We start from the raw sequence: 57,671 nt of genomic DNA on the forward strand, positions 1-57,671 counted from the left end.
GCGCTCGAGGGCATCGTCCGCCCCGCGGTGCGCGAGCCGCTGAGCCGGGCGCGCGAGTCGCTGATCGAACTGACCTCGAAGTGGCTGGCGGACCTCGGGTCGCCCGCACCGCGGGAGCACTGCAGGATCCTCTTCGACTACGTCGATGGCCTGATCTTCCATCAGATCGTTATGCCAGAGGACGAGTTTGACCCCGAACCCGGCATCCGCACGGTGCTCAGCGCGTTCCTGCCCCCGGCCGCACCGGATCGACGGAGCTGACGAAGCACCACCTGGACTGTTGTCGACGAGTCAACCAGCGCACCGGCAAGGCGCCGCTGAAGGTGCCGATCTGGTAGGCCACACCACCAACCGGCGCGCATCCACCTCCCCACCAGGCAGCGCACCGGCGATCAGCCTCCGGACAGCGACAGCCACTCGCCCCACAACCGCCCGGCCTCGGCGGCAACTGTCCTCCATAGGCCGCCACAACGGCAGCCAACCGTCGGAATCACGCTCATCCTTGGCCCATACACTCAACGTCGGCCCGCCCAGCCGGTCCGGTCCCAGCCGGTGCTGCCGGGCATGCCCGAGCGCAGCACCCACGACTACCTGCGACACGGCATCACCAGTCTGTTTGCCGCGTTCAACATCGCCCGACGGCACTGTCATCGGCGAACTCCACCCGTCACCGGGCAATCGAGTTCAAGAAGTTCCTGGTCACCATATATAAAGCGGTGCCCGCCGGACTCGACGTGCACACTCTGGGAAGCCGCCCAGGCGGTGGCTTATCCAAAACTGCTCGATGGTGTCGCCACCGGCGTCTTCTGGGCCGCCGCCCGCGGTCGGGTGTACGCCATCTGGACGCAGTTGGGCACGACGATCGGGCCGTTGCCCCTGCGGTAGCCCGACGGCGTCTGTCCCACAATCTTCCGGAACGTCCGGCTGAAGGTGCCGACGCTGGTGAAGCCGACGTCGAAGCAGACATCGGTGACGCTGCGGTCGGTCTCCCGCAGCAGGAACATCGAACGCTCGACCCGCCGCCGCTGCAGGTAGCGGTGTGGCGTCTCTCCGAAAACGGTGCGGAAGCAGCGGCTGAAGTGCGCCGGTGAGATATGGGCCACCGACGCGATGGCGCGAACGTCGAGCGGCTCGGCGTAGGCGCGGTCCATCGCGTCGCGGGCGCGGAGCAGGCGCCGGTTCAGATCCTCGACCTCTCGACTCACGCCGCCATGTTATGGACATCGCGGGCCAATCAGCGTGGCGAGACGCGTGCGGGCAGGAGTGTCTGAGCCTGTGCGACGGCCTCTGCGGGACCTGATAGGGGCGAGGGGGGTCGCTGGGTCGGGAGGCTGGGCGGGAGGAGGCCAGTACCGGTGAGGCAGCCGTCGAGCAGGTCCGGGCGGTACTGGATCTTCTTGAGGCGGCGCTTCACTGCTTTCGTGATCTGGCCGAGGTCGGCTGCGGCCAGGTTGCCGATGTCGCGCTTGACCATCGCCCAGACGCCTTCGGTCGGGTTGAGGTCGGGTGCGTAGGCCGGCAGTTGGAACACGGTGAGCCAGTCGGCGTTCGCGTCAATGAACTCCTTCATGCCTGCGGTCAGGTGAAGGCGGACGTTGTCCCGGACCAACACGATCGGGCCGCCGAGTTGGATGCGGGCGCGGACGACCAGGTCGCGGAAGTCCCGTGAGGAGCCTGCTTCTTCACGGTCAAAGTTGTGTGGCCACTGCATGAACCTTGGTGGCCTGTCGCGCGTACTCCTCTACGGTCCGTCGCGAGCACACCAGCCGTGCCGCCTCGACCTGCGTCGCACCCACTTGAGACGAATCCCTGAAGGAGTGTTTGTGAATTCGTTGACGATCCGCACGGCCATGGTGGCTGTCGGCGCCTCCGCGCTGCTGGCCACCGCCGTCGCGGCCCCGCCGGTTGCCGCGGAGCCCGCCGAGGGGCGTTCCTCGGTGGCGCTCGACTGGTACGACACCACGGCCGCGACCGTCGCGGCGGCCGGCGCCCCGACGCAGATCACCAACAGCCGTACTTGGGCGATCAGCTGGCTCGCCGCGGCCCGTGCCACCAAGGCCGTACCCAGGGGCGTCGAGCGCCGCGACTACCAGGACGCGGCGCTGGCCTCCGCGGTGCACGACGCCCTGGCAGCCCTGGCCCCGGCCCGTACCGAGCAGCTGGACGCAGCACTTCGCGACACCCTGAACCGCATCCCGGACGGCCCCGCCGAAGACAAGGGCGTGGCCGAGGGCAGCCGCCAGGCCCGTCTCGCCCTGGCCTCCCGGGAGGGCGACGGCCTCGACCCGGCCTCGTCGAACGCGCCGTTCCCGGTGCCACCGGCCGCGCCCGGCGTGTGGCAGCCGACACCGCCCTCGTACAGCCTGGCCATTCAGTATGGCAACCGGCTCGCCAAGCCCTTTGTGCTGCGCAGCGCCGACCAGTTCCGGCTCGGCCCGCCGCCCGCGCTGAACTCCCGCCGCTACAAGGCGGATCTGGCCGAGGTGCGAGCGTCCGGCGCCGTGGACAGCACCAGGCGAACCGCCCGCCAGACGGAGACCGCCACCTTCTGGCTCGGTTCCACCCTGACCGTGTGGACCGGGCCGCTGCGGGTCGCGGTGGACCGTGCGCCGCAGTCGGCGGCGAAACGGGCCGAACTGGTGTCGCTGTTCCATGTCGCGCTCGTGGACACGCAGATCGCCACCTCCGACAGCAAGTACCACTATCTGCGGTGGCGTCCCGTCACGGCCATCCGTACCGGCGACATCGACCGGGACCCGACGTGGACGCCGCTGCACGAGACGCCCGCGCACCCGGACTACCCGAGCGGCCACAACAGCTACGCGGGGGCGGGGGAGAGCGTGCTGAACGCCCTCGCCGGGCGGCACACCGCGCCGTACCGGGTGACGTCCCCCACCGCTCCCGGCGTGACCCGTACGTACACGGACTGGCACGGGCTGACCGCCGACAACGTCGAGGCGCGGATCCTCTCCGGCATCCACACGCGCTCTGCGGACGAGGCCGGCGTGAAGCTGGGCGCCGACGTGGCCGGGTACGTCCTGAACCACGCGGACGGGCTGCTGCGCCCGCTCTGAGCGTGCCTCCCCCTTGTGGGCTGTTTGGCAGGGCCATGGCCATGACCCGCATGTCACAGCAGCCCCGCAAGGGAACCCACCGCAGAACCGTCCTCTCCACGGCCGCCGGAGCCGCGGCCTTAGGTGTCGCGTCGGCATCGGCCGGCGCGACGCCCGCGGCACCTTGGACGAGGACCGCATCACCCAGCTGGAGAAGCTGGGCATGGTCCGGAGCCACTTCGACGTCGCCTGCGAGGAAGCTCGGAGTACCGGATCGACTCACCTTCGCGGTGGCCGGACAGCACGATGACCGGGGTCGTTGTCGGTGATGACGCCGGCGTTGCCGAAGCCGATCCACTGGGAGAAGCCGACGCGGCCAGCCGGGGGGCGAGTCCTCCCACAGCTCCTGGCATCCGTACACGGTGAGGTCCATGAGCACGTAGCTGTAGTCCATCGCCTCCACGCCACGCAGCGCAGGGCTTCCAGGTAGTCACGCGGCTCGGGCACCCGGACGGGCTACGAAACCCGGCAGCACACTGCGTCTGCACATGTCGAGGGCTGCGAAAACTGTAACTGGCAGGGCCGTCGGCTCCCGAGCGCCTGCGCTGCCCGGAAAAAGACACAGCATATCTACTGCGGGCGGCGTCGAGACCGTGTGTGTCCAGAAGGACAGTGGCCGCCACAACCGGGTTTGAGCTGGGTACACCGACAGCGCCATGATGGGGCCGTTCGAGTGGCCCCGGTGCGGTGGAGCAACAGATGCGGCGAAGCGGGAAGATGGCCCCGTCCGATCTCCGGTTGAAGATTGTGCTGCACGGCACGAGACCGCCCCTGTGGCGGCGCCTCGTGCTGCCGTCCGACACCTCGCTCGGGACGCTGCACGACGCCATCCAGGTCGCCTTCGGATGGCACGGTGACCATCTGCATCTCTTCACCGACGAGTTCGGCCAGGGGTACGGCGATGCGGCCCGACTCACCGACATCGATCTCGGCTTCGGCCGCGGGGTCGTCGACGAGGACGCCACCGCGCTCGGCGACGTGCTGGCCGAGGAGGGAGCACGGCTGCGCTACGTCTACGACGCCGGCGATGACTGGGAACACAGGATCACGCTGGAGAAGACACTGCCGCGCCCGGTCGGCGCGGAGCGGACAGTGCGCTGCGTCGGCGGGCGTCGCGCCGGTGTACCGGCCGAGGACATCGGCGGCGCGTGGGGGCTGGCCGAGGTGCTGGAGTGTCTCGACGCCCCGGACGGGGCCGGGGATGGCCCGTACGGTGAGCTTGTCGCCAAGTTGCGGGCGGCCGGTTACGATCCGGCGGCCTTCGACCGGGACGGGATCACCGCGCGGCTGGCCCAGTTGACGCCGGACGCGGTGTCCGCAAGAGCGAAGCCGCCGGCCGGTGATCGGACCAGGCGCGACGGTGTCCGCCAGCTGACCGCCGAGGACGTAGCGTTGTTGTGTACCTGCGGGCAGTGCCGGGTGGGCGATCCGGTCGATGCCGGAGTCGACGAACCGGCCGAAGATATGCCTGTGCTGCGCCCGGTGACCCTGGCGCCGCAGGAGGACCTTGTCGCTGCCGTGCGGAGTGTTCCGTTCTTCGACGCGACGCTGCGGCTCGCCGCCTGGTGCCGCGAGGGACGGCAGGTCACCGCCGGCCGGGTGCTGCGGCCCGCGCTCGCCCGTGAGGCCGTCGAGGAACTCCAGCTGTGGAAGCTGGCCGGCGACGACTCGCCGTATGCCGATGCTGTCGCGCGGGCTCGTGCGTTGGAATCGCTGCGCAGCGCCAAGCACGTGGCCGTACTCGATGATCCGTGGTGGCTCGCCGTGGATGGCGGGATGATCACGATCAGCGGGGGCCGCGCGTGGGGTGGCACGGCGACCGACTTCGCCGGCGGGGACCTTCTGGAGTTCTGGGCCGCCACGATGGGCGATCTGCTGGAGGAGATCGGTGAGACGGGGGTGCTGGACGGGCTGCACGGTGAGCTGGGCGAACTGACGGCCGAGATCGCCGACGGACTGGTCGGCCTGCTGTACGACGCCCCGGACGACGTCTGGGTGGATGTCGAGGACCTGCGTGCGAAGGGCCGTGAGGTGGGCGAGAACGGGCCGGAGTTCGATCTCTTCCAGGCGCTGTTCGCAGCGTCCTTCCGAGAGCTCGGAGAAGGGCTCGCCCTGCTGGGCGCGGTGGAGTACGAGCCCGGTGACGACGAATTGGCCGAGGAGGCTCTGTGCACACTTCTGAACGCCATGGGCGGACAGGAGCTGGGCGGCGGTTCGCGAACCTCGTCGGCTGCGTCGGACCGGTCGCGGGGCGACAGGCGCGGGGACCGCATGCGGCTCACCCCGCTCGGCCGCTACGGGCTCCGCGCCTACCTGATGGAGTGCGGTCTGCCTGCGCCGCTGCTCGGTGAGTATGCCGAGGCGGACGCCGGCGCTCTGCTCCAGGGGCTCCTGGGCTACTCCCCCGATGAGATGCGCCGGGAGGTCAAAGGGTGGCTGGAACACCGCTCGGCAGCGGATGCCGCGGTAGGGCTGCTCGACGCATGCGATGGAGACGGCTCCGAGGCAGCGGCGAAGCGCGCCGTCGCCCAACTGGTGCTGGCCGACCTCGACGACCCCCGGGCACTGCGCGTGCTGCGCAAGGCAGCGGACTCCGACGTCGAGGGGTGCCGCCAGGTGGCCATCACGACCCTGGGCGCACGACCTGGGGCAGAAGCACGCGTAGACCCGGCGCGGGCGGAGGAGGCCGGATTGTGGCTGCTCATCGACGGACTGTCGATCCTCGCCGGTTCTCAGGAGAGCGAGGCGCTGACCCGGGGCTTCCTTGAGAACTGGAACACGGCGCCGGAGGCGCTGGAACAGCGGGTGGACAAGCTGTGGCGAGTGGAGCACCCAGCCACCGCCCAAGTGCTCACCGAGCTGGGTGAGGGCCTGCGCGGCGTCGACACGCGGCTGGCCAAACGCATGCGTACCGCGGCGAACAAGGCCCGCTCCCGCCGGTGACAGCAGGGTCGGAACCTTCCGGTGTCGTACTCGTCGAAGAGGCTCGGCTTCTTCTAGGCATAGAAAAAGGGCGCCTGACCAGGGCAGATGCCCGTCAGGCGCCCTTCTCGGCGCACACCTGAGCAGCGAGTCGAAATGCTGCCTTACTCCCGATATCCCCCACCGGTATCCCAGCTTCGACCAGCAGTTCCGGGGCATTTCCGGGCCAGGCTGTCCTCCAACGCACCCTCCACATCGTCCGTCGGCTCCTCCCACCGCCGCATGGACTCCTCGATCAGGTTGTTGGCGTGGTTGCGTGCTTCGGCCAGGAACTTGGCGTAGTAGCGGAAGAGGACCTGGATGCTCTGCCCGGCTCGGCGTGCGCACTCCGCGGGGTCGACGCCGGAGGCCAGCCAGAACGAGATGCCGGCGTGGCGCAGGTCGTAGGGGCGCTTCGCCAGCTCAAGGGCGTGCTCGTCAAGGGTGAGAGCAGCCTCACGCGCTCGCCCCCAAGTGATGCCCTACGCCGAGGCGTCGATGTAGTTCCCCGCTGCGTTGCGGAACAGGCGCCCATCGGGTGCCACTCCAAAGCGTCGGATGTGTTCGCGCAACATGCGGACGAGCACTGGGGGATCGGCACGGGCCGTGTGGCCTTGGCTGCTCGCCGTTTCAGCGAGTGGATCTCGTGCACAGCGCCGTCATCCGTCCACCCCTTACCGGCCGTCACGACACCGCCCTTCAGGTTCAGAAGACCCCAGCCGCTCGTCGGCAGACGACACTGGGATTTCCGCAGGTGGATGACTTCAGCTGGGCGCATGGCGGCGTAATACATACAGCCGAAGAACGCATACAGGTGAGGGCCACGACCAGGTAGGGCCTTGACTGCGGCAAGCAGTCGGGCGACCTGAGCCGGGTTCGGCACGCAGTCGGGGTCGACTTCGTCAGCGACTTCTGGCGCCGTCCAGCGAAGACCGTTCAGCGGGTTCTGTGCGAAGTATCCGCGTTCGACAGCTGCATTGAACACCTCGTTGACCGCGGTCTTCTTTCGTTTCACGGTCTTCGCGGCAGCGGCCGTCCCGTCGACCTTCCGGCACAGCGCGTCGAGCCCTCGCCGCAGTACGTCGGCGACCCGCCCCTCGGCCTCTCGCCGCGCCTGAGCCAGCCGTTCCTCGGCCGCAGCATGGGCCCACTGCCCGGTGGCGGCGATGCTCGCAGTCTGCTGGTGCCGCTTCCGGGTAGGAAGCTGCGCGTCGGCCAGCCCGAGCCGGTGGCTGGCTCTCCCGCCGGCCAGTCCTTCCTGAGCGCGGACGTCGCTGCCATCAAGTACTCAGCCGTTTTACCAGGTCACGCCTCCGACGACATGACCTAACACTGGCGCAGAGACGAAATCCTGCTCCTGGCGCACAAGCGGCACGTCACACCAAATCGAGGCGAGACAAGCTCGCCCAGGAGCAGCGGGCCGCACTCGCAGAACTGGGGGTGGAATGGGCGTGACACCGCCATCGTCCGGCCGTTGAGCCTGACCGCACGAGGCCCCGGGCTCGCCGATCCCGGGGTCTCGTGCTGGGTGTCAGAAACACCCAACACCCCGGCTCACACCCACCCACCACACCAACTACGACCCGCGCAATCACATGGGGTGTCCGTTTACGCACGGGCGCTGCGCTGCTCCTCTGAGATGGGGCTGCGGGATCAACTGGTCGCGGCGGCCAGGATCGACCCGGCATGCCGGTCGAACCGGACCATGTGGCCGTTGACCGCCACCGTGCGGGCCCAGGGCGCGCGTATACGGATCGCCTTGTCGCGGCTGGTGCTCGCCACGAGCTTGGAGCCGGTGAGCATGACGGTGCGGGCCTTGGGGTCGAGCACGACGGCCACGTCCGCCATGGGTTCGGGACAGGCGACGAGCTCGGTGTCCTTACACGTCAGCCGACGGCCTCCGTGCAGCAGCCAGGTCTGTCGGCCGCCCTCGTCCTCGGCAAGGTAGGCGAGCGTACCGTCCCAGCTGTGCCGCCCGAACCGCAGCGGCGTGCGGGGGGCGGCATGTGCGATGCAGTAGGTCGCCGAGTGCCCGCCGCCGAAGTCGATCGCCAGCGCGCCGGCGGCGTCGTCGGGTGCTCCCGCGACGGGGAGGTGGTCCACCGAGGCCCGGGGCTTGGTTCCTCCCGGCGCGGACAGCAGCAGGGTGTTGAAGGTCGCCGCTCCCGTGGCCTTCTGGGTGTAGGTCACGTACTTGGTGTCGTAGATGTTGTAGAACGCGGGCGAGTAGTAGCCGTTCCGGATCTCTGCGCCGAGCCGCTCGGGGCGGGCCTGCGCGATCAGGAGGTTGGCGCCCTGGAGGAAGGCCGTGGACGTGCTCTTGCCATCGGAGGCGAGCGACGGGTTGGCATCGGGCAGGAGGTGCCAGTTCTGCCGGTAGGTGTGTTCCGCACTGTCCGCGGGGTCGAGCTGGTCCGAGACGAGCCACATCCCGGGACGGACGAAGAGGACCGACCGGGTGTGCCGCACCCCGGAGGTGCCGTCGGTCCAGGCCCGTGCCACGTCGAAGACCGCGTTGGTGGAGAACAGGTCGAACGCAGCCGCCTTGTTCGAGTTCTGCGCCTTGCCGTCGATCTCGACGGTGGTGTGCGATTCGGTGGTCATACGCAGCCAGTTGCTGCGTGGATCGTTGCTGTAGCTGAAGGCGCCCATGGTCGGCAGCAGCGACCGGCCGTGTGCGTAGACGGTGACCGCCAGCTCGTCGGGATGGGAGTGCGCGCCCCGGTCGGCGTTGAAGCGCATGTACGAGGCGTCAGCCGACCATCCGCTGCGCAGCACGGCCACCCGGGTGTCGGGGTACAGCACCGAGTCACGGTCGGGCCTCGTCCCTTCCTTCCCGCCGGTGCCGACGTATCGCAGCTGGGCGTCGTCGAGCGTGTCTGCCAGCTTGACGAAGAGGGAATGGCGGTCCGCGGTGCCGCCGTCGCCGTAGCCGGGCCCCCAGCCGTTGGGCATGTTCTCGTCGGCGAGGAAGTGAGCGAGCCGGCTGAGGTCCTGGGCGCCGCCCAGCTCGTGGCCGTTGGCGGCGAAGTGGGCGACCAGGCCGGCGAAGGTGGCTGCGACCCCCGTGGCGTAGCCATCGCTGGCCTCGGTGTAGCCGCCGTCCCGGTACAGGGCCTGGCTCAGCTGGTTGGAGAGGAAAGTACCGGCGTTGTCCAGCCACGCGGAACTGTCGGCGAACTCGGGGAAGTGGATGGCGATGGCGGCCAGGGCCTGCTTCTGCGCCTGCATCCAGTTCGGGGTCGGGTGCGTGGCGACGGCCAGGTACTGTCCGGACTTGTCGAAGGTGCGCAGGATCGCCGTGGACGCCGCTGGGCCCAGGGAAGGGCTGGTGCGCAGGATCTCGTATGAGTAGACCCAGTTGACGATGCGGTTGGCGGTGTCCAGGCTGCGCGGGAACGAGCCGGCTCCGTAGTTCGTGCCATAGCCGTCGGCATCCTGGATGAAGTCGGTCAGCAGGTCGACGAGGCCCGCGGCGATGGCCTCGTCGCCGCTGTGCCGGTAGGCGTCGGCCATGGGGCCGGCGAAGTAGCAACGGGGAAGCTGGTAGCTGTACTCGGGGTCGGAGCCCGCGGGGCCCTTCCAGTCGAAGCCGCCGGGGTCGGCCTGCCAGGAGAAGGTGTTCTGGACGGTATTGGCCCAGGTGCGGGTGGCCTCGTCGAATGTTTCGGTGGTCTGGTAGACGATGATCTTCTTCTCGTCCCCGGTGGTCGCGTTGCGCCCGGTGAGCTTGAGCACGGCCGACTTCGGCGGCTCGGTGACGCCCTCCAGGCGGAAGGAGAGATAGGCCTTACGGGTCTCGGAGCCGAAGGCACCGGTCCCCTCGTCCCGCACCTGCAGGTCGGGCTCCGAGCCGAAGGCGCGGGACGCGTCATCGCCCGCCTTGATGTACGTGTCGGCGGTGACGGGGAAGGTGGCGGTGGTGCCGTCGGCGCGAGTGACCTCGAGCACCGGAGCGCCGGCATCGGCGGCACGTCCGCGGAAGACGGCCGTGGACGGCTCCTTGTAGCGGGCCATGAGGAAGAAGATCAGGTTGCCCGTGGCGAAGGACCGGGTGACCGCGTCGGTCACATCGGCCTCGACGGTGGACTCCTGCGGGCCCACCGTGACGACGTCCTGGTAGATCTCCCCAGTGCCCAGCGTCCAGATGTGGTCGATGAACAGCGGTACGAGCCCGGGCCGGAAGGTTCCGTTGTACAGGAACGGAAGAGTGGAACGCGCCTGCCGCTTGGCGAAGTGCTCGGCCAGCCGCTCACCGGCGGCCGCGTAGTCACCGGCCTTGACGGCCTCTTCCACCGGCCCCAGGGTCGAGGCGGCCCTGTAGTTCAGCCGACCGGCGACGCTCCAGGCGCCGGCAGCGGCGTTCCACACCCCGAAGAAGGCGCGATCCTGCTCGGCCGACGCCGAGGAGGATGCGGCAGCGAAGTAATCGGTTGCTGCGTGCGCGGAGGACACCGGCAGAAGCGCGGCGGCCGTTGTACCCCCGATTGCTCCGATAATGGCCCGACGTCGGAACGATCTGCGGTGCGATGGCTTGCTGTCCACGAGGATGCCTCCAGCAGGAGAGAAAGCGGTTGTCATCGGGCTCTGCCGATGGTTCAGCTCGGAGACCCGCCCGTCAATGGATCTGACACATCACTGGTGTGGCAGGGAAGTTGGATCCCGTCACGGCAGATTTCGAGTGCCGGGCGACGCCGGATCCGCCGTGGGTCCTGCTCTCCGCCGCCGTGGTTCGCGCCGTACCGCGCCGTCCAGCCCGAGCATCAGGACGCGGGCCGTGCCTGGGGGCATACCGGGGAAGTAGCCAACCCGGTGATCCGGGCGCGGCCCGGAAACGGAAAGATCTGAGCGGAACACCCCCGCATCGGCGGGGAGAAACCTGCGCCCCTCCATTGGGGTCGGCGTCGTGGTCGGAACACCCCCGCGCTGGCGGGGAGGACAACGGCCACATGTGCGCGAAGCAGGCCGCCCACGAAACACCCCCGCGTCGGACCTGCAGGCATCCCTAATCCCACCAGAACGACCAGTGAGTCCGCCCCGCAAGACCCGCGGCGTACTCGGGAAACGGCGTGGGCGGGTCGTCGACGATGTTGTCCGCAGTCGACAGCACGTGCTCCAGGGCGAGCAGCTGCGTGTGTGACGCTTCGACGGGCGGACGTGCGACTGAGACGTGCAGCTCACGGCCGAACACCCCCATCACTCGCGCGCCGAACCGGTCCTCCCAGCTTCGCAGGAGAGCACACACCAAGGACAGCGGTGCTTCTTCGTCCAAGCCGATCAGCGCCACGGCATCACTGCTGCGCGAGGCGGGGACGAGCACAAGGCGACACCCGTCCAGCCCGAACCGGCCCGTACCAAGGAGCCCGGTCAGCGTCCTTGCCGAAGCTTCCTCGGGCGTCGGGTCAGTGGACATCACGGGCATCGGCGGCGCCAGGCCCGGCCACTGCTCGAAGGGCGGCCCCGGGTCGTGCGGCCACGGCTCGACTCCTTCGGGTACCGGAACCGGCGTCGGGCCCGTCCAGAACGGAAGCCTCCTGCGCCGATACTCGGCGAAGTCCGCCGCCAGCACCTCCTCCAGGGGGACGGCGTCAACCCGTTGCAGCTCCAGCGGCCTTCCCAGAGCAGCGGGCCACAAAAGGGGAACCAGTCCGGTTGCCTCCTGCTCGCCCAGCAAGCGGGACCACAACCGCTCAACATCTTGAAGAAAATCGTCGGAGACCCACACGTGCACCCGGCCACAGGACAGGAAGCGGCCGGGAGGCAATCCGTCAGGCAGCGTAAGGACCATGACGGCACCGTAGAGCGTGCCTCTGACGTTGCAGCCAGCCCAGGCAGAAGCACTCGACCCTCGCGATCGGTGCTCCGAACAAAACCGGCTAGTTGGCGACCGCCGACGCCTCCCCGCCACCCCGGGCTCCGGAACACCCCCGCGTCGGCGGGGAGGACGACCGCGCGGGTAACGGCAGCGCAAGGTGCGTTTGGCCTGCGGCGGTGCGGATGCCGAGAGTTGGTCGTCGCTGCGATCTGCCCTTCGTCCATCCACACTTTAGGACAGAATCTGACCGCAATGGCTCATAGCGTGGTCCTTGACCGACGGAACAGGAACACCGGAAGGCAAAGACCATGACCGTCAACGAACTGACCACCCGCGACCTGGCCGAAGCCCCGGCCGTCACCGGTGAGCGCGCCGAATTGCTCGAGATGCTGGCCAAGCACCGGCACTTCCTGCGCTTCACCACCCGTGACCTCACCGACGAGCAGGCCGGGCTGCGGACCACCGCCAGCGAGCTTTGCCTGGGCGGCCTGATCAAGCACGTCGCCGCGGCCGAGCGGAACTGGGTGGACTTCATCCTGAACGGCCCATCTGCGATGGGGGACTTCACGGCCATGACCGAGGCCGACTGGGCCCGGCGGGCCGACGAGTTCCGCCTGCTGCCCGGTGAGACGCTGACTGGTGTATTGGCCGACTACGCCGAGGTGGCCCGCCGGACCGACGACCTGGTCGCCACTCTGCCCGACCTGGAGGCCACGCGACCGCTGCCGAAAGCCCCGTGGTTCGAGCCCGGCGCGCAGTGGTCGGCCCGCCGGGTGCTGATGCACATCATCGCCGAGACCGCTCAGCACGCCGGCCACGCCGACATCATCCGCGAGTCCCTGGACGGCGCCAAAAGCATGGGCTAACCGGCGGCGCGGTCAAGGACTGTGCGGCCGTTATCAACGGAGCCACAGCCGGATCGCGGCGGCGGTGACCGTTTCCGTGAAAGACATACGCGCTCTTGCGTACCGGGTCGCTACGGCCCGGAAGTCCTTGAGTGCGTTGATGGTCCGCTCGACTTCGTTCCTGCGGGCATAGCGTGTCCGCTCGAAACCAGCGGGGCGCCCGCCTCGGCTACCGGGCCGTCGGCGGTCGGCCCGCTGGTCCCGGCGCTCGGGAATCGTGTGCCGGATCTGCCCTCGCCGCAGGTACTGCCGGTTCCGGCGTGAGCTGTACCCCTTGTCATCGCAAAAGGCAATCCGGACGCGTCCGCGGATGCCCGCCGGCCGGGCGCGGGACACGGATGCGGTCCAGGACCGGGACCAACTGCGGGACATCACCCCACTGACCAGGCGTGACCATGACCGGCCAGCGGGCGGCAGCTGCCACCACTCGCCGAATGGATCTTGGTAATGAGCCCGCCGCGTAAGCGGCCGATCGCCTCGTCGGGACGATGCCGGGCAGGGTAAGCGCATCGTGCCGGTACCCGGGCTGGCCAGTGACGGACCCCGGCGGCGTGCTGGTGGGCGCGGCGAAAACCCCCGCCGCGGCGGGGAGGACACGCGGCATGAGGACGCCACGGCAAGCGACGGAAGACGGCTCCTATCGGCGGCGCGTCGACAACCGGTACTCACCGGCCGGCGCCTGCTCCTCGGCGGGCGCGGGCGGCAGCAAGCCAGGTGCAGCTCGTTGCGGTGCCGGCGGAGGATCTGCCGCAGCGCACGGCCGCGGACAGGATACGGACGGTGAGCCATGGCGCACAGCATGGCGGGCGATCGCCCCTCGCCCAGCCACGTCGTCAACACGCCGCCCTGCTGTTCGTCAGTGAGGGTGATGCGGGCGCCGGGCATACTGCCGTACTCCCCCACCCACGAGGAGAACTTGCGGCGGGCAGTACCCTCGCTCCCCCACCAGCCATGCACCACCGAACGGTTGGCCGACGTCACGGTCAGATGGAAACGGTGAGAGTCATACACGGCAGCCGTCGGCCAGAGCCGCCTGCAGGGTCTGTTCCACCTTGCGCCGCGCGGCCTGGCCAATGGGATGTCCGGCCTCGACCGCCAGGGAGCAGGCCTGCTGTGACAGGGTGCCCATAAGGATGGTGCTGCTGTCGGCTCAGGCGCCTGAGCTGGGTGCGGGCACGTTTCTGCTCGATGCCATCGGGATATCTGGAGCGCAGGATCACGTCCGGGCCGCGCTGGTGGACCTTGATCTCGTCCAGCACCCCTTCCACTTCCCACCTCTCGTGATACAAGGCCGCCAGCTCGGCCGCCGGTGCCTGTTCGGGGTCGAGGATCGTGGTGATCAGCCGGATCGGGCCCGTCCTCCTCGTGGCCGGTGACGGTGTACTCCACCACCCGCACCAGCTGCCCGTGCGCGCGGCGCCTGTCCCGGGCCCGTGGATCTCCGACAGGTATGAGCCGTCCGCGTACTGCTCGCGCACCACCAGCACGACGTGGGACTTGACCCGCCACAGCAGGTCGGCGCCTGTCGCGGCGGCGGCCTGCCGGTCGTAGCCGGGGAAGTTGCGGTCTGCCAGCAGCAGCATTTCTGGTTCAAGGCTCGGCAGCAGGGTCGGCGGTTCGGGCATTCGTCCCAATGGTGAGTCGTCCATGCCTGCCGGATCAGGCTACGCACGGTGATGATCGTGTCGGCGAGGTCGAAGAAGGTGTCGATGACGGTGGTGCGCCGCTCGTAGCAGCGGGCGAGCCGGTAGAAGGCGTTCTGCCTCGCGGTGCCGGACCGCCCGGCTGCTAATCGGCCGTGCCGGACCGGCCGTTGTCATCGGAGCAGACGGGGTCGTCGATCGCCGTGACGGTGTACGGGGGCGTGCCCGGACGGTCGTCGAGCTGGCTGTTGACCACATACAGCCGGCAGTCATGCCGGGCAAGGGTGGTGGGCAGGTCGAACTGCTCGCCGGTGAGCCGGTGCGTCACCACTCCGCTGCGCAGATCCTCACTCAGCTCGGCGATGTACACCCCGTTGGGCGCACCGTAGTTGAGCACCGTGTACAGGGTGCGGCCGTGCAGCACCATGCCGTCCGCCCCGAAGGACGCGTCACCGAGCTGCACTTGCTCGACCGCGCGGGTAGCCGTGTCCACCCGCCAGACCGCCTCGGTGCCGTTGGACGCCACCAGCAGTGTCGTGCCCGCCCTGTCGGCCACGATGCCGTTGAGCAGCCAGTACCGCGCCGGGAACTGGGGGAAGGCGGAACGGATGTCGAGCCAGGGCACGAGCGGTCCCACTCGGTCGCCCCGCAGGTCCGCGCGGAGGACCACGGGGTTGGCCCAGTCGGTGACGTACACGGCGTCCTTGGTGATGACGAGGTCGTTCAGGTCCGGGGCGCCGAGCGGGCCGTCCGGTGCCGCCCGGGTTGCCAGGAGTCGGCCGCGAGAGTTGTGCACGGTGAGGCTCGTGCCGCCCACGGAGAAGACGTTCCCCCGGCTGTCCGTGTGCACGCCCCGTGTGCTCTGGCGGGCCTCGACGCCCTGAGCCGCGAACGGTTGAAGGTCCGAGTTGCCGACACGCCCGCGGAAGAGTCGACCGGTGCCGTCGGAAGAGACGTACATGGTGCCGTTGCGCTGCACGGTGATCCCCTCCGGCAGGATGCCGGGATCCCGGGACACGACGTAGGTTGTGGGTAGTCCATGGGCATCGGCGTGAGCGGTCTGCCCGGCCACAGCGAGCAAGATGGATGCTCCCAGGCAGAGCAGGCGTGTGGTGGCAGGCATGGCGCAACCTCCGCAGGTCTTTTGAAGAACCGTCATGAAGCCAAGCCTGGCCCGGCCGGGCACCGGTCCGCGCTGCCTTTCAAGCCTGGCCGAAAGGCGGGGACGTGTCGATAATCGGTCGACGTGATGCGTATCCACTTCTCTGCCGCCGACCTGTGCAAGATCACTCTCGCACCGGTGCCCAACGCCGTCTTCGAGACGGCGCTCAGCGTGCGCCGCCTGCGCGACAGCCCGACCGCGGGGAACGGGTCACGACCCGGCCTGGCGCGCTGGCATCGGGAGATGAGCGGAAGCCTGGCAGCCCGTGCCGGGCTGCTCATGGGCCTGGTCCTCGGGGAGGGGTTCTTGCCGGACTTCCTGCTCCACCCCTCGGGTTCGTCCTTCGCCGACGGGTTGGAACTGACCCGGCAGACACCGGCCTCGCAACTCGCCGCCGAACTGGCTGAACTGCACAGGGTCGAGCAGGCTTTCGGCCGGACTGGCGGCCCTCGGGGCGGCTCCCCCGAAAACGCCCGACTGCTTCGCGAACTCGCCGAGGGCACTCCCGGCGCCCGGGAAAGGCTCGTCGGTGATCTGCACCGCTACTACGGCTCGTCCGTGGCGCCCCTATGGCCCGAGATCCGGGCCAATGCCACCGCCGACCGCGCCCTGCGCGCCGAGATGCTGCTGCGCGGCGGAGTAGACGCTCTGCTGACCACGCTCAGCCCCTGCTGGCGGTGGCAGCCACCCACCCTGCACCTGCCCTCACGTTCGAGCTTCGACGTCGAGTTGTGCGGTCGGGGCCTGATGCTCATCCCCTCCTACTTCGCCACCGCACCGGTCCTGATGTACCGGCCGCACGACTCGACCGTGCTGACCTACCCGATGCATACCGCCGACGGCCGCCCGGACGCCACCGGTGACGTCCTCGCCCCGCTGCTTGGCCGCACCCGCACCGCCGTCCTTGCCTCCCTGCGCACCCCGGCCACCACCACGGCGCTCGCCGAACGCACCGGAATCTCCCTCGCCGGCGCCAGTCAGCACGCGACCGTACTGCGCAACGCCGGGCTCATCTCCACCGACAGAACCGGCAGCGCGGTCCTGCATTCCCTGCTCCCTCTCGGCAAGGCGCTGCTCGACGGCGCCTTTTGACCCGTCCGGCGGCCCCGGGTCCCGGCCATGGCGCCCGGCCCGAGCCGGCAGGCACTGACCGCGACCGCCGGGAGGCATCGAACCCGGCCGACCTCAGGCTCGGGTGTCCCCACTTCCCCGAACCCCGGCGCCGGCCCCGAGCGTCGCCCGTAGGCGATCACTTCCTCGTCGTCGGCTGGAGGGTCGAAGCGGGCGAGGAAGTCGTCGAGGGCTTCGGGGGGTGACGGTGAGCGCGTTGACGTCCTCGCGCTCGTTACGTTCGACCAGGCGCCGCAGCAGCTCTTCCCGGTTGGTGAGCAGGCACACCACAACGAGCAGACCGCCCGCTTCACGGGCAGTCTGCCGCCAGGCGTCGCGCTCGCCGCGGCGCCGCAGCCCGTGGTCCAGGACCACGTCGTTTCCGGTCTCGATCTCCTTGGTGAACCGTTCCCACAATCGACTCGACCACGGGCCGCTCGCGCTCGAAGTAGGTTGCTGGATCCATTACCGAGTCGAGACACCCTATTCGTCAACATGCCCGACCCGGTCCCCGCATAGCGGGGACCGGTAGATGTGACCCCGTGACCGCCCTGCCGTAGGGGACAGTCGGGAGCATAAACAAAGCCGTATCGAACCGAGCCAACAAGCTCGATCGTTTACAGCCGAGTAGTTGACGCGGGGAGGATCCAGCGCTGCTCGGGGCCTGCTGTGCAGGTCCGGATCAGCAGGCGCGTACCGCCATTGCCGTCCCCTTCTGCGTGCAGGCACAGTCCTGACTTGGTGTTCTGCAGGGTCCGGTCTCCTCGTGCGGTCCAGGACTGGGCGGGGGTGCCGTTGCACTGGTAGAGCTGCACGACGGTGCCGTCTGCGGTGGAACCGTTTCTGACGTCCATGCACTTGTTATAGGCGCGCAGGGTGCCGTCGCCCGGGATCGTCCAGGTCTGGGCGGCAGTTCCGTCGCACTGGTTGAGCCGCAGAGCGGTGCCGTCGGCGGAGTTGCCGCCCGTGACCTCCACGCACCCGCCGTCGGCGCCGGTGACCGGTCCCGAGGGCGGCGGGGCGGGCAGGGCGTCGCGTACCGCGGTGGCCAGTGCCACCGGGTCGCCCGACGCCTTGACGGGGTAGGTGTCGCGCTGCTGGTTCCAGGCGTTCTCGAGCGCGAACCAGTCGATGGAGACCGGTGCCCGGCCGGTGGCCAGCGCGGTGTCGAGGGAGTCGAGGTACTTGGTCCAGCGCATGGCGTAGAAGTCGGAGACCAGCCCGGACCACTCCCGGTTGGCGTAGTCGCGCAGGCCGCCCGAGTCGCTGCCGGAGCGGTGGCCCCAGGTGGTGAGGATGGAGCGGGCGTCGAACTCGGCCGCCGCCTTCTCGGCCTCCGTGGTGCCCGAGGACTTGGCGTCCTCCAGCCAGGGGCCGAGGAGGAACCGGGGGTCGGTGGCGAGCAGTTCGTCCAGCAGGGCGAGGTCGCTCTGCCATTCGGCGGCCCGCTGACGGAAGCGGGGCAGGTCCTTGGCATCGTAGGCCGCCTTGATCTGCGGGAGCAGGGTCCGGCTGCGGTTGGCCAGGGCCTGCCGCGCGACGTCGACCAGGTCGAAGCGATAGGCGTCGGTGGTCCGCAGCTCGGGCGCGACCTGCAGCAGTTCGGTCAGCGCCCGCTGCACCGTGCTCGCCTCGTAGCGCATCCCGCCGGGGCTCCAGCTGGCCGCCGTGGTCGCCGTCAGCCGGGGGCGGGCGGTGAAGAGGCTGTCCTGGGACTCGCTCCACGTACCGGACGGGGTGCTGTACGGGCCGTCGCGCAGCAGCTCCCACGCCTTGGCGGCATGCGGGTCCTCGCCGCCGTAGCGGCGCTCCGCATACTGGGCGAACCATGCCTTGTGGTCCACCGGGCCGGTACGCCAGGCCAGTTCGGTGAACAGCTCGTAGGCGACGGGGTTGCCACCGGTGCCTTCCGGTAGGTAGGCGATGCCCTTCAGCGCGCTGCCGGGCTTGGTGCGCCACTGGTGAAAGCGGTCGGTCCAGACAGCGGTGTTGGCGCCGATGGTGGTGTGGCCGCCGAAGTTGGGGATCGTGCCGAACGCGTAGGGCGCGCCATGCCAGGCGGCTTCCCGGTCGAGGCCGTTGTAGCGGTCGGACAGGCCGTCGACGATGAACAGCTTGCTCTTGTCGACGGCGTCGATGATCTGCGTGGAGGGGTTGTTCTGCCAGCCGAGCAGGGTCCAGGTGGCACCGGGGTGCGCGGTCTGCAACGCGTTCATCACGGCCTTGGCGGCGTCACCGATGGGGACGTCGCCCGGCCGGCCGCCCTCGTGGAGCAGGTCCATCTTGTACATCGTGGAGTCGCCGAAGAGTTCGCGCTGGTGGCGGTAGAACGAGGCAGCGACCTCGGGGAACATCTGGCTGCGCGGGTCGAGCCAGTCGGGCCGGTCGAAGCCGACCCAGCCGCCCTGCGGGACGACCGGTCCGGTGGGGTTCTTCTCCGTGAACCGCGGCGGAACGGTGCCGTAATAGCCGGGCAGCACCGGGGTCATGCCGAGTTGGCGCAGTCGGTCCGCGATCCTGCGGCCGAGTTCCGCGCGGTCCTTCAGCTGCTGCTCGGAGACGGGGCCGCCGAAGCCGGACATGTTCTGCATCAGCCACCACGGCTGGTGTGCCGGGCCGGGGATCCAGGACCGGAGTTCGTCCTTGGAGTAGCCGAACTCCTGGAGGGTTTCGTAGTAGACGGCGTCAGCGCCCATCTGGACGAAGACCTCGTTCGCGCCGTGCAGGGCGAGCAGATCGATCTGTTTCTCGTAGGACGCCCAGTCGCGGTAGGCGCCGGAGTAGCCGTCGTCGGTGTCGTTGAGCGCGAAGCGGTGTGGCACCGAGGCGTCCTTGCGGACGGTGCCGGCGGGGGCGGGCAGGATGCGGGGCAGTTTCGCCGTGCTGTCGCCCGGCCAGCCGAGGTCGACTTTCGCGGTGTACTTCAGGTACCAGTTGACGCCGCTGAGGATCACGGCGGGGCTGGTTCCCTGGACACGGAGATCGCCGGCGTGGCCGGAGACGGTGAAGTAGTCCCCGGACTCGGGGCGGCTCACCGGGACAAGTGTGAACTGGGAGACGTGGCGCGGCAGCAGCCGTGCGAGCGCTGCCTTGGCCGGACCTGCGGCGAAGGCGGGCTGGCCGGTGGAGGTTACCGCGGCGGCCCCGGTCCCGGTGGCCGCAGTAGTGGCGGAAGTACCTAGGACCGTGGCCAGCACGGCAAAGACCATGGCCACGGATACGGCGGCCCAGGATCTCAGTTTTCTCATTGGCTGCCCATCAGAGGGGGATTATTAATGGAGCGTTCGATAATATGGAGGCGGGTGCTCGAGCCCGTCAAGACACCGGACCGCTCGTTGTGGATCGGCTGGGTAGAGTGCCCAGCACGACAGCGAGGAGGGCGGGGGTACTGACGCACATGGCAGCCAGGAGAACAGCGGCGAACGGGCCGCATGTGCTTCGGCAGATGAACGTCGCTGCCGTCCTGGCGGCGCTGCGGGAGGCCGACTCCGCCGCCACCAGCGTCAGCGGCCTCGCCGCGGCCACGGGGCTCTCACGGCCCGCGGTGACGAGAGCCCTGGCGGACCTACGGGACCGCGGCTTGGTGGAGTTCACCTCCACGGGCAATTCGCTGCAGCCCGGACGGCCGGCCCAGTACGCCAGGTTCCGCGCCGAGGCGGGATATGTCGCCGGGATAGACATCGGACCCCACAAGGTGCTGGTGGCGATCGCGGACCTCGCGGGGCGGGTGCTGACGGTCCACCGTGCAGCGGTGGACGCGGGCACTGACGGGCTGCAGATGTTCGACACCGTTCGCGCCGCACTGACCACCGCGGTCGTGGAGGCGGAAGTTCCGCTGTCCCACCTGTGGGCGGTGACTGTCGGCACGCCCGGCATCGTCGACCGGGACCGCGGCGAGGTACTACTGGCTCCGAGCATCCCCGGCTGGGCCGGACTACCCGCGGTGACGCGACTCCGCGACTGGTTGCACTGCCCGGTGTCCATCGACAACGACGTCAACCTCGCCGTCCTCGCCGAACAACGACGGGGGGCCGCAGCCGACGCCGAGACCGAGAGCCTGGTATTCGTGCAGTGGGGTCGGCGCATCGGCTGCGGCATCATCATCAACGGCAAGCCGTATCGCGGGCATTCGGCCGCCGCCGGGGAGCTGGGCTTCATCGACCTGGCATCCGACCCTGACGCACCTCCCGGACCGCGCCCCTCCGACGGCACCGGACCGTTCGAGCGGTTGGTCGGGGCGGCAGCCATCCATCGGCTCGCCCTGGAGGTCGGCGCGCCGGCAGGCGACGAGGACGACATCGCACCGCTCTTCGAGGCGGCGGCGGCCGGTGACCAGGCCGCCACCGATGTCGTGGAGCGGGTGGCTGCCCGCTTCGCACGCGGTCTGGCCGCGATGCTGCTGGTGCTCGACCCGGACCGCGTCGTCATCGGTGGAGGAGTGTCCCGGGCGGGAGACGTCCTGCTGGAGCCGGTCCGCCGTCATCTGCACCTCCATGCCCTGGTACCGGTCACCGTGCATGCGTCGACGCTGGGGGAACAAGCCGTGGCGCTGGGTGCGGTGCGCCATTCCCTGGACGTCGTGGAGGAGCGGATGCAAGGAATGCCCCGGGGCTGAGCAAGCGCAGCGAGCACGGGAGCCCTGGGTCTGCCGGTGGGCGTATTCGCAATCCCTCGCTACGACGCGGGGGCCCGACGACGCCGAAAAGGTCGGCGTCGAGACGGTCGAGCTTCAGGCGTACGGCGCCGATGCCACGGATTCACCGCCGAGCGTGGACAGCGCGACGTGCGGCGGGTCCAGGCAGAGTTCGGACAGCTGCGCCCGCAGGGGTTCGGCCAGGGTGTCGCCGGCGCGCGAGTGGCCGCCACCCCCTCGACACCACGACCAGCGCGTGATCACGCCGGTGGGAGAGGGGGCGGCCTCTTGTCAGGCGTTCTCGTCGTGGATCCGCGCCCCCAGGTCCTCCGCCCACGCCAGCGCCCACGTCTTGAGCTCTTCGATCTGCCGGGAGGTGAGCCCGTACGCGGCGTAGTCCTGAACTCGTCGTGGGCGCGGCGGCGGCCGAGGGATTCGAGGTCGGCGGTGGAGCGGTGGCGGGATGCGGCCTGGACGTCGATGAGGTCGCGGACGGTGCCGCGGTCGGCGAGGGCGCGGACCTTGGTGCCGATCACGTCGTCGAGGGAGAGGACGGGGCCGTAGGGGGTCTGGGCAGGCGGGGCCCAGAATGCCTCCTTGAGGACGTCGACCTCGCACTCCTCGCCGGTGTCCGGGTCGGTGACGAGGAACCGGCCGTTGAGTGGGTCGGTCTGGACATGTGTGGTCCGCCAGCCGCGCGCGGTGAGGCCGGCTGTGAGGGAGGCGATGATCTCGTCCATCGGAGCGGGGTTCTCGGTGGCGACGTCGAGGTCGCGGCTGAAGCGTTCGACCAGGCCATGGGCCTGCACGGCGTATCCGCCGGTGAGGACCAGAGGATAGGGGGAGCCGAGGTCGAGGATGTCGGTGAGGAGACACTCGTGGAGCGGGGTGAGCTTCACGCAGCGGTCTCGTCGGCCGGAGCGGTGCGGGGCAACTCGGGGAAGGCGTCCTCCCAGACCTCGCGGATGTAGGGGCTGACCAAGCGACGCAGAACGGGCCACTGCTCGGCCAGCAGCCGGTGGTGCAGGAAGGCCGCCAGGTCCTCGCGCAGGCCCTCGGCGAGGACGGTCCGGTAGAGCGTCATGCGGGACTTCGGGCGGTCCAGACTGTAGCTCGTCCGCCCGGACCAGACGATGTGGAGCGGCAGGTCGACGGTGCCCTCGACGGGGCCGGCCAGCTCCTGCAGTCGCTCGGGCAGCCGACTGCGGTAACGGTCCCGCAGCACCTCGGCGCGGGGGGCGGTGGTCGTCGCATCCATGCATCCAGTATCGCTGGTGCGAGGCGGCGGCATGGCGGATACCGGGCTCTCCTGCCGTATGTGTGGATCAGGCGCCGTCCACCTTCCCCGGCATCTCACCGGCGGACCCTCACCGCATCATCACCCACCCCGCAGCGCCTCCAGGTGCCCCGGAAGCCGAGTTCCCTGCCAGCCCAGGACCAGCCGCCCGCGGGCGCGGTGATCACGACGTAGTAGGCCATGCGGAAGTCCGCCGCGGCGGGGTCGGTGACGGCGTCGGTCTCGGTTTCGCAGTGCAGAGGGGAAAGTCTCCGGCGAATAGGCCGGGCCTGGGCACTTAAGGAACCGGCGCCCCGTCGGCCCCGTGCCGGGTCCACGTCGTCCGCGTCGGGGTGCCAGGCCCAGGCCCGACACTGCGCACAAGGCTCCGGATGGTGCAGGCGCCGATGCGGTGGCACGGGCGGCGCGGTTCGCCCTGGATGCGGATCGAGTCTCCTGGCCAGGCGCAGGATCGGTGCGGTGAGCTCCTCGCAGATCGGCGGACGTCCCCTCCGTGCGGGCTTTTTGTCTCCACTTCCAGCGCAACAGCGTGCGGTGCCAGGCGATAAGGCGGTGGTCTCGGCGCAGCCGGCCGGAGGGTGCAGGGCGAGGCCTGCGAGCACCGCGTCTCCCTCGGTGAGGGCAGCGATCCGGGTCGAGCCTCGACTCTCGCATCCGAACGCTCGGCCAGATGATGCAGCAGGCCGTGCTCCCCGAGGAGCACGGCCTGCGTGGCCCCTGCGGCACCACGTCAGTGCCTGCCAGCGCCGTTCGAAGTCGACGGCCTGCTCGGCGATGTAGTCGGTGGTGAGGGGCTTGTTGTGCTGTGCGTTGATCCCGTGGGCTGCGCACTCTTGCGCAATGGCGTCGAGCGACGGGGTTTCGTTGCTCACCCGCTGTTCCGCCCACAAGTTGTAAACACGGAACGGCAAGAGGTAGCGACGCAGGGTGGACGGGCTGACCGGCTTTCCGGCCCTCCTTCTCCCGGACCTTGTCGTGCAGCCGGTCGTGGAGCTCGGCGAGCAGACCCCCGATCTGCCACCGGCGGGCAAAGGCGTGCACACGTTTGAACGACGGGAAGTCTGCGGGCAGGTTGGCCCACTTGACTCCGTTGTCGACCACGTAGCGGACCGCGTCGATCATCCAATACCACGAAAATTAAGGGCTCGTTGGCGATGTGAAGGGCGAGTGAGATGCGAAGGGGCCGCCGCGTGACGGCGTTCGGAATCAGAGCACCAGGAGTGCTCGGGCAGGTAGAGCCGACGGTTCGATCAGGGCCCGTCCACGGCTGGTGGCCAGGGCGAGGAAAGGGTGCGGGTCGTGTCGTCGTGCGAGGCACCATGGTCCCTGCACCCAGCCGGTGGGCCGTCGGCTCAGCCACGGTGCGTGCCGTCGTCGGTGTCGAGGAGCCCGTCGGTGACGAACGTGGCCTGGGCTGCGACGATCTTCCAGCCCGCCTGGTCGCGGACCCAGGTCCGGGTATAGCGCATCCGGGCGACCAGCGGCTGCCCGCCAATTGAGCCCTCCAGCGTGCCCGCACCAAGCCCCTCACGTCGGCGAAGCAAAGGATCAGCCTCACATCACGGACTTACCCGATCTTTCAGGCACGCTCTCCGCTTGCGCGGCGAGGCCTGCGATGAGGGCATCGATGCCGAAGGTGAAGCGGTCGTCCTGGGTTCCGGCCATGAGTGCGTCGGCGTGTTTGATCAGGTAGGGAAAGCGCGTGGGTGATGTGGAGGCGAAGGCTTGGCCGACTCCGGCGAGGAACTGGGCTGCGCGAAGTTCCTCGGGGTCGCGGCCGCTGTCGTCACTGAAGCGTGTGCGTTTGAGATACGCATCGTAGACGGTGCTTGCAACGTAGAGGGAGATGGCGTCGAGGGCCCACGCGGCGGAGTGGGGTGGGACGCCTGACTCGATCATGCCCTTGAGTAGTGCCTCGGCGGCGTCGAACATCCTCAGGCTGCTGGGAATGTGCGCGAACGTCAGCCGAGCCAGGTCGGTGTGGCTGGCGAGGAGGGCGCGGCTCGTATGGGCGTAGTTGCGCACCATGCTCTTCCAGTCCTCGCCGTCAGGTATCGGCATCTGATCGAGGACCTGGTCGAGAACCGCGTGCAGCAGCGCGTCCTTGTTGTCGAAGTAGGCGTAAAGGCTCGCGGGGCCGGTGTCGAACTCTGCCGCGACGCGCCGCATCGAGACTTCGTCGACGCCTTCGGCATCGATGATCTGGAGGGCGACCTGGACAATCGCATTCCGGCTGAGGGTGCGGTGGCGCCGCCGGGCTGAGACACGAGCGGGGGAGCCGGCCGAGCGCGCCGTCCGGCCGGATGGTTTTTGGGGGGCCATAACCGCAGCATAGTTGACACGAACACTGTTCGCACGTAGAACGGTGTTCGTTCATTTCGCGATCGGTGATCGTGGCAGTGTTGTCCAGATCTGAGGAAATCATGGCTACCGTCTCTGCCGAGGGGCAGACCTCGGCGTCCGCACCTGCGGATACCTACCCGCTGCGCTGGCGCGCGTTGTGGGTGATCCTGGCCGCGCAGGTGATGGACATGCTCGACTCGCTGGTCACCTCGGTCGCAGGCCCGAGCATTGTGCGTGACCTCGGTGGTGGGCAGACCCTGATCCAGTGGCTGGGTGCCGCGTACACGATCGCGATGGCCAGCGGTCTGTTGATCGGCGGACGGCTTGGTGACGTGGTCGGCCGGCGCCGGGTGTTCCTGATCGGCATGGCCGGGTTCACCGCGATGTCGTTGACATGCGCGCTGTCGCCGGATGCTGCGATGCTGCTGACGTCCCGGGTCCTGCAGGGCTTGTTCGGGGCGTTGATGATTCCGCAAGGACTGGGGATGATCAAGGAGATCTTCCCGCCGAGGGAAGCCGGGACCGCATTCGGCGCGCTCGGGCCGGTGATGGGGCTGTCGGCGGTAGCGGGGCCGATCCTGGCGGGCTGGCTCATCGACCTGGACCTGTTCGGCTGGTCGTGGCGGGCCATCTTCGCGATCAACGTGCCGGTCGGTATCCTTGCCGGTCTTGCCGGCCTTGTGCTCCTCCCGGCGTCCCGGCCCGCTCGTGGGTCCCGGGTCGATCTCGTCGGAGGCGCGATTGCCTCGGTGGCCATGGTTCTGCTGATCTATCCGCTCATCCAGGGGCGCGAGCTCGGCTGGCCGTGGTGGACCTACCTGTTGATGGTCGGTGGCCTCGGGCTGTTCGGCGCGTTCGGACTGATCGAGCGATTCCGGGAACGGCAGGGCAAGAGCACGCTGATCGCGCCGTCGCTGTTCTCCAAGCCGGCGTTCATAGCGGGTCTGGCAACCGGGCTGATGCTCTTCGGTGCGCTGATGGGCTGTTCGGTGGTGTTCGCGTTGCTGGTCCAGCTCGGTCTCGGCTATTCCCCGTTCAAAGCGGGTCTGGCGACGCTGGCGCAGGCGCTCGGAATGATCGCCGGCTTCGTCGTATCCCGGCCACTGAACGTCCGGCTCGGTCGTCGGCTGATGTTCCTCGGCGAGGCGATGACCGCGGCGGGTTTCGGTGGCTTCGCGCTCACACTGCACCTGGCCGGCGACGCGATCGGGATCTCCTCGATGGCACCTGCTCTCGGCCTGTTGGGCGTGGGCATGGGACTAACGATGGCTCCGTTCTTCAACATCGTCCTCGCCGGTGTAGACGCCCGCGAAGCCGGTTCCGCCTCCGGCGCGTTGACCTCGGTGCAGCAGCTGGGCGGAGCGTTCGGCGTCGCCGTGCTCGGCACGACCTTCTTCCACTTCCTGAGCACGTCCACGGCAGCCACGCATATCGGGGCGTTCCGCGAGGCCACCTCGACGGCCATGTACCTAAGCGCCGGTCTCATCCTGGCCGCGTTCGTACTTACCTTCCTGCTGCCACGCCACGCCCAGAACGCCCCGGATCAGTGACAGCCGCGATCCGCCAGAGGACGCGACCGGGTGACCACGCCGGAAAGACGTGGCCAGATGTGTACATCCGGAGGCCTGCGCGGCAGTGAAGACACCTCCGTGCCCGTTCTTGGGGCGCGGCGGGACGGACAACTCCCCTACCGCTCGCAAGGAGGCGGGACGACATGACTGTGAGGACATACAGAGCTCAGGTGGCCGGGCAGTTCGACCGGCCCGGCCCGCCGGTCCGCACGCGGCTGCTCGATGAGCAGCCAGAACACGACCTACGGTCTGCGGTCTTCAGTAAAGAAGGAACGTTCACGTATACGCCGACCCTGACCAGATTCACGTTCCGCTACCTCATCGGAATCGAAGCGGACTCCGCTGCTGAGGCCGACGGCCTCGCCGCCCTGGAAGCCGAGGTCAGGGCAATCGACTACCTGGCATCCCTAACGATCCCGTTCAAGAACCTGACGACCACCACGACCTGCTTGGACGACGTGAAGATCAAACGCCCACAGCTGAAGCGGCGCGACTCACGTCAAGATCGAGAAGAGTAACCATGCCCATCATTGACGTCCCTTCCGGGGCTTCCATCACATATGACAGCTTCGGTGACGCCGCCGACCCGCCCGTCCTGCTGGTCATGGGCTTCGGAGCCCAAATGATCTCCTGGCATGAAGATTTCTGCCACATGCTTGCCGCCCGAGGGCGATACGTGATCCGCTACGACAACCGCGACTGCGGCCTGTCCACGAAGTTCGATGCCTGCCCAGTCGACATGGGCCAGTTCATCGCAGCCGTGAGTACCGGCGACATCTCCACTGCTCAAGAGATGATCCCCTACACGCTGCAGGACATGGCCGACGACGGCCTGGGCCTGCTCACCGCACTGGGTATCACCCGCGCCCATATCTTCGGCTCATCGATGGGCGGAATGATTGCTCAGACCATGGCGATTACCCGCCCCGAGCGGTGCCTCACCCTGACCTCGATGATGTCCTCCACCGGCGAGCCCGAATACGGACAACCCAGCCCCGAAGCCCAGCAGGTGCTGTTCAGTCCCAAGCCCGCAGACCGTGACGGATACATCAGTGCATCCGAAAGAGAAGCCATCTGGGCGTCCAGGCGTTACACCGACATCGAGGGCATCCGAGAACTCGCCGCTCGCAGCTATGACCGCGCGTACTACCCAGCGGGTATCGGCCGGCAGCTTGGAGCGATGATCCTCGCAGGATCACGTGCCGAGGCGCTCGCCAAACTCACTGTGCCGACCCTGGTGATCCACGGCCTCGACGACACCCTGATAGATCCCAGCGGAGGGAAGCGAACAGCCGAACTCGTGCCCCACGCGCAGCTGATGCTCCTCGCCGACATGGGCCACGACCGGCCACGAGAACTCTGGCCCGCAATAGTTGACGCCGTAGCCATTCACACCGCGCGCGCGTGAGTCAGCAGTACCTCGGTCAAACAGCAGTACCTCGGTCAAACAGGGGTGGGCGACCGGCTCCCGGCACCGAAGGCCGGGGTAGCGGGGGAGGCCGATCTTGCTGGCGGTGGGGGTTTTCGTCCAGGGCCGCGCGTTTGTGAGGATCGGTCTCCTCGTTCGCAGGAAAATCGCGCCGTGACACTGGCCCGTGAGCGCTGTTGTTGGCCCGCTGTCGTGCTGCTAGGCCGTGCATCTGGAGTCGATCTCCTGGGGCAAGGTGCGCTGCGTACTTGGTCAGGGCCTGGCGGAGGTCGACGTAGTGCTTCACGTGCTGGGAGCGTGAAGTTCGCCGGGCCGCGGCGAGGTAGCCGGCAGCGCTGATCCCCAGGGTGATCGGAGACGACCAGGTCTTGCCGAACGTGCCGCCCTGCTCGACCAGGTAGATCCCGACCCCGGAGGCCGCGAGCCAACACCACGACCGCCGCGGTGAGCGGTCGGGCCCGGCCCGGTCGAAAACTCTGCCCCGCTTGACGTCCTTTCGAGCGCTCCGCCGAGGGCCTTGATCACCGCCGCACCGGACGCCGGGCCTCGGCGCGGGCGGCGCGGTAGAACGGGGCGCTCTCCGATGCGCATTCCGAACAGATCGCCTGCTGGTAGGCGCCCGGGTCACGGTCCATCTCGACCGCCGCGTGGGACCGTCCCAGGCGTGGCAGCGGATCCGCGCCTCCCACATGTCGTCGACCTCATCCCGCGGGTCGTTGGGTCGTTCGAGCACCGCTTGGTACCGCGACGTCGGCAGGCTGCCGTCCACCGGTTGCCGGCCCCGCCGCCGCTCGGTGAGGCGCTGCGGGCCCGCACTCTGTTAATGGACAAGCGCGACCGCGTCCCGCTTGAACTCGGCCGTGTACCGCTTACTCGTGTTGCTCTTCTTGCTCACCACCTGGAAAGCTGATCCGCACCGAGCGAGCGGCGTTAGCGGCCGATCTCAGCCGGCGCGCGGCCACCGGCACCAGCCCGCAAATCCAAGCCCTGGACCGGTCCCAGTCCTGCCGATGATGCCGGGCGTGCCCGAGCAGCGGACCCACGACTACGTTCGCAGCGGACTGACCACCTTGTTCGCCGCGTTCGACGTCGCCACCGGCGAGACATCACCGCCCTGCACCGTCGGCACCCGGCAGCGGAGTTCAAGAAGTTCCTGATCAAGATCGACTGCGCAGGCCCGGTCCCACGACACCGAGCCGGAGCTCTCCCTGCTTGTTCCGCGACGGCATGAGGCCTCCGAATGAGAAAGGAGAGTCGGGCGTGGCCCGGGTATCTATGCCGTACGGCCGAGCATGTGCTGGAGTACAGCGTGGCGCGGCGGCACTCCCGTGATGAGACGCTCCACCTCGCTCACCGCCAGCTCTCCCATGCGGAGCAGCTCGGTGCCCAGGGAGCCCGCGACGTGGGGCGTCAGCACGACGTGGGGGTGGTTTCGCAGGGGGCTGTCGAACGGAAGGGGCTCGGGGGTCGTGACGTCGAGGACCACGTACAGTTGCCCGCCCTGCACCGCCGCCGTCAGGGCGTCGGTGTCCACCAGGTCACCGCGCGCCGTGTTGATCAGCGTCGTGCCCGGGCGCATCATGGACAGCCGTCGTGCGTCGATCAGATGGCAGGTCTCCGGTAGCGCCGGGGCGTGCAGCGAGACGACGTCGCTGGTCGCCACCAGTTCGTCGAGATCGACAAGCTCCGCGCCGAGCTCGCCGGCTTCTGCGTCGGTGAGATAGGGGTCGGACACGACGAGGTCGAAGGCGTAGTCGCGCAGCAGTGCGAGGACCCGCCGCCCGATCGTGGACGCCCCGACGATGCCGATGCGTTTGCGGTAGTTGCCGAGGGACGGGTACCGGGCGCTCACGTTCGTGGAGGTCCCGGCGGAGCGGTACTCGGCGGCGAGCGGGAAGACGCGCTTGTTCGCGAGGATGATCATGGCGACGGTGTACTCCGCGACCGGTACGGCGTTCGCCGAGGCGGCGGAGGAGACCGACAGGCCGCGCTCCCAGCAGGCCGGGGTGATGTGGTGCTTGACCGATCCCGCGGCGTGCACGACGGCTCGCAGCAACGGCGCCAAGGCAAGTACGTCGGCCGTGAGCGGTGGGCACCCCCAGCCGGTGACGAGGATGTCGGCCCGGCCGAGACAGGCCACGGCCTGTGGAGACGAGAACTCATGGAGCGCCGGTCCCGGTTCGATGTCCGCGACCGCGCGCAGTCTGCCCAGCAGTTCGTCGTCGAGCAGGCGCTCGCGAAGACCACGATGCATCGCGAAGGCCACGCGCGCTCGGCTGCTCCTGGTCACTTCTCTCCTCGGCTGTGTGGGATGTGCGACCATCCAACGATCGCCGTGTGAGAGGCGTCAACGTGCACCCGGCCGATCGAAAGGAAGCGAAAGCAGGAGCAGTTCTCAGGCGGTTCCGCAGGAGGACCGGACGACGAGGCCGGGCAGCAGCGACATGCGGCGGGTCGCCAAGGCGTCGCCGGGCGAGCCGATACGCAGCATCAGGGCCTCCACGGCCGTGCGACCCACGTCGAACTTGGGCGGAGCTACCGCCGTCAGGGGCACCTCGGCCAGCGCGGCGGCCTCGTCGTCGTACGCGACGATCGCGAGGTCGCCAGGGACGGTGAGCCCGCGTTCGGCGGCGGTATGCACGATGGCCGCCGCGTTCCGGTCGGCGTGGACGACCAACGCCCGTACCCCGGCGGCGAGACAGCGGTCCACAAGGGAGCCGATCGCTTCGGCGTTCCCGAGCGGATCGAGGTCGGAGCGCGGCAGCTCCGTGTGTCCGACCCCGCCGTCGGTGATGCCCAGCCGGTCAAGCGCGGCGGTGTGGCCGTCGAACAGCCACCAGGCGGTCGGACTGCGCAGCCCGGCAGCCGCAGCCACCCGGGTGTGGCCGACGGAAACCAGGTGCTCCACCGCCAGTTCGGCACCGGCGGCGTGGTCGCTGCGGACGTACTCGATGCGCGCGGCGGCCGGGCCCGCCAGCGATCGCTCCACGAGGACGACGGGGACGTCGATGCCGGTCAGCCATTCGATCATCTCCGGGTCCCGGTCGGGTGGGTCGGCCGTCGCGATCAGCAGTCCGTCCACCCCCGCGCGCAGCAACCGAGTGACCTGCTGGCGCTCGAGCTCGCGGTTGTAGTGGGAGACGGCCAGGACGACGCGTACGCCGAGGGCCCCTGCCGCGGACTCGGCTCCGCGGATGACCCCGGGGTAGTAGTAGGTGGACGACGGCACCACGAGTCCGACGGTCGCCCGGTGACCGGTCCGCGGCGCGTGGCCGCCCCTCTTGGGCACCGGCGTTCTGCTCGGGATGCTCGCCCCACCGTAGACCCGTTCGAGAAGGCCCCGGTCGACCAGGACGCTGATGTCGCGCCGCATGGTGACCGTGGAGACTCCCAGCCGTTCCGCCATGTCCGTCACCCGGACCCAGCCCTGGCTCTGGGCCGCTTGCATGATCGTTTCGTAGCGCTCTACCGCCAACATCACCCAGTCCCCCTGGATCGACCGATGGTCCGTCAGGTGTGCGAGTCGTGCAGCCTAACGACTCCGGCCTTCGATCGAAACCTCTTACTTTCGATTGCTTTCGATCTTCTTGTGTTCGCTCCGGCTTGCGGTGATGCTGACGATCGCCATCCATGCCACCGCTACGAGACCGAGGAGCCGCTCATGGGTTCGTCCGGACCGGTACTGCCGGCGGAGGACCGCACACTCTCCCCCATCACCGGGTACACCAGGGCTCATTGGCTCACCGTGGCCGACCAACTGCTGCTCGACGCCCACCGTTTCGCCTCACCGTCCGGCGCGCGGATCGTGCTGCCCGGCAAGACCTCGTCGTCGGGCCCCGACTCCGACCAGCTGGAAGGCTTCGCACGCACGTTCCTGTTGCTCGCCTACCGGCTCGCGGGTTCCGGCGGCGAGGCGCCCACCGGGCTGCTCCAGTCGTACGCCGACGGCATCGCCGCCGGCACCGATCCGCACCATCCGGAGGCCTGGCCGGCGATCGCCCGGGAGTGCCGCCAGACCCTGGTCGAGGCGTGCTCGCTCGCCCTCGGCCTGCACCTGACCCGACCGTGGCTGTGGGACCGCCTCCCGCCCGCGGTCCAGGAGCGGGTGGTGCACTGGTTCCAGGGCGTGTGGGGGCTGGAGATCCCGGACAACAACTGGCACATGTTCCGGGTGGTCGTGGGAGAGTTCCTCGCGAGTGTCGGGGCCGCGCACGACCGCGCCGAGATGGGCGCCGATCTGGCCAGGGTCGAGGACTTCTACGTGGCCGACGGGTGGTACCGCGACGGCGGCGACGGCCGTACGGCCGACAACTTCGACCACTACTGCGGCTGGGCCATGCACCACTACCCCGTCCTGTGGGCGCTGATGGCCGGCGAGCGGGGAGCCGCGCGTCTTCCGGTGTTCCGGGAGCGGCTGGTGCGGTTCCTGGAGGACTTCCCGCTCTTCTTCGGCGCGGACGGCGCGCCGGTGCACCAGGGCCGATCCCTGATCTACCGGTTCGCTGCGGCAACAGCTCCCTGGATCGGGGCCCTGGCCGACGCCACCCCGCTCGCCCCGGGGCTCACCCGACGCCTGGCCAGTGGCGCGCTGAGACACTTCGTCGACCGCGGCTTCCGGGATGCTCACGGGATCCCGACGCTCGGCTGGTACGGGCCCTTCCCGCCGATAGTGCAGGGGTACTCGGGACCTGGTTCGCCGTACTGGCTCTCCAAGGCTTTCGCGGGGCTCCTGCTGCCGGACGATCATCCGTGCTGGACGGCAGTGGAAGTGCCGCTGCCCGTCGAAGGCCGGGACCGGGTGCGGGCACTGCCCGCACCCGGCTTCCTCATGTCGGCCACCCGCGCCGACGGCATCGTCCGGCTCCTCAACCACGGCAGCGACAACCACGTCCCCGGCCGCACCTCTTCGGACCCGCACTACGCCCGGTTCGCCTACTCCACGGTCACCGGTCCAGTACTTGGTGCCGCCGGCCTCCCCGTGACCGACAACCATGTGGGGCTGGTGGACCCCGCTCTGGGCCTGTCCAGCCGTACGCGCATCCACCGGCTCGGCGTCGCCGACCATTACGCCGCGTCCTGGCACCGCCCCGTCTGGCCCGGCAAGGAGGAACGGGAGAACGCAGGCGCGCGGACCCCCCGGGCCCGTCTCGCCGACGCCCGGATCGAGACGGCGAGCGTGGTGTGGGGGCTGTGGGAGCTGCGCGCCCATCTGGTTGACGCGCCCGCCCGCTTGACCCTGCACGACAGCGGATGGCAGGTCGCCGATGACAGGCCGCCGCGGCGGGACAGCGGCGACCGCTGGGCTGTGGCCGCCACCGGTTCCGGGCTCACCAGCACCTTCGTCTCCCTCAGCGGCCACACCGCGGTGACCGTCGCAGCGACCGAGAACACCAGCGCGTTCGCCCGCTGGGCCGCCGTCCCGTACGCCACCGGTGAGCGAGCAACGGACCGGACCGTGCATGTGGCCGTGGTCGGCCTCACCGGCGGCGGCCCCGAACCGGCTCCCGTCCCCTCCGGCGTGCGCTGCGAGGTCGACGGGGCGACGGTCACGGCGCGGTTCCCCGACGGCACCTGGATCCTGGTCGCTCTCGGGGAGGAGGCCGCGCACGCGCCGACGCTCGGCGGCCACCGGCTGGACGGCCCCGTGCGCTATGCGCGGTTTTCCCCCAGGGAACGGCCGGTGGTCGTTTCCGACCGTCCGCGGGGAGTGAACACACGAGGAGGAGACAGATGAATACGCCGTCACGGACTGAGCGGCCGCATGTGCTGTTCCTGATGGACGACGAGCATCGGGCCGATGTCGCCGGGTACGCCGGCGATCCGGTCGCCCGAACCCCGGTCCTGGACGAACTGGCCAGCACGGGCGTGGTCTTCACCAACGCCTACACCCCGGCCCCGATCTGCATTCCGGCCCGGCAGAGCCTGGCCGCCGGGCAGCTCCCTCACACGACCGGATGCGAGCGGTACGGCGAGGACCTTCCGCCCGGCCACATGACGTTCGCCCGCCGGTTCGCCCAGTACGGCTACCAGACGGTGGCGTGCGGCAAGCTGCACCACACCGGAGCCGACCAGATGCAGGGCTGGCTGCGCCGCTACGGCGCCGACATCGCCATGGACCCCGCCCTGGTGCCCCGCCGGGTCGAGCCGATGCCCGTCCCGATGGACCTGAAGTGGCCGCAGGACAAGGAGGTGCGGCGCGCGGGCCCCGGGCGTGCCTCCCACGAGATCGACGACGAGTACGCCGTACAGGGCGCGCTGGACTATCTCGACCGCCACTTCGTGGACAGCGGCTACGACCGGGCGCTGCCCGACACGCCCCTGCTCCTGAAGGTGAGCCTCAACCAGCCGCACTACCCGTACATCACCGCGCGCGCCGACCGCTTCGACTACTACCTCAACCGCGTCACCCCGTACACCGGGCAAAGCCTCTTCGACCACCCGTTCCTGGGCGGGGCGTGCCGCGTACGGGCCGGGGAGGAGGTCAGCGAGCGCGAGCTGCGCCGCGCCACCGCGGCGTACTACGCGATGGTCGAGACGACGGACGAGCGCTTCGGGCGGGTGCTGGACGCGATACGGCACGTCGGCCAGGACCCCGACGACTGGCTCATCGTCTACACCAGCGACCACGGCGAGATGCTCGGCGAGCATGGTGTCTTCGAGAAGCAGAAGTTCTTCGAGGGCAGTGTGCGGGTACCGCTCATCGTGCGCTGGCCCCGCTGGTTCCAGGCCCGCACGGTGGACCGGAACGTCAGCCTCTGCGATCTGTTCGCCACGCTGTGCGAGCTGGCCAGGATCGATGTGCCCGTCGGCCTCGACAGCCGCAGTCTCGTCCCGCTCCTGCACGGTGACGACTCGAGATGGGACAACGAGGTGGTCTCGGAGTTCCAGGCCAGGAACCTGATGATCAAGCGGGGCCATCTGAAGTACCAGTCCTACGGTCCCGGCAGGCCCGAGGTGCTGTTCGACCTCCGGGCCGACCCCGGCGAACTGCGCAACGCGATCGATGACGTCGAACACGCCGACGCAGTCGCCAGGTTCCGGAAGCGCCGGGACGAACTCGGCTTCTCATGAAGTCGGCGGCCGCCACACAGCTGCGGTGGTCAGCCTCCGGAGCGGTGCAGCCAGCAGTGCGTCCACTGCCCGGAAGAGAACTCCGTCCGGGCGGGAAAGGCCCGGCGGCACTCGTCCCGGGCCGAAGGGCAGCGGGGGTGGAAGCGGCAGCCTGGCGGCGGGCTCACCAGACTCGGGGGCTCTCCCGGCGACGCGGTCCGGTCGAACGCACTGCCCAACTCCGGGTTCATCAGCCGCTCCGGGTCGGGAGAGGACTCGAGCAGTAGCCGGGTGTAGGGGTGCTTGGGGTGTTGGATGACCTCCTCGGTGGGCCCCGACTCCACCAGTTGCCCGGCGTACATCACACACACGCGGTCGGCGAGATAGCGTGCGCTGGCGATGTCGTGCGTGATGTAGAGCAGCGACAGCCCGTCCTCGTCCCGCAGGCGGGCCAGCAGGTTGAGCATGTCCAGCCTGATCGACACGTCCAGCATGGAGATCGGCTCGTCACCGAGCAGCACGCTCGGCCGGACCGCCAGCGCGCGGGCGATCACGACGCGCTGCCGCTGGCCACCGGACAGCTCGTGGGGCAGCTTGTCGATGAAGTGCTCCGCCGGTGTGAGGTTGACCTTCTCCAGCAGTTCCAGGACCTGACGCCGCCGTTCGGCCTTCGACGCCGCCGCGTGACCGTGCAGTTTCAGGGCCCGCTCGATGTTGTGCCGTACCCGGCGCATGGAGTTGAGGGATCCGAATGGATCCTGGAAGATCATCTGTACCGACGAGTGGTACGCCTTGGCGGCTTTGGTCTTCGGCCGTACGACGGTGCCCTCCAGCCGGATCTCCCCGTCCGTGACGGGGTGGAACAGTGCCAGCAGCCGGGCAAGCGTGGTCTTGCCGCTGCCGCTCTCACCGACGAGAGCGACGATCTCGCCGCGGTGGAGGGTGAGGTCCGCGTCCTCCACGGCACGGACCACCTGTGTCCTGCCCAGGCCGCCGCTGACGTCGAAGTGGCGGGTCACACCGACCGCCTCGAGCACGGGCACCCGGACGGGAGCCTTCTCGGCTGTCACAGACTCATCTCCTCGGTACGGAGCCGGCGTCGTTCCCGGCTGTGCTGTGCAGATGGCAGGCGACGTGGCCCCCGCCCGACGGTACGAGCTGAGGTATCCGGTCGCCGCACGGTTCGAATCGCCGTGCGCAGCGCGGATGGAAGGCGCAGCCGGGTGGTGGGCTCGTCAGGCTCGGGGGTGTGCCGGGGATGCCGTGCAGTTCCTGCCTGGGCGCGAACAGCGGCGGGAAGGAGTCCCGCAGTCCGCGGGTGTAGGGGTGTTGGGGGTTGCTGTAGAGGTCTCTGGCGGCGCCCATCTCCACCACCCGGCCCGCGTACATGATCGCGATCCGGTCGGCCAGTTCGAGCAGCAGTGACAGGTCATGGGTCACGAATACGACCGCGAAGCCCAACTGCTCGCGCATCTGCAGCACCTGGGAGAGGATCTGCCGCTGCATCACCACGTCGACGGCGGTCGTCGGCTCGTCCATGACGACGAGCGACGGTTCGCACGCCAGGGCCAGGGCGATCGACGCGCGCTGGCGCATACCGCCGGACAGCTCGTGCGGATAGGCCCGCAGGCGGTCCGGGGAGATACCGACCATGGCGACCAGTTCGGCCGCCCGGGCCCAGGCGGCCTTCTTGCTCATGTCGCGGTGATGCTCGCGCAGGGCGTCGGCGAACTGGGCGCCCAGCCGCATCACCGGGTTGAGGGCGTCCATGGCCGACTGCATCACAATGGCGATCTCGCTCCACCGCAGTCGGCGCAACGCTCGCTCCGACTGCTGCACCAGGTCGATGGGCTGCCCACCGTCGCGGTGCAGCCAGATCTCACCGCCCGTGGTCACCGCGGGCATCCGCTGCAGCCGGGTCAGTGCGGTGATCAGGGTGGACTTGCCGCACCCCGATTCGCCTGCCACGCCGAGGATCTCGCCCCAGTGCAGGTCGAAGGTCAGATCGCGGCAGGCGACCACGCCCGGTTCGGGGGCGGGCCGGATGTACTCGACCGTCAGATTCCTGACCTGGAGCAGCACCTCGTTGCGTGGCACGTCGTCGCGTGGGGACATCTTCATCGTGGGATCTCCTGCTTCACCGGCTGCGGTCGGGCGGCAATCGTCCTGGCGCGCTTCTCGACCTGCTTCACCAGGCCGCGCCGTGCCGCCTTGAGGCGGGGGTTGGCGATCTCGTCGATGCCGAAGTTCACCAGGCCCGCCGCCAGTCCGAGCAGCGCGATGCAGGCGCCGGGCGGCACGAACCACCACCACAGGCCGCGCAGCAGTGCGGACTGCTGGTTCGCCTGCTGGATCATCGTTCCCCAGCTGACGGCGTCGGGGCTGGTGATGCCCAGGAAGGCGAGTCCGGCTTCGGCGAGCACGGCTCCGACGACCGCGTGCAGGAACATCGCGGAGGTCCATCCGGCCAGATGCGGCATCGTCTCCACGAACACCAGCCGCCAGCGGCGTTCGCCGAGCATGCGCATGGCGACGATGAAGTCGCGGTTGCGCAGGCTCAGGGTCTGGGCCCGCAGGGTACGGGCGCCTCCGGGCCACCCGAAGAAGCCGATGAGCAGCCCGATCATCAGCACGCCGCCACCTTGTAGATAGCCGGCCACGACCAGGATGAGCGGGAACACGGGGATGACCAGGAACAGGTTGGTCAGAAAGGTGGCGCAGGCGTCGGTCTTGCCCCCTGCGAAGGCGCCGATGACGCCGACGAGCACGGCGATCGCGGTGCTCAGGATCCCGGCGATCAGGCCGACCACGACCGATCCGCGGGTCCCGGCGAGCACCTGCGCCAGCACGTCCTCCCCGCCGGTGGTGGTGCCCAGCCAGTGCGCGGCCGACGGCGGTTGCTCGGTGGCGTCGTAGTCGATGGCCCGCGGATCCAGGCCGAGCAGGGCATTGAGGGCGGGGCCGAACAGGGCGAGCAGGCCGTACACCGTGAGGACGCCCAGGCCCACGCGGACCTTCCAGCTGTGGACGAAGTCCTTCATCGCTCAGCTCACTTCCCGGGTGCGCGGGTCCAGCAGGCTGTAGACCGAGTCCGCCACGAAGTTCGCGCACAAGGTCGCGAGGGTGATCAGCAGGAACACCGCCTGCATCAGCGGGTAGTCGCGCTTGTCGATCGCGTCGAACAGCAGGAATCCGATGCCGGGATAGGAGAAGACCATCTCGGTGAGCAGGGATCCGCCGACCACATGGCCGAGGGCCAGCGCGAAGCTGGTGAAGCTGGGCAGGATGGCGTTGCGGGCGCCGTAGCGAGTCATCACCCGCCAGGTCGACAGTCCCTTGGCGCGGCCGAGTTGGACGTAGTCCTCGCTGATCGTGGTGACGGTCATGTTGCGCATGCCCATGAGCCAGCTCCCGGCCGAGGCGAAGACGATCGTCGCCACCGGGAGGATCCCGTAGCGCAGGACGCTCAGGAGGTAGCCGAAGGACCCGGGGGTCTCGTCCGGCGAGTAGCCGCCGGACAGCGGGAACCAGCGCAGGTGGAACGCCAGCCCCCAGACGGCGAGGAGTGCCACCCAGAAGTACGGCACGGAGGTCGTGAACATCGCCAAGGGCGCCATGACCGAGTCGGTGAGCCGGCCGGGGCGCCATCCCGCGACGATGCCCAGCACGATTCCTATCACGAAGGCCAGCACGGTGGAGACGCCGGCCAGCAGCAGCGTCCACGGCAGTCCGACCGTGATGAGGTCGGAGACGGGCACCGGGAAGCGGCTCACCGACACACCGAAGTCGAGATGTGCCAGGTTGCCCAGGTAGTCGAGGTACTGCTGGAACAGGTTGGTCTTGGGGTCGCCGAAGAGCGCCCGGACGTTGTCGACGGCTCCGGGCGGGAGCTGCTCGCCGCCGGAGGTCTTCTGGAACTGGCGGAGGATCACCTCGGCCGGATCACCGGGCATCAACCGCGGGATCAGGAAGTTGGCGGTGATCGCAGCCCAGGCCGCGGCCAGATAGAAGCCGGCCCTCCTGGTGAGGGGCATCCACCGGGATGCCCGTCGTCTGCGCCGGGCCGAGGAGCCGGGGGCCGAGAGCACCCCCGGTTCGTCTGCCATGAGAAGCGATGGCTCAGTCACGATGCGGTCCTGGTCCTCACGTGGCCGGCTTGAGGTTCTGGAGGGTCATGGTGAAGTCCGGACCGTTGATGAAATGCGGCACGTAGCCGGACTCCCCCGGCTCGGGCCAGCCCCGCCACCGGCTGGCGTTGATGTCGACGAACCACACGGTCTGGAAGAGCGGGCGCAGCGGCACCTGCTCGGCGACGATCTTCTCGAGCTCTGCCGAGAGTTTCTTGATGCGCTCCGTGTCGTCGGTGCGGCGCAGCTTGTCGAGCAGTTCGTCGGTCTTCGGGTCGCGCCAGCGGACGGTGTTGTTGAAGTTGGAGTTTGTGCCGATCGGCTTGGCGTACTTGCTGTCCAGCATGGAGGAGTAGGCGTTGTACACGCCGGTGCCGGAGCCGGCGTAGTTGAAGGCCATGCCGAAGTCGCCTTCGTTCACCTCCGGGTCGAAGCTGGAGGACTGCACGGGCGACAGCTTGACCGCGAGGCCCAGGGACTTCCCGGCCTGGTCGGCGAAGCCTCGGGCGAAAGCCTGCCAGTTGGCGTACTCCTGGATGAACTTCAGCTCCAGCGGGTAGGACTTGCCGTCCTTGACCAGCTTGCCGTCCTTGACCTGATAGCCGCTGGCTGCCAGCTCCTTCTTCGCCAGTCCGACGTCCTGCTTGTTGATCTTTCCGCGGTACTGCTCGGCGATGATGTCGCCGTACGTCTGCTCATCGAGACCGGTGATGTTGGCCGCGGCCTGTCCGGTGTTACTGAGGGCCAGCATCTTCCCGGCGTCCACCGCCGCGGAGATGGCGCGGCGCACGTGGACGTTGTTGTACGGGGCGACGGCGTTGTTGAAGTACAGCGCGGTGCTGCCGCCTTGCGCGTAGACGCGGTAGAGGTTGGTCTTAGGGTTCTTGGCCACGAACTCCTTGTCGGCGTTCGTCCAGGCGGCCGTGGCCAGGTCGAGCTCGCCGCTGAGCAGCTTGGGCTGGGTGGCGTCGCCGAGCACAGCGGGGATTTTGATCGTCGGGACGGCGACGGGCTTGCCCCAGTAGTGGTCGCGGGCCCGGTAGGTCACCTGCTGGCTGCCGAAGTTACCGACCGTGTAGGGACCGGTGCCGACCGGCTCCGGGTTGGTCCAGGACTTCAGGTCCTTCCCGGCCCATTGGTGTTCGGGGACGATGTCAAGGTGACCTGTGCCGAAGCTGCTGAGCTCGGTGTAGGCGGGATGGTCCCAGCTGACCTTGACGGTACGGGCATCGACTTTCGTCACCTTCTTGTACGAGACGCCGGCGAGGTTCAGCTCGGGCTTGTCCAGCATCAGCTGGAGTGTGAAGAGCACGTCATCGGCGTCGAACCTCTGCCCGTCCGACCAGCTCACGTCCGAGCGCAGGTGAAAGGTGAGCTCGGTTCCGTCGTCGTTCCAGTCGAACGACTTCGCCAGCCATGGCTCGATCTCCGCGCCCTTGGTGTAGTCGACTCGCACCAGTGGCTCGAAGATCAGCCGTGGGGCCGGGCTCTTGTCGCTGGCCGGCGAATAGATGTTGAAGTTGCGCACCCAGGTCGTGACGGCTCCGGCGGTCATGGTCAGTGCCCGGCCTCCGCTTGCGGCGCCGCCGGCACTCCCCGTGGTGCCCCCGGTACAGGCACCCGCGCCCAGCGTCAGCGATACCGCGATGCCGACGACGCCCAGCCGGCGCCGACCCTTCTCGCACGGAAACACAGCGTCCTCCTCGGGGGAACCGGTGTCTGCGGCCGAAAAGCGCCGCAGGAAGTGATCGGACTGTAGGCGTGGACCAACGAAGTCGGCCAGAAAGTCCGCTCAACCGAACAACACCGATCATCTTGGAGAACATGAGGCAGTATTTCCGGCCCATGCGGCGGGCCCTCCACGACCTGCCATGGTCGTGGAGGGCCCGCCGCTGCGGCCTGCGGTCTCTCAGTGCGCGGCCGTGACGGTGAGGTAGTCGATGTTGGGCCCGTCGTCCTTGGCGGAGGTCAGGCGGACCGTGTTCCTGCCCGCCTTCAGCGGCACCACCGCCTCCGCATCGGACCACTGCGACCACGACCCCGTGGGCGGGTAGGAGTCCGTCCTGATCTCCTGACCGTTGACGGAGAGGGCGAGCGGCCGGTCACCCGAGAGCAGGGCGTAGTGGATCGCCAGGGCGTGGTCGCCCCGATCGGCCGCGTCCACGATCCACTCGATGTAGTTGCCCGAACCAGCCGAGTAGTTGACGTAGCCGTCTCCGCTCTGGCCCCGTGCGAGCGTCTCCACCGTCGCGCCCTCGAGCACCGCGTCCTCCGCCTCACAGCGCACGCCCGGCCGGCAGTCGAAGTTGATCTGCCGGTCGGCCAGCGCCGTGACCTGGTGTCCGAGGTGGTCGGAGGTCGCCTGGCCGCTGAGGTGGTACGAGCCGGGTTTCGCGTCGGCCGGTGCCTGAAGGGTGTAGCCGGCCTTCAGGGAGCCGCCGGGTTCAATGGTCTTCGCGGTGGTCGGTGAGGTCGCCGTCAGGGTGAAACCGGAGGGCGCGGTCAGCTTCACGTCAACGTCGGTGGCAGGTACGTCCGCATGATTGGTGAAGGTTGCCGTGACCGGTACGGCCTCGCCGCCGTCAGCGTCGATGCCGTCGATGGACAGGCTGACCGCGCCGGTCTCCGGACAGCCGGAGCCGGACGTGGGGGCCGGGCCGAGGTCGTCGACCACCAAGTCGTCCACGGTGATCGCGCCCTTGCCGCCCGCGGAGGTCAGCGCCAGATACGGTTCACCACACGTGGCGCCGCCCGTGCTGAACACCGTGGCGTACTCCCTGCTGGGCGCGCTGTCCTGCGGCGGCGCGCTGTCGTTCCAGTCGACGGGGCGCGGGTCGTCGGCCGACGGCCAACTGTCCAGCGGACGGCCGGTCGTCGCCGGCATCGCATCGTCGACGAGGACCCGGTCCGCATCGCCCGTACCGCCCGAGCGGACCTGCAGGCGGTACTGCCCGGCCGTGTCGGACTGGTACCTGAGACCCACCCGGTAGGTGCGGCCGGGCTTGAACTCAAGGGTCTGCGGGATGGTCCGCCAGACGTCCCCGCGTGCGATACGGAAGGACTTGAACGAGAAGTCGCCACTGATGGTGTCGCGGGTGTAACCGCGGTGGCGTTCGGCGCGATGACTGTGCGGGTTGTCGACGCCGGGGCCCTCGCTGTTGACGAATGGTCCCCAAGCGCGGTCGGCCGCCTCGAAGTCCTCGGAGAAGTAGTGCGGACCGGGGATCGCGGCGGCCTTCGTCGGATTGACCCGCACGTCGGCGAAGTCGGCGGTGGTGCCCTCGCCGCCTGCCGCTCCGGACAGGCTGATCGTGGCCGTGCTGTGGCCCTCCGGGACGGTGAAGACGACGTACATCTTCTGGAACGTTGTGCCGCTCCAGACGTTCACCGGATCCTTCAGTTCGGCGGGCGAGGTGTCGGTGGACCTGGTCACCGCGGCACCGCCGTATCCTCTGACCCCGAGGGTGGCCGTGCGCCCGCCGGTGACCCGTACGTACGTGGAGGCCGAGTACGTACCCGGTTCCAGGCCGCGCAGACGCTGCGTCAGCCGGCCGGATCCGGCGCCGCCGAAACGGACGTACTGCCATCCCTTGTCGCTGGTCTCGATGCGGGCGTCGCCGTCCCGCGACCAGGCGTCGAAGGTGTGGCTGTTGAAGGCCCCGTCCTTGACGATCGCGCCTTCGCCCCACACAGTCGTCTGCCGGCCAGCCGCGCCGCGGTAGAGGACATACGCGGTACGGGCCTGGGCGCTGATGGTCACCTTGCCGTCCGTGACCTTCAGCGTCTTGCTGTCCTGCCGACCGGTGTCGGTGAGCCGGTACAGCGTCACCGTGTCGAGGTCGCGCCACTTCTCCGGCAGCTTCCAGGTGGTGGTGCCGCCCTCGTCGTTCCAGTGGTAGATCTTGGTCTGCTTCTTCGGATCCCAGGGCAGGAAGAGCGTGTTGCCGTCGGCGAGCTTGGTGTCGCCCTGGAACAGCTGCCAGGTCCCGGACGCGTCGGTGGAGTACACCCCGTCGGTGAAGTCGACCCGATGGTCCGCCCACTTGGTGATGGGGAAGTGCTGCATGAACTTGGCCGGCAGGTTATTGGTGAAAACCTTCCGCTGCCAGGCCCTCAGATCGGTCTGACCCATCCAGCCGCCGTAAGAGAGGTTCGAAAGGCCCTTGAGCAGCGTCGCGTCCTTGCGATACCAGATGTCGCGGTCGGTGTTCTGGATGAACCGGATAATCCGCGAACGGACGCCGTTGTCCTCGTACTGGCCGGAGCGGTGATACCAGAGCGCATCGCGGTCGAGGAAGTCCTCGAACTCGGTGTGCACCATCCAGCCGTGCCGGTGCTCCAGCCGGGCCAGCTCGTAGGCGTTGTAGCCACGTGCGAAGTACACGTCGTTGTAGATGAACGCCAGCCCCGGAACATCCTTCGCAAGCTCGTCCAGCCGCCTGCCGAAGGCGCCTGACTGCACATCCTTGTCGCGGTTGATGTGGTACGACACGTCTCGGTAGATCCAGCCCGGATCGGCCTCACCGTTGGTCATGTCCCAGCGGAAGCTCTTCGCGTCCGGGTAGGCCTCGGTGGAGTTGATGTGCACCCCGATCGCGGCGTCGTACTTCTTGGCCTGTTCGACCAGGAAATTCAGGTCCTTCTTTCCTCCCGCGCCCTCGTTCATGTGGCCGCCGTAGTCGGGGTGGGCGTTGTCGTGGCCCTCGGCCTGATACCCCTTCAGCTGCACCAGCTGGCCCAGGCCGTCGGTCAGCAGACTGCCCTTCTTGATGTCGTCGAGGACCCGGGTGAAGGGATGGCTGGCGAAGCTGTTGGTGTTGTACTCGATGTTGGAGACCACGAAGCTCTTGGTCCGGTCGGCTCCCAGCGGCCGGTACATGATCTCCCGGCAGGCCATCGCGCCGTCCTGCCAGTCCACCGCGCCGTCGTCGTTGCGGTCACCGGTGAGCACAACCTTGGCATACGGCAGCTCGGTGGGCTTCGGGTCCTGGCCGGCGACGGGCTCGGGCCGCCAGGTCCAGCCGCCGCTGGACAAGGAGGTGCTCTTCACCCCATCGGTACTGGTCGTGCGGACTAGCAGCCGTGACTGGTCCTCGAGCGAGTTGGTCTCGACGGAGGCGGCGAGGCGATCGGTGTTGAGGATCGCGTAGCTGGTGCCGCGCGGGGTGCTGTCGACCGGGGCATCGACGAGCTTGGTGTGCTTGTCGATGCTGGTTTCGGTGTTGTATGCCGTAGTGAACGACAGGCGGGCGTCGGCGAGTTCGGCACCCGGCTGGTCGGAGCGTGCGGAGACCAGCCCCTGGTCGGGGAAGGCCAGCGTGCGGAGCTTGTGGCCGCCGCTCTCAGCGATGTCGGTGACCTTGAAGGTCAGCACGTGGCCGCTGACGGCGAGCCGCGCCCGGATGGTCAGGCCCAGTTCGTCGACGCGCAGCGTGTAGTCGACAGCGCCTCGACTCGGCGTGCCGTGAGATGCGGGCGCGTATGTCTGCCCGTTGACGACGATCTTGCCGGTGTCGCCCGTATGGCCGTGCAGGACGGAGCCGTCGGCCGTCCAGGTATAGCGCTCGACCACGGGGAAGTCCGGGTCGACCTGAACGGTCATCTCGGGGGACCAGAGGGAGACCGGGACGTCAGCGGCGCGCGCGGTGCCCGCCGCCTGCAACGGTGCGGCGAGCGCGACGCACACCGCTGCCGCCGCCAGTCTTCGGTTTCGTGGCATGGGAAACCTCCTGCTTTCCGGGAGGGGACGGCCGCCCATGCTGACGAGGACCGAAAACAGGAATCAACAAGAACTGCGAGGAAACCAGGGGGAATCGCCTCCGCACGAGGCCCGTACGACCAACTCGGGGCGCAGCTGCACCTGGTGCACCGGGCCGGTGCCGTCATGGGCCATCCGCTGCAGCAGGATCTCCGCCGCGAGCCGCCCCAACCGGTACTTCGGCGGCGACACCGCGGTCAGCGGCACCTCGGCCACATCGGCGAACTCGTTGTCGTAACTGACCAGGGCGAGATCCTCCGGTACTCGCAGCCCCGCGCGACGGGCCGCTCCCAGGATGAGGGACGCCTCCCTGTCACCGAAGCACAGGGCGGCGGTCGCCCCGTTCCCGGTGAGAGCGGCGACCGCCGCATCCGCCCGCCCAGCATCCCAGTCGTCCGTCAGCTCGCTCACGCGCACGGTCTCGGGCAGGCCGAGATCCGCAGCCGCTCGGTCGTATCCCACACCAATCGGCACAGCGTGCGGGCCGTCACCACGCAGCACCAGCGCGATCCGCCGGTGGCCCAGGTCATACAGGTGTTGTATGGCGACGTACGCGCCGCTCTCGTGGTCCGTGCACACGTGCTCCGTGACATCGCGCGGGCCCGCGGCGATGAGCCGGCGTTCCATCAGCACCACCGGTACGGGAAGGGCGAGCAGCTCGGCCGCCCGTCCCAGCGGGTCGGCGAGCTCATGGAGCATGGGCACCAGCAGCAGCCCGCCGACGCCGGCTTCGAGCAGCCGGTCGATCGCGTCGCGCTCGGCCGCCCGGTCGTACTGCGAGCAAGCGAGCACCAGCCGCGCGCCGGCCATCGCCAGAACCTCCTCGACGCCTTGCAACACGCGCGGGTAGTACAGCGACGTCGTGGGCACCAGCACTCCGACCACCGCTCCGGAGGAACGGGCGTCGTCGGGACGGAGGGTCGCGAAGGTCCCGGCTCCCTGCCGCCGCTCGACCAACTCCTGCCGGACCAGGACCTCGTACGCGCGCCGGACCGTGGTCACGGAGAAACCGGTCTCCGCCGCCAGAGCCTGCTCAGTGGGCAGCTTGGTGCCCTGGGGCCACGTGCCGTCGAGAACTCTCCGGCGCAGCTCGGCGGCCAGGCGCCGGAACTTCAGCTCGCGAGCCGTCTGTGGGCGGGATTCCACCATCCGAGCTCTCCCCAAGTCCGCTGGTCCACGAGGTCGTTCGAAAGCATGACCAACAACGAGCACGGCGTCGTCACCGCTGGCACGAGCAGTTCCCAGGCGAGGAGGCCCACACCCTGGCAGCCGGCGGTACCCTTCAGCGCGGCCGGGACCACTTCGGGCGGCGCCTGGAAGGTCAGTCGCTCGGCGATCGCGGTCCGCAGCGGCACAAAGAGAATGTCGCCGACTGCGGCCAGTTCGCCGCCAGTGACGACCGTCCGAGGATCCCGAAGGCCGACCCCCGCCACGACGGCGTCGGCGAGCGCGGCGACCGCTTCCTTCCAGATCCGCACGGCTTGGGGAGCTCCGTAGGCCGCGGCGCGCGCGGCGTGGACCGCGGTGGCGGTCGGGTCGCCGCTCGCCCGTGCCCACGCCTCAGCGATGGCGGGGACGCCGGCGACCGTCTCCAGGCAACCGACCGCCCCGCAGGCACAACGCCGCCCGCCGGGGCGGACTCGGAGGTGGCCGAACTCGCCGCCGAAACCGTGCGCCCCAGATTCGATCCGGCCGCCGGTGCCCACGGCGCCCCCGATGCCGTCACCGAGGGAGATGAACAGGAACCGGTCCTTGTCCCGGGCCGCACCCAGCCGCACCTCTGCCAGCCCACCCGCCTCTGCCAGCCCAGCGGAACGGACGTCGTGGCCGAGAGCAAACGGGAGGTCCTGCAGGGTTCGGCTCAGCGAGGAGCGCATCGGAACATCGCGCCAGCCAGGATTGGCAGAGAACAGCGCGAGGCCGCGGTCCTCGTCGACGGCCCCGGGAACCGCGACGCCGACGCCGCGTGCCGCCTCCCCGTACTTGTGCGGTCCGCGGTCGCGCAGTTCAGCGACGAAGTCCAGGACGGACTCGGCCACCGCCTCGGCTCCATGTTCGCGCCCGGAGGCGCGCCGTGTGTGATCCAGCAGCGTGCCGTCCCTTGCGATCAGGGCGGCTCCCGTGCTGGTGCTTCCGACATCGAGGGCAATGACGTACCTCACGGTCAGGGACGTGCCGTGGGACATGAACGGACTCCTGGGGCGACGTATCTGAAGGTGGCGCGAGACTCCACGCAAGCCATCCTGCAGCAGACTTGCTTAATGTTGATTGTTATAGCGCAAAAACAAGCAGTAAAGAGCAGAATCGGCTCCGGCTCCCCCACGACCATGAGGACCGTGGGCGAAGAGTGTCGGCCGAGCGGTGCCCTTGCCGAAAACCTCGGCCGCCCTGGTGAGAGCCGGTGTGCGGGGTGTAGGGGCTGCCGACTCCGGTCGCTCGAGCCGGCGCTCTCGCGCCGCCGGCGATCACCGCGGCAGGAGCGTGACGAATGCGCCGCGCTGCTCGCGCAGCCGCTTATTCTTCTCCGCCTCCGTCTTCGGCTTCCTGGCACTCACCCGGACAGGCCGCGGGCGCCGCCCGTACGCGGCAAGACGATGCGGCGCACCGTGCGCATCGTGCACTTCGCTGCGCAGATCCTCACCGAGGACCTCGAGGAACGTCGCGAGACCGCGGCGCCCAAGCCGGCCGTGGTGCGCACCCGATGCGCACCGCCGCCAGCCACGGTGCGCGCTACGCGGTGGCGGCGCGCACCGGCCGGTGCGGGGTACGCACCTGGCCAGGCCGCCGACAGACGTTCAGCTCTTCAGAGCCGTTGTTGTGGCCCTGACATTGGGCGCTTAAGCCTGATGATCACATGCGGCGGAGCCGGGGCTGACCGTGGGTGGAGATCGCGACATGCGACGACCAGACCGCCCTTCGCCGTCCAGGAGCCGCATGCCACGCGGTGGGCGACCGCGACGGCGGGCCGTACGACCGGGATCCGGGGCAGCCCGGAGTGCGGCTGCGCTGCTACCTGGACGTGCGCCAGACGCTCGGCCCATAGCGCCGAGGACGCCCGCCGGGCCTTCCTGGTGCCGGGCCCGGGCGGCGTCCTAGGCTGATACTGCTCGGGGCAGGAGGTGTGTCATGCCCCCGCGTGTGTGGACCGGTGCCATCTCGTTCGGGCTGGTCAGCGTCCCGATCGCCGTCCTGGGCGCAACCGAGGATCACAGCGTCCGCTTCCGCCGGATCCACACCGTCGACAACGGCCTGGTGCGCAACCGCTACTGGTGCGAGATCGAGGACCGAGAAGTATCGTACGGGGAGATCGGCCAGGGCTACGAGATGGCTGGCGGCCGCATCATCCCGCTCACCGACGAAGAACTGCGGCAGCTGCCGCTGCCCACGGCGCGCGCCATCGAGCTGGTGGGCTTCCTCCCGGCCGCCGACGTCGACCCCGTTCGGATCGGCCCCGGCTACTACCTGCGGCCACAGGGCAGCGTCGCCGCGAAGCCGTACGTGCTGCTGCGCCGGGCACTAGAGCGCAGCAGCAAGGTCGCCGTCGCGCGGTATGCGTGGCACGGCCGTGAGCGCCTCGGTCTGCTCAGGGTTCGCGGGGACGTGATCGCGCTGCACACGCTGCTGTGGCCCGACGAGATCCGTGACCCTGCCCAGGTGGCCCCCGGCCCCGCTCATCTGGAACCGGGCGAGATCGACGAGGCCATGACCCTGGTTGAGGTGATGTCCCGCGACAGTATCGAGGGCCCGGAGTTCACCGACCACTACACCCAGGCCCTGCGCCAGGTTGTCGAAGCCAAGCAGGAACACCGCCGGCTGCCAGAGGCTCCGCATCCGGCAGCCCGGCCGGGCCAGCCGGCGGACCTCATGGCCGCACTGCAGCAGTCCGTGAACAAGGCCCGGGCCGCGCGCGGCGAGCACGGCGCGGACGTCCCCGACCTGCCGACACCCGCAACGAAGACAACGGCCCGGAAGACCGCGAAGAAGTCGCCTGCCCAGAAGAAGACCTCCCCGAGGAAGCCCCGGCACAGCGTGTAGGGCTCTCGGACCCCGCCTCCGCCGGCGTCACACCGCGCGGTACGTCGCGGACGTGTCGCGCGTCTCTAGATCGACGACCCGCGCGCGCTGATCGCGGTGTCCCCCGCCTTTCGGGGGCCATCGCCATCGCTGGCGTGGGCGCCGGTTCAGGCGAGCACGCCTGCGTGGCGTACGGGATGCCTGACTGCAGCACCAGCAGCCCGTACACCACCGGCAACATCCCCTGGCAACGGCAGAGAAGGCGGCCAGCTAACAGCCCGCCAAGCTCTCGCCCGGGGCCCGTTGACATCCTCACCCTCGAGGAATAGGACGAAAAGCGTAAAGCGCTCAAAAGTGTGTTCGTGCGGATCCCGGTGGCTACCACGACGGACACCAGACTCCATGACTGTGCGTCGCAGGAAGGAGGTGAAGACATGGACGACACCGAACGGGCACCTGAGGAACCCGAGGCGACCCCGACTGAAGGCGAACAACCCGCAGCCGAAGCAGAGACGGAGGAGGCGGAAGCACCCGCAGGCGGCGAGACCTCGGAACCCGAAGCGACCCCGACCGAAGGCGAACAACCCACAGCAGAAGCGGAAACGGAGGAGGCGGAAGCACCTGAAGCGGAAACGGAGGAGGCGGAAACGCCGACGGCTGAGGGTGAGGAGTCGTCCGAGGGTGAGTAAAGTGATCCCGCCCTTGTGAGGTGTTCACATCACGAACATCGACGGATGGTGCCCTTTCCAGCGGCTGGAGAAGCGTGCGTCAGCGGCATTTCTCCAGCCGCGCTTTCTTCGTTCCCTTGGCCGCCCGCGGTTCAGCAACCGGGGTTGCGGCCCAGCCCGCCGGCTCCTGGGCGGCAGGATGGCGCCATGCTCGATACTCGCCTGACATGAGTGTGTGGGCCAAGGGAGTGGTGGTGGCGATGGCCCCATTGCCGCTGGCCTTGATCGTCCGTTGGGCGAACTGTGGAACCCCGTGGTGACGGGGCCGCGCGTTGCGGCCGCCCGCTCGGGGCTTTCTGTGCTCCAGCCGACCGAGCCGGATGGCCTGGACGCCGTCGTCCGTCGCACACGCGGGTGGGTCGGACTGTGATGGTCATGTGCTCAACGGTGACCCCGCCGCTGTAGTGCTGGCCGTTGCGGGCCGACTCACCTGAGAGCTGGAGACGTTGAGCGTGGCCGGGTGAAGACAGCTGGTTGAGGTGAGCATGAACAGCGCTGAAGGACCAGGGGCGGCTGCGGCGGGAGGCGCGCACGGCGTCTGTCTGCTGCGCGAACAACTCGTGGAAGTGATTGCTTCCATTCGCTCGCAGTCACCCATGATGCACGGTCCGACCCATGGCGGAGCCGGAGACCGCCCGATCAAGAGTCCCAGAACGACGCCCCGGTGATCTCCTGTCCATCGACCTCGCGGCGCCGGTCCGGCGCCGGCGGCGGACGGCTCCCTCGCCCGGGACCACGCGGAGATCATCCGCTCTGACCTGATCATCGTCGAGAGGGCTGCCGCCGGGGTGGCGGCTACGCCTCAGGGTGGCGCTGGTTCCGGGCCAGCCGGCGGGAAGCGCAGCGTCACACCGCGCGCCGTTGCACACGCCGCTTGCTCCAGGCTCGTTTGCGGCAGCGGGGATGCCCCGCACTCCGGACAGCCGGCCGTCACGCCAGCCTTCACCGCCTCGGTCCTCGCCCGTGCCCGCCGCCAGTGCCGCGAGCGGCAGGCTGACGACGGCGCCGACCTCACCGCGCGCAGCCGGCGTCCATCTCTTCGATCACCTCGCCATGGATGCTGTACACAAGCCGGCGCCACTCACCGAACGCTGCAACCGGGTCGAGAGCCTGTTGTCGGTCTGTCGGCCCTTGCCAGGACATGGATGGCCATGAAGATCTCCTCCTGCGCGTCGTCGGGGGCGTCGGACAACGCGTTGGCGGCCGTTGGATCAGTTTCGACTCTCGCCTCGCCCGCCCGGCACGGCAGGAGCAGCATGGTACGGGGAGGGCTCATGCAGGCCCGGGCTACCGCTCGGGCGGAGGGCGCCTGTGCGGGCTATTCCCGGCGGCAAGAGCCAGTCTGGCCGGGCCTCTCGATGTCCCGGGCCGCACCGAGGCCCAAGCATCGCGGCGATCTTGTCGGTCGGTTCACCCAAGTGAACAACCAGGGACGGCTGACTGCCCATGCACATGCCCGGAGAACAGCATGGCGGTCGCGAAATCCACGCGCGCGGGTAGCCGCCCGCCGGGCGATTTCCAACTGCCTTCCGCAGGATGGGACCGGTTGCCCGGTTCAGGCGGCGTATGGCCGGCGGCCTTTCTTCGTGTGCGGCGGCGACGCCGTACTCGGCCCCACCAGGAGCAGTTCATGGCAGCGACGACGGATGTGTTGATACCGGCGTTGGAAGACGCTCGTGAGGCTCACGCCGCGGTCATCGACCGGTTCAGGACGGATGTGGCCTTCACACGGCCAGGCGTAGACCGGCAGGAACTCCAACGCCAGGCCGCCGAGGCTCAAAGCCACCTCGAACGCATCGAGGACCGTGTACGGGCGATGCGCCCTCGCCGCGGGCTGCTGTCCGCCGCCGGACAGTTCATGCAGTTGGCGACCCGCGCCGTCGTGCGGGCGGCCATGCCGCTGGAGGTGGGGGCGTGGGCCTTGGCGGAGAGGGTGCGCGGTCAGCAGCCGGCCCATGAGCACCGGCTGCTGAAGAACACCGAGGACGAGTACGCGGCCGCAGCCCGGGCCCTGGCGACCTGCCAGGCAGGCAGCGATATCGCAGAGCAGCTGCACGATCCGGAGACTGCCGACCTGCTCGCCGTACTGCGCCTCCAGAACGAGCAGCTGCTGGAGATTCTCAAGGAGAATCTCACCCGGCGGGCCAGGGCCGCGGTGACTGTCGGGAACGACCACCGTCCCCCACCGGCCCAAGCCGACGAAGGACTGCTGGGCGCGGTCATGCGCACAGTGCGCGAAGCCGTGGCCCAGCTGCGGGCACACACCGTTGCGGACACCCTGCGAAAGACGCCAGCCGCTACCCCCATGGCCGAGGAGGAACTCCAAGGCGCGGTCACCCGCGAGGAGGACCTGCCCATCCCCCGCTACAGCCGGCTCGACATCCCCGAGATCCAACAGTGCCTGCCCAGCCTGTCCCAGGCAGAACTAACCGTGCTCGACGGCTACGAACGTGCCCACGCCGGCCGCCACCGGGTACTGAACGCCATCGCGCGCCTGCGGGAGGCCGAGCCCTGGGCCGGCTACGACGTGATGGACCCGGAACGCATCAAGATTCACCTGCACGACGTCTCCGACAGTCTGGTCCGGCAGGTGCTGGAGTACGAGCGGCGCCACCGTCAGCGCAACACAGTGATCAACGCGGCCGAGGGCGCATCCCCGCCCACACCCGAGGCCGAGGATTGAACATCCATGTCAGATCGTGCGCTAAGCCCTCGCGGCCATGATTGGCTCTCTGACTGGTCTGATCGTACGGCGGAGCCTTCGCGGGTCGATATTGTCGACCTTCGGAGGACCTGGTGGCGGTGGAGTTCTTATCGGATGAGCAGACAGCCGGGGGTCAGGGCGAAGGCCACGCCCAGGCTGGCGAAGATGCCGCAGCCGTGGAGACAAGGGGCCGCGATGCGCCGCATCGCTGCGCCGTGCCCGTTGCTCTGCTCAGCTGTGGGTGCCGGGCCAGTGCGCCAGGCCGTCAGCCGTCGGTGCCTGGCACGTCGCATCCTGTGGCGAGTCGTAGAACTCGTACGCGTCGCCCAGGCCACCATGTTGAAAGACCTTGAGCATCCGGGCGGAGGGGCACGTGATCCGCAGCGATCCCTCGTACTGCCGGATGAGCCTGGTGACCGCTACAACCGTGCCGAGCCCCATCGAGTCGAGGAACGGCACGAAGCACAGGTCCAGCACGAAATGCCGATGCCCGTCACCAAGCAGCGTGATCACTGCTTCACGGATCCTGGAATGAGTACGGACATCTACCTCGCCGTCGACCTCAACAACGGTCCAGCCGTTCACCTGGTCGCAGCTGACGGCGATGTGCTCGGTGCGGACGATGGTCGTTCGCATGGCCAACCCCTTCGCGGCTCTGGACGGCACAAGGAACCCCCAGCGACGCGTTGCGAGGCTGTCCCGCTGTGTCTGTGCTGCCTGCAGATGCCGCCTGCTTCCATCCAACGCACCCGTCCCCTGATCGCAAGCCGGGACGCGCCTGCGTCAACCGCGCCGGTTGCGCAGGCCCGACCACAGGGCACCTGTCACCCCGACCACGACGGCCAGGAACCCCACCACAAACCCGACCACCGCACCGAGGGCGAGCACGTGACCTTTGACATCGTCCAGGGCCAGAAGGTCCGCAGGCATAAAGCATCGTCCGGGGCTGACTGCTCACGGTGATGCAAGGCGGGTTGCCGGAACAGGCAACCCGCCTCTTTGGTGCGGCGAGGCTACGCGACGTCCGGGTCCGGCCCAGGACGGACGTGCCAGCGCCGCCGGCAGGAGACCGGGACACCAACCGGTGGGGCAAGCTGCCCTGCTGCGAGCCTGTTTTGTGCCGGCGCACCTGGCGGGGCCGGCCTGAGGGCGTGCCACGATGCCATCAGGTGGCAGCCCCCGTGGTCTGACGATGTCGTCGTCGATCATCTCGGCGCCGAACTTCTCGGCCTGGGCCCGCATGTTCTCCATCAGGACCGGGCCGTCGACGCCCTCGGGGAAGCCGGGAAGTTCTCCACCTCGGTCGTCGTGGCCAGCGAGCCGCCGACGAAGATGGAACTGCCGAACAGGAGCGGCTGCAGTTGGGCGCGGGCAGTGTAGAGGGCGGCGGTGTATCCGGCAGGGCCGGAGCCTATGACGATGACCTCGCGCACGTCGTCGGGGTGCATCACGGCTGTCACGCCTCCTGCGTGGCGACGATCTCGGCGATGAGGGTCTCGATGCGGGTCTTGATCTCGTCGCGGATGGGGCGGACTGCTTCGACGCCCTTGCCCGCGGGGTCTTCCAGGGCCCAGTCGAGGTACTTCTTGCCGGGGAGGATGGGGCAGGCGTCGCCGCAGCCCATGGTGATGACGTAGTCGGACGCCTGGACGGCCTCGGTGGTGAGGATCTTCGGCTTGGCCGCGGAGATGTCGACGCCGACTTCCTTCATGGCCTCGACGGCGGCGGGGTTGACCTGGTCGCCGGGGATGGAGCCGGCGGAGCGGACCTCGATCCGGTCGCCCGCGAGGTGGTTGAGGAATCCGGCGGCCATCTGCGAACGGCCGGCGTTGTGGACGCAGACGAACAGCACGGAGGCGAGCGGAGCGGACATCGGTTCTTCCTTCACAAGACGGGGTGGCAGGTGGTGCGGTGGGAATTCAGGTGCTCGGCAGGCTGGCGAGCAGCTCGGTGATACGGGCATTGATGTCGTCGCGGATCTCGCGGACCACGGCGATTTGGGCGCCGTCGGGATCCGGCACGGGCCAGTCCAGGTACCGGCGGCCGGGCACGATCGGGCAGGCGTCGCCGCAGCCCATGGTGATCACGATGTCGGCGGCCCTCACGACCTCATCGGTCAGCGGCTTGGGGAACGCTGCAGTGGGATCGGCGCCGGCCTCGGTCAGGACCTGCTCGATGTGCGGCTCGATATCCGGTGCCGGGTGAGTGCCCGCTGGAGAGACCGTGACCCGCCCCTGTACCCGGTGCTGCGACAGCGCGGCGGCGAGCTGGGAACGGCCGGCGTTGTGACTGCACACGAACAGCACCCGGGGCAGCCCCGAGCCCGGCGCGCCGTGGACGTGGGCGAGGGCGTCAAGGCGTTCGGCGGTCAACCGCTCGGCCAGCACCACCAGGTGCATGGTGACCGAGGCGGTCTCGGCGAGGCGCCGGTAGGAGTCGGTGAGCAGGCTCTGCACGGTCTCGACGCCGAAGCGGCCGGCATGCCGGGTCGCGAGCCGGGGCGCGCCGACGGCCAGGCGTTCATCGGGCGAGGCAACGGCGCACATTGAAGACCCCCTCGACGGGCCTATAGGTCAGCCCCGACTGGTATCAGTTTCGGGTGATGTGACAGTATCAGTCCATGCTGACGCCAGTCGACACTGACCTGATCCGGGTGCTGGCCGACCCGCTCAGGCTCCAGATCGTGACCCTGCTGGCCCGCGAGACGCTGTGCACCACGCACCTGGTGGAAGAGACCGGCGCCCGCCAGACGAACCTGTCCAACCACCTGAAGGTGCTGCGCGAGGCCGGGGTGGTGGAGACCGAGCCGTGCGGCCGGTTCACCTACTACCGGCTCAAGCCGGAGGTCCTCGAGTCGCTCGCCGGCCAGTTAACCGGCCTCGCCGCAACCGCCCGCGCCAACGCCGAGACCAAGAGGGCCTGCCCGTGACCTCCACCGAGTCCGCCACGACCACCGCGACGACCGAGCAGCCCTCGGTCGTCGCCAAGCTCTCTACACTCGACCGCTACCTGGCCGTGTGGATCCTGGCCGCGATGGCCGTCGGCCTCGGGCTTGGTCGGCTGATCCCCGGACTCGGCGGCGCCCTGGCCAAGGTAGAGATCGGCGCGATCTCCCTGCCGATCGCGATCGGCCTGCTGGTCATGATGTATCCGGTCCTGGCGAAGGTCCGCTACGACAAGCTCGACGCGGTCACCGGCGACCGGAAGCTCATGGTCTCCTCGCTGGTGATCAACTGGATCGTGGGACCTGCGGTGATGTTCGCGCTGGCGTGGATCTTCCTGCCGGACCTGCCCGAGTACCGCACCGGCCTGATCATCGTCGGCCTGGCCCGCTGCATCGCCATGGTCATCATCTGGAACGACCTCGCCTGCGGCGACCGCGAAGCTGCCGCCGTCCTCGTAGCCCTGAACTCTGTTTTCCAGGTCCTCGCGTTCGGCCTGCTGGGCTGGTTCTACCTCGGCCTGCTGCCCGGCTGGCTCGGCCTGGGCGACGGCGAGCACCTGGACATCTCGATGTGGAAGATCGCGCTGAACGTGGTCATCTTCCTCGGCATCCCGCTGCTCGCCGGCTTCCTCACCCGCCGCATCGGCGAGAAGAAGCTCGGCCGCGAGAAGTACGAGAACGGCTTCCTGCCGAAGATCGGCCCCTGGGCGCTGTACGGCCTGCTGTTCACGATCGTCATCCTCTTCGCCCTGCAGGGGAAGACCATCACGTCCCAGCCATTGGACGTTGCGCGGATTGCGCTGCCGCTGCTGGTCTACTTCGCGGTGATGTGGTTCGGCGTCTTCGCCCTGGGCAAGGCGATCGGCCTGGCCTACGACCGCACCGCCACCCTCGCCTTCACGGCGGCCGGCAACAACTTCGAGCTGGCCATCGCGGTCGCCATCGCCACCTTCGGCGTCACCTCCGGCCAGGCCCTGTCCGGCGTCGTCGGCCCGCTCATCGAGGTGCCCGTGCTCGTCGCGCTGGTCTACGTCTCCCTTGCCTGGCGGCGGAAGTTCACGGCCGCGCGGCCGGGTTCATGACGCAGCACGTGGATGTGGTGGTGGTCGGCGGCGGCCAGGCAGGACTTGCCGCCGGCTACCACCTGCGCCGCCAGAAAGTGGACTTCGTCATCCTGGACGCCGAAGCGGCGCCGGGCGGGGCCTGGCAGCACATGTGGGACTCGCTGCACCTGTTCTCCCCGGCGGAGCACTCCTCGCTGCCCGGCCGGCGCATGCCCGCCCAGGTAGGCGAAACCTACCCGGACGCCGGGCACGTGGTGGAGTACCTCGCCGACTACGAGAAGCGCTACGACCTGCCCGTGCAGCACGGCACCCGTGTGGAGGCTGTACGCCGCGACGGCGACCGGCTCCTGGTCGAAGCGGACTCCGGCACCTGGCGGGCGAAGGCGGTCATCAGCGCGACCGGCACCTGGTCGCGGCCCTTCCTCCCCGCCGCCCCCGGCCGCGGCGCCTTCACCGGGCGGCAGCTGCACACGTGAACTACCGCCGCCCAGCCGACTTCGCCGGACAGCGCGTCATCGTGGTCGGCGGCTTGGCCCAGGCGGTGCTTGCTGATCCCACCACCGCGTGGGAGGAGTGCGGTGTCTGGGAGACGGATGGCCCGGCGGTGCTCATGGACTCCGTGACAGCCGGGGCCGAGCTGGGTGTCGAGTACCCGGCCGGCGGTGGCCTGCCGGAGCAAGCGCCCGTCCCGATTCGGCCCGGCCGCTGGACAGTCCGCGCCGTCTATGCCTCGCCGATCGAGGAGACCTCGGTTGGGGTGATCCATCTTCTGCCTTGGTCGTCGCACTGACCGAGCTGCATCGTCGGTGTGGGGAGGAGTTCAGGACGCCTCTCTGTCCAGCCGGATGAGCATCGAAGATCTGCTCGCGGGCGACCGGTCCCTTGGCCGCCGCGTCGTCCCGCCGGCGTTCGAGCCTGGGCCGGAACTCGATGGTGGTGACGAAGAACGTGCAGGACTCGCCGATCGACTGGAAGTGGCAGTCCATCTCGACGGGGCGTGAGCAGTAGCCATTGCCGAGCGTCCGGCGGTGCATCTCCCGGCGGAGCTTGGCCATCTCCGTTCACCTCGGCGTCGGTCGGCAGCCGGCGCGGGACGTCGTAGAGTGCCTCGGCCTTCTCCGAGACGGCGAAGTACTCGTCGGCGACGGTCCGGTCGGCGATCCGTAATGGTGGAGTCGGGTATGGGAACTGCCTGAATGCCCGGGGCTTGACCGCAATCACGGCGCCGTTGGCCATGTGGGTCACTCGTTCCAGTCGAACGTGAACTGGCCGGTGGCGCTGTCACGGCTGACGTTGCGGA

46 protein-coding genes and 7 pseudogenes (1 of these 53 running past the window's edge) are annotated in these 57,671 nt (G+C 68.9%); 21 read left to right on the forward strand and 32 right to left on the reverse strand.

The features are described 5' to 3' along the window. Positions 1-261 (forward strand): annotated as a pseudogene (locus ACFY4A_RS21400) (TetR/AcrR family transcriptional regulator); the annotation flags it as partial. 506 nt (positions 262-767) lie between these two features. Here the strand turns inward: ACFY4A_RS21400 and ACFY4A_RS21405 are convergent. Together ACFY4A_RS21405 and ACFY4A_RS21410 are read right to left on the reverse strand one after the other, a co-directional pair. Further along, positions 768-1,205 carry a helix-turn-helix domain-containing protein gene (locus tag ACFY4A_RS21405; protein ID WP_390830964.1) on the reverse strand — a complete coding sequence of 146 codons (438 nt, stop codon included), beginning with the start codon at positions 1,203-1,205 and terminating at the stop codon, positions 768-770. Between the two features lie 29 nt (positions 1,206-1,234). After that, a complete protein-coding gene (locus ACFY4A_RS21410) occupies positions 1,235-1,711 on the reverse strand; it encodes a transposase (RefSeq protein ID WP_390830965.1) in 477 nt (158 codons plus the stop codon). Positions 1,712-1,823: 112 nt separating this feature from the next. On the opposite strand from ACFY4A_RS21410, the gene ACFY4A_RS21415 reads away from it, so the two are divergent. Both ACFY4A_RS21415 and ACFY4A_RS21420 read left to right on the forward strand, forming a co-directional pair. Then, positions 1,824-3,074 (forward strand): vanadium-dependent haloperoxidase, encoded by a 1,251-nt coding sequence (locus ACFY4A_RS21415; RefSeq protein WP_390830966.1) that lies wholly within the window; start codon positions 1,824-1,826, stop codon positions 3,072-3,074. A 777-nt stretch (positions 3,075-3,851) separates the two neighbouring features. Continuing rightward, entirely contained in the window at positions 3,852-6,056 is a 2,205-nt protein-coding gene (locus ACFY4A_RS21420) for a plasmid pRiA4b ORF-3 family protein (protein WP_390830967.1), read from the forward strand. A 1,671-nt stretch (positions 6,057-7,727) separates the two neighbouring features. On the opposite strand, the gene ACFY4A_RS21425 is transcribed toward ACFY4A_RS21420, so the two are convergent. Both ACFY4A_RS21425 and ACFY4A_RS21430 read right to left on the reverse strand, forming a co-directional pair. Beyond that, positions 7,728-10,529, reverse strand: coding sequence for a heparinase II/III family protein (locus tag ACFY4A_RS21425; RefSeq protein ID WP_390830968.1), 2,802 nt, complete (start codon positions 10,527-10,529; stop codon positions 7,728-7,730). 550 nt (positions 10,530-11,079) lie between these two features. Further along, the gene (locus ACFY4A_RS21430) at positions 11,080-11,862 is read right to left on the reverse strand and encodes a DUF4253 domain-containing protein (RefSeq protein ID WP_390830969.1); all 783 of its coding nucleotides are present in this window, start codon (positions 11,860-11,862) and stop codon (positions 11,080-11,082) included. A gap of 335 nt (positions 11,863-12,197) precedes the next feature. On the opposite strand from ACFY4A_RS21430, the gene ACFY4A_RS21435 reads away from it, so the two are divergent. Beyond that, positions 12,198-12,755 carry a DinB family protein gene (locus tag ACFY4A_RS21435; RefSeq protein ID WP_390830970.1) on the forward strand — a complete coding sequence of 186 codons (558 nt, stop codon included), beginning with the start codon at positions 12,198-12,200 and terminating at the stop codon, positions 12,753-12,755. 33 nt (positions 12,756-12,788) lie between these two features. Here ACFY4A_RS21435 and ACFY4A_RS21440 read toward each other — a convergent pair. From ACFY4A_RS21440 to ACFY4A_RS21455, 4 genes and pseudogenes are all read right to left on the reverse strand, one after another. Further along, positions 12,789-13,360 (reverse strand): annotated as a pseudogene (locus tag ACFY4A_RS21440) (IS5 family transposase); the annotation flags it as partial. Between the two features lie 417 nt (positions 13,361-13,777). Beyond that, positions 13,778-14,419, reverse strand: coding sequence for a hypothetical protein (locus ACFY4A_RS21445; RefSeq protein WP_390830971.1), 642 nt, complete (start codon positions 14,417-14,419; stop codon positions 13,778-13,780). Then, positions 14,401-14,562, reverse strand: a pseudogene (locus ACFY4A_RS21450) (IS5/IS1182 family transposase); the annotation flags it as partial. The pseudogene ACFY4A_RS21450 and the gene ACFY4A_RS21445, both read right to left, overlap by 19 nt. Before the next feature lie 20 nt (positions 14,563-14,582). Then, a complete protein-coding gene (locus ACFY4A_RS21455) occupies positions 14,583-15,455 on the reverse strand; it encodes a hypothetical protein (protein ID WP_390830972.1) in 873 nt (290 codons plus the stop codon). A 231-nt stretch (positions 15,456-15,686) separates the two neighbouring features. On the opposite strand from ACFY4A_RS21455, the gene ACFY4A_RS21460 reads away from it, so the two are divergent. Next, a complete protein-coding gene (locus ACFY4A_RS21460) occupies positions 15,687-16,691 on the forward strand; it encodes an ArsR/SmtB family transcription factor (RefSeq protein WP_390831067.1) in 1,005 nt (334 codons plus the stop codon). 93 nt (positions 16,692-16,784) lie between these two features. On the opposite strand, the gene ACFY4A_RS21465 is transcribed toward ACFY4A_RS21460, so the two are convergent. Then, complete coding sequence (locus ACFY4A_RS21465) at positions 16,785-17,126, reverse strand: AAA family ATPase (RefSeq protein ID WP_390830973.1); 342 nt, start codon at positions 17,124-17,126, stop codon at positions 16,785-16,787. Positions 17,127-17,326: 200 nt separating this feature from the next. Next, the gene (locus ACFY4A_RS21470; RefSeq protein WP_390830974.1) at positions 17,327-19,957 is read right to left on the reverse strand and encodes an alpha-N-acetylglucosaminidase TIM-barrel domain-containing protein; all 2,631 of its coding nucleotides are present in this window, start codon (positions 19,955-19,957) and stop codon (positions 17,327-17,329) included. A gap of 197 nt (positions 19,958-20,154) precedes the next feature. On the opposite strand from ACFY4A_RS21470, the gene ACFY4A_RS21475 reads away from it, so the two are divergent. Next, the gene (locus ACFY4A_RS21475; protein WP_390830975.1) at positions 20,155-21,324 is read left to right on the forward strand and encodes an ROK family transcriptional regulator; all 1,170 of its coding nucleotides are present in this window, start codon (positions 20,155-20,157) and stop codon (positions 21,322-21,324) included. A gap of 114 nt (positions 21,325-21,438) precedes the next feature. Here ACFY4A_RS21475 and ACFY4A_RS21480 read toward each other — a convergent pair whose 3' ends face one another. The 6 genes and pseudogenes from ACFY4A_RS21480 to ACFY4A_RS21505 form a co-directional block, all read right to left on the reverse strand. Continuing rightward, a complete protein-coding gene (locus ACFY4A_RS21480) occupies positions 21,439-21,606 on the reverse strand; it encodes a hypothetical protein (RefSeq protein WP_390830976.1) in 168 nt (55 codons plus the stop codon). Between the two features lie 27 nt (positions 21,607-21,633). Further along, positions 21,634-22,241: pseudogene (locus tag ACFY4A_RS21485) on the reverse strand (nucleotidyl transferase AbiEii/AbiGii toxin family protein). Then, complete coding sequence (locus ACFY4A_RS21490) at positions 22,238-22,600, reverse strand: hypothetical protein (RefSeq protein WP_390830977.1); 363 nt, start codon at positions 22,598-22,600, stop codon at positions 22,238-22,240. The pseudogene ACFY4A_RS21485 and the gene ACFY4A_RS21490 overlap by 4 nt, the downstream one beginning before the upstream one ends. A gap of 120 nt (positions 22,601-22,720) precedes the next feature. Further along, positions 22,721-23,761 (reverse strand): transposase, encoded by a 1,041-nt coding sequence (locus ACFY4A_RS21495; RefSeq protein WP_390830978.1) that lies wholly within the window; start codon positions 23,759-23,761, stop codon positions 22,721-22,723. Between the two features lie 230 nt (positions 23,762-23,991). Continuing rightward, complete coding sequence (locus ACFY4A_RS21500) at positions 23,992-24,183, reverse strand: hypothetical protein (RefSeq protein ID WP_390830979.1); 192 nt, start codon at positions 24,181-24,183, stop codon at positions 23,992-23,994. A gap of 10 nt (positions 24,184-24,193) precedes the next feature. Further along, on the reverse strand, positions 24,194-24,961 hold the full coding sequence (locus ACFY4A_RS21505; RefSeq protein ID WP_390830980.1) for a TetR/AcrR family transcriptional regulator: 768 nt from the start codon (positions 24,959-24,961) through the stop codon (positions 24,194-24,196). Between the two features lie 101 nt (positions 24,962-25,062). Between ACFY4A_RS21505 and ACFY4A_RS21510 the strand changes: the two genes are divergently transcribed. From ACFY4A_RS21510 to ACFY4A_RS21525, 4 genes and pseudogenes are all read left to right on the forward strand, one after another. Beyond that, positions 25,063-26,532: an MFS transporter gene (locus tag ACFY4A_RS21510; protein WP_390830981.1), complete on the forward strand. Its 1,470-nt coding sequence runs from the start codon at positions 25,063-25,065 to the stop codon at positions 26,530-26,532. 164 nt (positions 26,533-26,696) lie between these two features. Then, complete coding sequence (locus ACFY4A_RS21515; protein ID WP_390830982.1) at positions 26,697-27,071, forward strand: DUF6204 family protein; 375 nt, start codon at positions 26,697-26,699, stop codon at positions 27,069-27,071. A gap of 2 nt (positions 27,072-27,073) precedes the next feature. Then, complete coding sequence (locus tag ACFY4A_RS21520; RefSeq protein WP_390830983.1) at positions 27,074-27,961, forward strand: alpha/beta fold hydrolase; 888 nt, start codon at positions 27,074-27,076, stop codon at positions 27,959-27,961. 1,019 nt (positions 27,962-28,980) lie between these two features. Further along, positions 28,981-29,162: pseudogene (locus tag ACFY4A_RS21525) on the forward strand (IS630 family transposase); the annotation flags it as partial. Positions 29,163-29,255: 93 nt separating this feature from the next. Here ACFY4A_RS21525 and ACFY4A_RS21530 read toward each other — a convergent pair. Continuing rightward, positions 29,256-30,305, reverse strand: a complete 1,050-nt coding sequence (locus ACFY4A_RS21530; RefSeq protein WP_390830984.1) for a hydroxyacid dehydrogenase — start codon at positions 30,303-30,305, stop codon at positions 29,256-29,258. A 72-nt stretch (positions 30,306-30,377) separates the two neighbouring features. Next, positions 30,378-31,460, reverse strand: coding sequence for a substrate-binding domain-containing protein (locus tag ACFY4A_RS21535; protein ID WP_390830985.1), 1,083 nt, complete (start codon positions 31,458-31,460; stop codon positions 30,378-30,380). A gap of 183 nt (positions 31,461-31,643) precedes the next feature. On the opposite strand from ACFY4A_RS21535, the gene ACFY4A_RS21540 reads away from it, so the two are divergent. Beyond that, positions 31,644-33,716: a DUF2264 domain-containing protein gene (locus ACFY4A_RS21540; protein WP_390830986.1), complete on the forward strand. Its 2,073-nt coding sequence runs from the start codon at positions 31,644-31,646 to the stop codon at positions 33,714-33,716. Continuing rightward, positions 33,713-35,053: a sulfatase-like hydrolase/transferase gene (locus tag ACFY4A_RS21545; RefSeq protein WP_390830987.1), complete on the forward strand. Its 1,341-nt coding sequence runs from the start codon at positions 33,713-33,715 to the stop codon at positions 35,051-35,053. The genes ACFY4A_RS21540 and ACFY4A_RS21545 overlap by 4 nt, the downstream gene beginning before the upstream one ends. Before the next feature lie 29 nt (positions 35,054-35,082). On the opposite strand, the gene ACFY4A_RS21550 is transcribed toward ACFY4A_RS21545, so the two are convergent. From ACFY4A_RS21550 to ACFY4A_RS21585, 8 genes are all read right to left on the reverse strand, one after another. Next, a complete protein-coding gene (locus ACFY4A_RS21550; RefSeq protein WP_390830988.1) occupies positions 35,083-36,102 on the reverse strand; it encodes an ABC transporter ATP-binding protein in 1,020 nt (339 codons plus the stop codon). A gap of 4 nt (positions 36,103-36,106) precedes the next feature. Further along, positions 36,107-37,153, reverse strand: a complete 1,047-nt coding sequence (locus ACFY4A_RS21555; protein ID WP_390830989.1) for an ABC transporter ATP-binding protein — start codon at positions 37,151-37,153, stop codon at positions 36,107-36,109. Then, positions 37,150-38,073, reverse strand: a complete 924-nt coding sequence (locus tag ACFY4A_RS21560) for an ABC transporter permease (RefSeq protein ID WP_390830990.1) — start codon at positions 38,071-38,073, stop codon at positions 37,150-37,152. The genes ACFY4A_RS21555 and ACFY4A_RS21560 overlap by 4 nt, the downstream gene beginning before the upstream one ends. 3 nt (positions 38,074-38,076) lie before the next feature. Beyond that, complete coding sequence (locus ACFY4A_RS21565) at positions 38,077-39,066, reverse strand: ABC transporter permease (RefSeq protein ID WP_390831068.1); 990 nt, start codon at positions 39,064-39,066, stop codon at positions 38,077-38,079. Positions 39,067-39,175: 109 nt separating this feature from the next. Next, positions 39,176-40,852, reverse strand: a complete 1,677-nt coding sequence (locus tag ACFY4A_RS21570) for an ABC transporter substrate-binding protein (protein ID WP_390830991.1) — start codon at positions 40,850-40,852, stop codon at positions 39,176-39,178. Between the two features lie 216 nt (positions 40,853-41,068). Next, the gene (locus ACFY4A_RS21575) at positions 41,069-44,878 is read right to left on the reverse strand and encodes an endo-alpha-N-acetylgalactosaminidase family protein (RefSeq protein ID WP_390830992.1); all 3,810 of its coding nucleotides are present in this window, start codon (positions 44,876-44,878) and stop codon (positions 41,069-41,071) included. Positions 44,879-44,941: 63 nt separating this feature from the next. Continuing rightward, on the reverse strand, positions 44,942-46,066 hold the full coding sequence (locus tag ACFY4A_RS21580; RefSeq protein ID WP_390830993.1) for a substrate-binding domain-containing protein: 1,125 nt from the start codon (positions 46,064-46,066) through the stop codon (positions 44,942-44,944). Then, positions 46,030-47,103 (reverse strand): ROK family protein, encoded by a 1,074-nt coding sequence (locus ACFY4A_RS21585; protein ID WP_390830994.1) that lies wholly within the window; start codon positions 47,101-47,103, stop codon positions 46,030-46,032. The genes ACFY4A_RS21580 and ACFY4A_RS21585 overlap by 37 nt, the downstream gene beginning before the upstream one ends. A gap of 695 nt (positions 47,104-47,798) precedes the next feature. Here ACFY4A_RS21585 and ACFY4A_RS21590 point away from each other — a divergent pair. The 4 genes from ACFY4A_RS21590 (at position 47,799) to ACFY4A_RS21605 (ending at position 52,342) form a co-directional block, all read left to right on the forward strand. After that, on the forward strand, positions 47,799-47,960 hold the full coding sequence (locus tag ACFY4A_RS21590) for a DUF6207 family protein (protein WP_390830995.1): 162 nt from the start codon (positions 47,799-47,801) through the stop codon (positions 47,958-47,960). Between the two features lie 83 nt (positions 47,961-48,043). Then, entirely contained in the window at positions 48,044-48,952 is a 909-nt protein-coding gene (locus ACFY4A_RS21595) for a Ku protein (protein WP_390830996.1), read from the forward strand. 413 nt (positions 48,953-49,365) lie between these two features. Continuing rightward, on the forward strand, positions 49,366-49,620 hold the full coding sequence (locus ACFY4A_RS21600; protein WP_390830997.1) for a hypothetical protein: 255 nt from the start codon (positions 49,366-49,368) through the stop codon (positions 49,618-49,620). A gap of 1,669 nt (positions 49,621-51,289) precedes the next feature. Then, entirely contained in the window at positions 51,290-52,342 is a 1,053-nt protein-coding gene (locus tag ACFY4A_RS21605; RefSeq protein WP_390830998.1) for a hypothetical protein, read from the forward strand. A gap of 252 nt (positions 52,343-52,594) precedes the next feature. On the opposite strand, the gene ACFY4A_RS21610 is transcribed toward ACFY4A_RS21605, so the two are convergent. From ACFY4A_RS21610 to ACFY4A_RS21630, 5 genes and pseudogenes are all read right to left on the reverse strand, one after another. Further along, positions 52,595-52,999 carry an STAS domain-containing protein gene (locus tag ACFY4A_RS21610; protein ID WP_390830999.1) on the reverse strand — a complete coding sequence of 135 codons (405 nt, stop codon included), beginning with the start codon at positions 52,997-52,999 and terminating at the stop codon, positions 52,595-52,597. A 147-nt stretch (positions 53,000-53,146) separates the two neighbouring features. Beyond that, positions 53,147-53,293, reverse strand: a complete 147-nt coding sequence (locus tag ACFY4A_RS21615; RefSeq protein WP_390831000.1) for a hypothetical protein — start codon at positions 53,291-53,293, stop codon at positions 53,147-53,149. A gap of 258 nt (positions 53,294-53,551) precedes the next feature. Then, positions 53,552-53,811: pseudogene (locus ACFY4A_RS21620) on the reverse strand (NAD(P)/FAD-dependent oxidoreductase); the annotation flags it as partial. An 8-nt stretch (positions 53,812-53,819) separates the two neighbouring features. Continuing rightward, the gene (locus ACFY4A_RS21625; RefSeq protein WP_390831001.1) at positions 53,820-54,236 is read right to left on the reverse strand and encodes an arsenate reductase ArsC; all 417 of its coding nucleotides are present in this window, start codon (positions 54,234-54,236) and stop codon (positions 53,820-53,822) included. Between the two features lie 46 nt (positions 54,237-54,282). Next, entirely contained in the window at positions 54,283-54,909 is a 627-nt protein-coding gene (locus tag ACFY4A_RS21630; protein WP_390831002.1) for a low molecular weight phosphatase family protein, read from the reverse strand. Between the two features lie 74 nt (positions 54,910-54,983). Here ACFY4A_RS21630 and ACFY4A_RS21635 point away from each other — a divergent pair, with 74 nt between their 5' ends. From ACFY4A_RS21635 to ACFY4A_RS21655, 5 genes and pseudogenes are all read left to right on the forward strand, one after another. Further along, positions 54,984-55,292 (forward strand): ArsR/SmtB family transcription factor, encoded by a 309-nt coding sequence (locus tag ACFY4A_RS21635; RefSeq protein WP_390831003.1) that lies wholly within the window; start codon positions 54,984-54,986, stop codon positions 55,290-55,292. Continuing rightward, entirely contained in the window at positions 55,289-56,389 is a 1,101-nt protein-coding gene (arsB, locus tag ACFY4A_RS21640) for an ACR3 family arsenite efflux transporter (RefSeq protein WP_390831004.1), read from the forward strand. Before ACFY4A_RS21635 ends, arsB begins: the two co-directional genes overlap by 4 nt. Continuing rightward, a pseudogene (locus tag ACFY4A_RS21645) lies at positions 56,386-56,900 on the forward strand (FAD-dependent oxidoreductase); the annotation flags it as partial. The gene arsB and the pseudogene ACFY4A_RS21645, both read left to right, overlap by 4 nt. A 12-nt stretch (positions 56,901-56,912) precedes the next feature. Beyond that, the gene (locus ACFY4A_RS21650) at positions 56,913-57,161 is read left to right on the forward strand and encodes an Imm21 family immunity protein (RefSeq protein WP_390831069.1); all 249 of its coding nucleotides are present in this window, start codon (positions 56,913-56,915) and stop codon (positions 57,159-57,161) included. A gap of 55 nt (positions 57,162-57,216) precedes the next feature. Beyond that, positions 57,217-57,372 carry a hypothetical protein gene (locus ACFY4A_RS21655; RefSeq protein WP_390831005.1) on the forward strand — a complete coding sequence of 52 codons (156 nt, stop codon included), beginning with the start codon at positions 57,217-57,219 and terminating at the stop codon, positions 57,370-57,372. A 240-nt stretch (positions 57,373-57,612) separates the two neighbouring features. Here the strand turns inward: ACFY4A_RS21655 and ACFY4A_RS21660 are convergent, their stop codons facing one another. Further along, positions 57,613-57,671 carry the 3' portion of a hypothetical protein gene (locus ACFY4A_RS21660; protein ID WP_390831006.1) on the reverse strand. Its footprint extends 367 nt past the window's final position, so only the last 59 of its 426 coding nucleotides appear in the window; its start codon lies off the right edge, out of view; it ends in the stop codon at positions 57,613-57,615.

The organism is Streptomyces sp. NPDC001292 (assembly GCF_042896465.1).
In the GTDB taxonomy this organism is placed as follows: Bacteria; Actinomycetota; Actinomycetes; order Streptomycetales; family Streptomycetaceae; genus Streptomyces.

Coding starts and splice junctions, on each gene's coding strand:
- ACFY4A_RS21610 (WP_390830999.1), bottom strand. CDS start 52,999: ATGCGAACGACCATCGTCCGCACCGAGCACATCGCCGTCAGCTGCGAC.
- ACFY4A_RS21635 (WP_390831003.1), top strand. CDS start 54,984: ATGCTGACGCCAGTCGACACTGACCTGATCCGGGTGCTGGCCGACCCG.
- ACFY4A_RS21430 (WP_390830969.1), bottom strand. CDS start 11,862: ATGGTCCTTACGCTGCCTGACGGATTGCCTCCCGGCCGCTTCCTGTCC.
- ACFY4A_RS21435 (WP_390830970.1), top strand. CDS start 12,198: ATGACCGTCAACGAACTGACCACCCGCGACCTGGCCGAAGCCCCGGCC.
- ACFY4A_RS21505 (WP_390830980.1), bottom strand. CDS start 24,961: ATGGCCCCCCAAAAACCATCCGGCCGGACGGCGCGCTCGGCCGGCTCC.
- ACFY4A_RS21460 (WP_390831067.1), top strand. CDS start 15,687: ATGCGTATCCACTTCTCTGCCGCCGACCTGTGCAAGATCACTCTCGCA.
- ACFY4A_RS21555 (WP_390830989.1), bottom strand. CDS start 37,153: ATGAAGATGTCCCCACGCGACGACGTGCCACGCAACGAGGTGCTGCTC.
- ACFY4A_RS21580 (WP_390830993.1), bottom strand. CDS start 46,066: ATGGTGGAATCCCGCCCACAGACGGCTCGCGAGCTGAAGTTCCGGCGC.
- ACFY4A_RS21625 (WP_390831001.1), bottom strand. CDS start 54,236: ATGTCCGCTCCGCTCGCCTCCGTGCTGTTCGTCTGCGTCCACAACGCC.
- ACFY4A_RS21565 (WP_390831068.1), bottom strand. CDS start 39,066: ATGCCCCTCACCAGGAGGGCCGGCTTCTATCTGGCCGCGGCCTGGGCT.
- ACFY4A_RS21530 (WP_390830984.1), bottom strand. CDS start 30,305: ATGGTCGCACATCCCACACAGCCGAGGAGAGAAGTGACCAGGAGCAGC.
- ACFY4A_RS21595 (WP_390830996.1), top strand. CDS start 48,044: ATGCCCCCGCGTGTGTGGACCGGTGCCATCTCGTTCGGGCTGGTCAGC.
- ACFY4A_RS21600 (WP_390830997.1), top strand. CDS start 49,366: ATGGACGACACCGAACGGGCACCTGAGGAACCCGAGGCGACCCCGACT.
- ACFY4A_RS21655 (WP_390831005.1), top strand. CDS start 57,217: ATGAGCATCGAAGATCTGCTCGCGGGCGACCGGTCCCTTGGCCGCCGC.
- ACFY4A_RS21605 (WP_390830998.1), top strand. CDS start 51,290: ATGGCAGCGACGACGGATGTGTTGATACCGGCGTTGGAAGACGCTCGT.
- ACFY4A_RS21575 (WP_390830992.1), bottom strand. CDS start 44,878: ATGCCACGAAACCGAAGACTGGCGGCGGCAGCGGTGTGCGTCGCGCTC.
- ACFY4A_RS21410 (WP_390830965.1), bottom strand. CDS start 1,711: ATGCAGTGGCCACACAACTTTGACCGTGAAGAAGCAGGCTCCTCACGG.
- ACFY4A_RS21545 (WP_390830987.1), top strand. CDS start 33,713: ATGAATACGCCGTCACGGACTGAGCGGCCGCATGTGCTGTTCCTGATG.
- ACFY4A_RS21495 (WP_390830978.1), bottom strand. CDS start 23,761: ATGATCGACGCGGTCCGCTACGTGGTCGACAACGGAGTCAAGTGGGCC.
- ACFY4A_RS21535 (WP_390830985.1), bottom strand. CDS start 31,460: ATGTTGGCGGTAGAGCGCTACGAAACGATCATGCAAGCGGCCCAGAGC.
- ACFY4A_RS21475 (WP_390830975.1), top strand. CDS start 20,155: ATGAACGTCGCTGCCGTCCTGGCGGCGCTGCGGGAGGCCGACTCCGCC.
- ACFY4A_RS21510 (WP_390830981.1), top strand. CDS start 25,063: ATGGCTACCGTCTCTGCCGAGGGGCAGACCTCGGCGTCCGCACCTGCG.
- ACFY4A_RS21445 (WP_390830971.1), bottom strand. CDS start 14,419: ATGCCCGAACCGCCGACCCTGCTGCCGAGCCTTGAACCAGAAATGCTG.
- ACFY4A_RS21490 (WP_390830977.1), bottom strand. CDS start 22,600: ATGGATGCGACGACCACCGCCCCCCGCGCCGAGGTGCTGCGGGACCGT.
- ACFY4A_RS21515 (WP_390830982.1), top strand. CDS start 26,697: ATGACTGTGAGGACATACAGAGCTCAGGTGGCCGGGCAGTTCGACCGG.
- ACFY4A_RS21630 (WP_390831002.1), bottom strand. CDS start 54,909: ATGTGCGCCGTTGCCTCGCCCGATGAACGCCTGGCCGTCGGCGCGCCC.
- ACFY4A_RS21615 (WP_390831000.1), bottom strand. CDS start 53,293: ATGCCTGCGGACCTTCTGGCCCTGGACGATGTCAAAGGTCACGTGCTC.
- ACFY4A_RS21520 (WP_390830983.1), top strand. CDS start 27,074: ATGCCCATCATTGACGTCCCTTCCGGGGCTTCCATCACATATGACAGC.
- ACFY4A_RS21540 (WP_390830986.1), top strand. CDS start 31,644: ATGGGTTCGTCCGGACCGGTACTGCCGGCGGAGGACCGCACACTCTCC.
- ACFY4A_RS21560 (WP_390830990.1), bottom strand. CDS start 38,073: ATGAAGGACTTCGTCCACAGCTGGAAGGTCCGCGTGGGCCTGGGCGTC.
- ACFY4A_RS21585 (WP_390830994.1), bottom strand. CDS start 47,103: ATGTCCCACGGCACGTCCCTGACCGTGAGGTACGTCATTGCCCTCGAT.
- ACFY4A_RS21470 (WP_390830974.1), bottom strand. CDS start 19,957: ATGAGAAAACTGAGATCCTGGGCCGCCGTATCCGTGGCCATGGTCTTT.